The sequence below is a fragment of the Paenibacillus sp. MAH-35 genome, assembly GCF_058135425.1.
The window spans coordinates 173014-226529 of the sequence record NZ_JBYUPU010000012.1 but is presented as its reverse complement, the minus strand read 5'-3'; the positions used below and the strand labels follow the sequence as shown (position 1 = coordinate 226529).

Sequence of the window (53516 nt, the reverse complement as noted above, 5' to 3'; positions counted from 1 at the left end):
GTTACATTCAATTGTTACTCCTTTTTCCATTGAAATCCTTTTTGTACATATGTCTATGAATCTATGAAAGCCAGCAGACTTCCCGTAACCCCTCTCCTAACCAAAGCCTCAGGAAGCCATCATAAAGATCGGTTATGCTGTAACGTTTTCAATTTTTACATCTACGGATTTGACTGCTTCCACATTTCCTGCACGGTCAACAATTACCCGCTACAACGGCATATGGCGCCTTACTTCCCAAGCTCGCATGGATAAACAAAACAAGCGGTTAGGACATAGTGTCCCAACCGCTTGCTAATCTTGGTTATGATTATGACTGTAGCTTCATGCGACTCCCGAAACTGTGGCACAAGGCTTCCAACTCATGAAACGGAACGGTGTAGAACGTTAAGCCGTTCACTAGCGACTTCATCGAGCCGGGCAAGGCACAAAGTTTGGAGAACAGCTTGTCTGATTCCCCTTGGTCAGCCGAAGTCCAGAATTGAACTTGCACGACGTCGGGGTTGCCCGCTCTCATCTCGGCGACGAGCGCTTGCAGTCCTCTTATAAATAAAGAGGTTCGCCGATATTCGCTCCGAATAAAGGCAACCTCGACTTGGCATATATGCCGATCCTTATATTCATTGGCTCCCGTGCCGTACACGAACCCTGCGGCAGCTGCTAGTTCGTAAGGCTCTTCATCGATCACGAGCATGCCCTTCCCGAACATCAGAGGGCTGCTTATAAAGCTGAGTTTCATCGCAAATGGATACGGCAAATTCAGCTCGGCGTGATGCTGAAGCAGAAAGCGGATATACGCCTCATGGTCCATCTCCATGTTACAGGGGCGAAACTCGAACGACATTACTTCGGTTGTGCTCTCAAAGTATCGTTCAAGATTGCGATTTTTCCTAATTTGCCGCCGGTTTTCTTGTCAAATCGAGGGGGGATGACGATCATGGGGATCCTCCTTTGGTTGTATAATTCGGTTTCCTGTTATCATTATACCTTGCCGTATTTATTTAAGATACCCTGTAATTTGTTAATTTTGACACAAAACACGAGTTGTTCGAGTTCCGTTCCTTCTCGCGAATAGCTGGTATCGGTAAATTTGGAATACAACCTGCGCAAATATGGATTGTCCGCAAGAGCGGCCAGCCTGATTTCCTGCACTTCCGGATGCAGCTGCGCGATCTGGTTCACCGTATATTGCAGTCCGGTGAGGAAGAGGCGCGTCCCCCGATAAGCTTTATCGGCAACAGCCATATCCAGGAAAGCGATATCTTTGTCCTGAAAATCCCGTTCCGGAGTCCCGTGATAATAAGCGGTCGCCCCGATAACCTGGTTATTCGCGTCTTCAACGAAGATCAGGTGGCCTTGAGTTAAATAGGTGTACAGAATTTCTACCATGTCCAGCGTGTAAAAAGATCGATGCAAGTCGTGCTTGTGATCGAGAACGAACACACACACTTTGGCGAAATCGTCATCGGTTGTACAGCGTTTGCATTGCATGGTCATAACATGTGTTCTCCTTCCTATTCCACAGAGCGTCGGTCCGACGGCATTATAATACTAGTAATTTCCGGTTTGATTGAGCAAAGACAGCCGATCGTTTGACGGCTGCCTTCTAGTTTTTTATTGATCTCTCACATTCGTTTATTGTAAGGGAATAAATGAATTAATTAACAGTTTATCATTATAATTCGATAATGATTTCTTGTCCAGAGTGGTAAAAAGATTCCGGCTGTAATCCTAAAACGATTCCAAAAACCTATCACAACCGAAAGGCTTGCCCGGCTTCGGCCGCAATGCCGTTACCTCAAACTTGCCTTTAGACGTTTCAGCTTCTCCAGGTAATCGATGGCCCGCGGGACAAACCGCTCGGCGATCAGTCTCCCCTTCTCTGGCGTAGCGGAATCGGGATAACCCCAATATCCGTCCGCGCATAATTCAGTCATGTCCAAATAATCCAGCATACTTTGATCCGCTTCGGGCAACACACCGCCGCCGGGAACCGGCTGTCGGACAAGATCGGGACGCAAATGCATGATCAACGAAGTTTCTTTCTCACCTGCGTGTATATCGCTCGAACCGGGATGTTTGAATGGGCTGTCGTCTCCAATTGCGTTTATGATCGCTCCGCTTAGCAGCACGACCTCCATCTCTGCCTGCCGATCCGCGTAGTCCCGGTTCAGTTGTCGGATCGCAGGTTTTAAAATATAGTTGCCGCCATGCCCGTTAACGAGCAACAGCTGCTTGAAGCCCGAGCCGTAGAGCGAGTCGGCAATATCGCGGATCACCAGCGCCAAAGTATCTGCACGCAGGTAAACGGTTCCGATTGCCTTGCGATGCTCGATCGAGGAACTGATCGCCAAGGTCGGAAGCAAAAAGGCATCCAGATGCTGCGCCAGCTGTTCCGCATATTCGGCGGCGATCATGCTGTCCGTGCCTATCGGCAAATGACTGCCGTGCTGCTCGAGGGCGCCGACTGGCAAAACCGCGATCTGCGGCTGCGCCTGCTCGATGTCCCGCCGTGTGTTGTTCATGGATAACATGGAGCTTCCCTCCCAGGTTCAGGTCACTGTCAAATAAAATACGGCTCGTCGTATACCGACACCTCCAGCACGCCAACGATCTCCTCCTCGGAGTTGCGTACCGGGTAATAGACGGTTTCTTCGCCTCCCGAACGGATGCGCGAGGTCGGCATACCGGCAAATGCGCGGCAAAGCTCCGGCCCCATCTCGATAATATGATGTCCTTCGACCGGCAGCGATCTGCCCCCGATCAGTGTCTCCGCTCGGCTTGGATGGTCGGGCCTCCGCACCCATAGACAGCAAGTGACGTCCCGGCGGCTGCGATCGATCCGTTCCGTCAGCAGCAGCGTACGCTTCAGCGCATTGAAGCTGTCCTCGTCAAAGTCAATATCGTCACCGCTGACATAGCTGCGGCGCTCCGGCGTCATTACCTGCTCCAGCCAGTCCCCGCAGAGGAATAGCGAACCGACTCTGGCGATCTCCATCAGCTCGTAAGTATGAGACATTCCCTTTCCTCCCCTTCAATGATCCGCCATAATCGATGCTTGAGTTCCTCGAACAGCAGAGGTGACCGGCCGATATGGAGAGCCGACGGGGACGCTTCACTCAGCAGTTCGTTCGTCCACTCGTACGGGGGCCGATCGATAAATGCCGGAGGCTCCGGCCAATCGAATGTGCTGTCGCCGTCCAGGATGGAACCTACGAGCCGGGTCATCTCACTTCTGCTGGGCTCGCCGTGATCCCGGATCCACTTCTCCATACATTCCGAAACCTGCATTGCATTCCGCAGCACCTTGAGCCGGATCGTCGGGATCGGACCCGGGATATCGAACAACCGATCGCCCGGATAAAACACGGCCGTTTTGCCGTTGCCGGCGGGCGTCCGATGCCAGTCGCTCCCCCAATCGACGTTGTTCCACAGCACAAACCCGTTCAGCCCTTGAGCAACGCTGGCCAGCGGCGCGATTGCCGAGCCGAGCAGATTGTGATCGATCGGCTGAGCGCCCAGATAATACCAGAACAAGCAACCGCGGCTCTGCAGATACGACTGTCCTTCCGGATACCACTTCATAATATTCCGGTTAACGACCCAATGCTTGATCACATCCGCGTATTTCCCGTAATGCAGACCGTAATTCCAACTGGAGTCCGTGCGGAAAATAAAACGTGCCCCGTCTTTGCGCTCCAGCACGTCCGAAGCAAACCCGTAGAAGATGTCGTTGATTTTCTCATCCCAGATAAACCGGGTTTCGTCGCCGTCGTAGGGGAACAACTTGTATCGCTTCTTATGATTGAAGAACAGCTCGAACCGGGTCGACAACCAGCCGCGTTCAGTGAAATGCTTATAAAACTCGCGGAATACATTGGAGAACTCCGTAGCGTAGCCTTTCATCGCGAACTTCGTATAATCAGCCGGCCAGTGGAAATTTTGCGGCAAATACATGTGGGGAATCGGAATCTCCCCCCGCTTCGTCCCCTTGAATGCCGATCCGTCCAGATAACTGGAGAAATGCTCGTCGAACAAGGACCAATCCTTAACGCGAAGCGACTTGCCTGCGCCTTCCAGCACCGGAGCGAAACTTTCGGGAATGCGCCCGTCATGCGAGTAAGGCAGATTATGGAACACAGTCCGGTGCTCATGCGACATCCGATAAAATTTCTTTTCCACCGCAAAATATGATCCGTCGCGATACCGCTCGGTACGGCGCTCGAGATGGGCGAATTTCCCGGAGATTGAATCGGCGTAGTTGTTCAGACTTGCGGTAATCGTCGATTCATCGGGTACGGTCGCCTTCAGAACCGTCAATTGCCACTCATGCTTCTCCGCGCTGGCTCCTCGCCGGACCGTAATCGTCCCCGAATATTCGCCAGGAGCCGTATCGGCAGGTACGAACAGATCCATCCAGATTCCCGCATATTGCTGGCGCGGAACCGCATTCAAGCGGGATACGGACGCAAGGGGGCTGCCGGCCGTTTTCCCTTGCCCCCATGGTACAAGCCCGTCGGGATAGTAACGCTTTCCAATGAGATGGTACCACTGTACATAAGGTGCGTATTCCTCTGCCGAAATGCCCGCATCGCCCTCTCCTCGCAGTGATTCCGGCAAAATGTCTATTTCCTCCGGTCCGTCCGCCGTCATGTCCAGAATAATCTGAAAGGACACATAAGCGTTCCGAGGCGAAACGGACCGAAATGGACGGTCGACAAAGATTTGCCGATTGCGCAGCTCCTCTTCCGTTTCCAGCGTTTGGCCGCTTTGCGGACAGACGCGCAGCATATCCGTGATCAACCAACTTCGTTTCATTGCGGCTCCCCCATCCTGTTCGGACTAATTAAACCTGCCACTATCGTAGCACCGGCTGCATACGAGCTCTATACGCGAAACCCGGCGTTTACCCGGTCATTTTTATCGTATTTGCCGCGAACCGGTTCTGCTTAACGTTATAACGGAAAAGCTGCGGAACTGTAGTTCGGCAAGGAGGAGTTAACAGGATGAGATAACCTGCCTCAATCCTTCCAAGGACTCCCGGGAGCCGTCCATGATGGAGCCGCTATCCGGTTTGTAGTGGGTTTCGATGACGTAGATTCCCTTGTAGCCGTCTCGCTCCAGTGCGGCGAATTGTTCCTTCCATGGAACGACGCCCCGGCCGATCGGCGCTCCCGTGAACCTGCCATCTCCGCTTCGCCGCGTATCCTTTAGATGCACATGCGCCAGACGCTTTTTGACCGCCTCGTACCCGTCCGGGAACGGACGCAGCCCGAGATATGCTTCGTTGCCGGGATCCCAAACGATCCGCAGCCATGGTGAGTCTACCCGATCCGCCATTTCCCCGGTTTCTCTCGCCGTACCGCAATTGCAGGATCCTTCATTTTCCAGAAGCAGGGTCATCCGCGCCCTTCCGGCGAGGTCGGCGGCTCGGCCCAGGTAAGCCGCGATATCCTCGTTGTACCGCTCCGGCTCCTTCTCCCGCCAGAATGAAAATACGCGGATCATACTCGTATTCAACGTCTGGGCGATTTCAATCAATCGCGGCAGCCGCTCCAGATGCCGTCCCGGAGACTCCTCTTCATGCCCGAATACATCGCCGAGCGCCGTCTGACGGGACGGGTCGAGCTTGCACTTGAACAACGGCGAAGCAATCGCAGACACAAGCAGTCCGCGTGACCGAATATCCCGCGATACCGTCTGCAGCTCCTCGTTCGTCAAGCTGCTTATGTTCTTCCCGTCCATCATCCGTAATTCGACATAATGCAAGCCTTGCGCGGTGATCCAATCCAGCGCCTCTGAAAACCGTTCCGATACCTCATCGGTAATCACTCCGACTTGCTCCCATCGCATCGTCGTTTCCTCCATTCAGTTTGTGTTTGCTTTATGAATTGCCAGCTTCGCCAGCGCCAACGTCGGATCGAACCATTCGTAACGATTGTCCGCCATGAGAAAAGGAATTAACAACGGCAGTTCCGTGCAGCCGGCTATAAAGAGGCGAATGCCTGACGCTGCGTGCCGCTGCACGATTAGGTGGAGTGCGGGCAGCTCTTCATTGTTGTCCAGCTTCCCCGCCTTGACACCTTGGATGGCGTTCCCGACTACGCCTTGCTCCTCCTCCGACGGAAGGCGGATCGGATACTCCGCCAATGCGAATGCACGCTGATACAAGCCGGAGGCAATAGTAGCTTGCGTAGCGAACAGCATCGTCGCGCCCGCGCAATCCGCAAAATCCCGAGTTACCGCTTCAACGGTGCTCCCGATTATGCTGTACAGCGGAATATCGATCGCCTTGGCGATTTGCTCGTGCCAAACGTGAGCGGTATTGCAGGGCATGACGAGAAAATCCGCGCCGGCCCGCTGCAAGACGAGCGCCGAATGTACAAGCGCCGGAAGCGGGCTCGGAGCGCCCGAGCAGATAGCCTGAACCCGGGACGGGATTTTCGGGTTATTATTGATCAGAATGTGCAGATGATCCTGGTCCGACGCGGCGCAAGTACCGGCTACTAACTTTTGGAAAAAGTCGACGGTCGCCAGCGGTCCCATGCCGCCCAGCACACCGATGGTCTTGGTGCCGGCTTCAGCGTTCACAATGGACACTCCTCCCGGAACGGCGTCGTTCTTCACCTTGCCCGTCGCACATGCTTGAGGATTCCAGCAGTTGTATACCAGGGGTCCGCAGTATCGATAGGCAGCTGCACGCGTTCGCCCGTGGAAGCGGATTTGTAGATTGCCGTGATAACCTCGATGACGCGTCGGCCCTGCGCGCCGTTCATCGCCGGTTCCCGCTTCTCAGCGATGGCGCGGAGAAAGTCGTTCATAAGCCGGATATGCACATCACCAGGCTCCTGATTCCCGGCTTGCTCCGATCCGTTCCCGATCCGCTCCAGTTCTCGCGCCGCCGCTTCAACGGGGGCGACGCTGGCGCCATCCCGAACGAGGAGAGCATGATAGCCGAGCGGATAACTTACAGCCTTCGCATAACCGGATATATCCATTCGAATCTCGGAGCGGACGGCGTTGACCGAACAGCCGAACAGCGCGGGTAAACCGCCCCGGAACCGCAGCATCGCCATCGCGACGTCCTCGACCTCAATGCCCTGCTGAACCGTCTCCATATCTGCCTGTACACTCTCGACCTCCCCCAGCAGCCAGACGAATACGTCGAGTGCGTGCAGCGCCTGATTGATCGCCACCCCGCCGGATTGACGCTCCCATGTTCCGCGCCATGGCGCCTCGTAATAACGTTCTCCCCTCCAGTAGGTCGCGTTCAGCTGGGCGAACCGAAGCGGCCCGAGCGCGCCGCTGTCCAGCACCCGTTTCATCCGCTCATAGTCCCGGTTGAATCGGGTCTGCATAGCGACTCCGAGCAGCCTCCCGTTTTCCCGAGCGGCAGCGATCATTGCGTCGCAATCGTCAAGCGACGGAGCGAGCGGCTTCTCGCATAACACATGCTTGCCCGCACGCAGCGCCTCGATAACCGGCCCGCGGTGCAAGTCCGGCGGCGTGCAGACGGAAATCGCATGAATGTCATCCCGTGCCAGCAGGTCTTCCCACGACGCGCATACCTCCGCACTTGCTCCCTCCCACCTTGCGAGCCGCTCCGCCTGTCTCGAATCGATGTCGTATACGGCCCGGACTTCACAAAGTCCCGCCCATTGCAGGAACGCCTTCATATGCATTCTCGACACGGCTCCGCAGCCGAGGATGCCGATCCCGATCGTCATTGTTTTTCCTCCTGAGATGAAATGTCCTTAATCGAGGTAATGGTGTCGGCCAGCACAACAAACGCCAGCGGCAGCCGACTCGGGGCCCCGCCGGCGTTGGTAGTTCGCCCGCTTGTTACTTCGCCGCTTCTTTTTGCTTTTTATAGATCGCGTCAATATCGGCGTGATATTTATCCAGGCCTTTGTCTTTTAGTGCTTTTTCCAGCGAGGCCCAGTTCGTCTCCATCTTCGACTCGGCTTCCAGAATCATTTTCGGTACCGCTTTGTTCCACTCGGCGATTGCCTCCGAGTTGAATCTTTTAATATCGTCCGTATAGGCCGAAGTTGTAAAAGGCAAATTTTTGACGGCAGGCTTGACCAGCAGATCCGTGAATGTCTTCGCGCCGTAGGCCTTCAGCGCTTCGCGCATAGGCTCGTTCATCGTTTTCTGGTTCCAACTGACCGAGGATGAATAACGGGCGAAATCACCGTCGGACAAATACGCGCCGGCCTGCATCATCTGCAGCAGCGGACGCGGATAGGAGAATCCGAGACGATCCCAGGCATCCCCGCCTTTGCCCAGCTCCGTTACAACATAGTCGCTGACGACGCGTTTGCCTCCCTCCACGGTAAAATATTTTCCTTCGATGCCCCAGCCGACGAGAATTTGGTTTTCCGTCTTGTACATCTCGTCGAAGAATTGCAGGATCTTAACGGCATCCTTAGCGTTTTTCGTAATGCCTACCCACTGGTCGCTGCCGCGCAACGAGCTCGTGGATGTCGCGTTGGACAATTTGGTTCGGCCCGGCGCGACGATATCGAACGAGATATACGATTTGTCCGCCATGTTCAACTTGACGAGATCGTTGGTGCAGCCGGAAGCGAACGACGGCCCGAACACGGCGAGCACGCGTCCCTGCGCGCACTTTGCATTGAATTGATCGGTGGTCTGCACGAGCGCTTCCCGATCGAATAGGCCGGCTACGTTCATCTTGTTGAAAAACTTGAACAGGTCCGTATACCCCGGCGCGAAGAAACGAAGCACCGGTTTGTCGTCATCGCCGATAAATACGTGCGGCAGCGCAGGCATACCCGCATACATCCGGGCCGAAGTATCGAATACATTATAGAGCTGCGACGTCGCGCCGAAGTTCGAGAAGCCGATCGTTTTGCCTCCGCCGATTTCGGGATATTTCTTGGCGTGCTCGCTAATCAGCTTGTATACGTCGTCCAGCGTTTTGAGCTGAGGATAACCGGCCTCCTTAAGCACGGACGCTTGGATGTGCAGCCAGCCTTTGTCCGCCAGATTTTCTATTTTGTTAGTCGGCGGCGCGCGCAATGCCCATATTTTCCCGTCGGGCTGCTTGAGGGAAGACAAATCGTTGTTAAACGCTTTCATAATGGTAGGCGCGTGTTTCGGTATAAGTTCTGTCAGATCGACAAGCGCTTTGGCGTCGGCATAGGCCTTGTACGTATCGTCCCACATAGACACGACATCCGGATAATCGCCGGCGGCCAGCCAGACATTCATCTTTTGCCTCTCGTCGCCGGTCAGAACGTCCCATTTGATCGTTCCGCCGGTCCGTTTTGTAATCTCCCTGGCGATGTCGTTGTCCCAGTTCATCGTCGCGACCGTTGTGTTCATGGAAAACGTGATAGGCGCTTTGGACGCACTGGACGCTTGCGAATCAGGCGAAGGCGATGGAGCTGGAGAGTTGTTCGAATCGCCGGAGCTGCAGGCCGTCAGCGCCAGAATGGCCGTCAACGCGAAGGCGCCGACCGAGCCGATCCCATATCTCTTCTTACTCATTGTTTCATGACCTCCTCATCTTATTTTATTTCATCCCGCTTAGCGCCGGAAAGCGGAGCTTGGCGGTGCGAAATCAATCCTTCATGGCGCCGAGCGTCATGCCTTGCACGAAATACTTTTGCAAAAACGGATAGACGAGCAAAATCGGTATGGTGACGAGAATCGTCAGTGTCGCTTTTATCGTCGTAGGGGAGATCGTCCGCTGAATCTCTTCCCCCGAATCTTGATTGACTTGCTGTTCCACGATTTGAATCATTTTCTGCAGTTCGTACTGCAGCACGTTGAGATCCGGATTTCGGCTGTTGTACAAATAATTATCGAACCAGCTATTCCATTCATTTACCGAAATGAACAGTGCGATGGTCGCGAAAACCGGCAGGCTGATCGGCATAATAATGCTTGTATAGATGCGAAAGTCGTTGGCTCCGTCGATATAGGCAGACTCCACCAGGCCTTCGGGAAGCTGCTCGAAATAAGTACGCATGATAAACACATGAAACGCTCCGACCAGCGAAGGAAGGATATATACCCAGAAGGAATTGATCAGGCCGAGACTTTTGATCAGCAGATACGTCGGGATCAGGCCTCCGCTCACGTACATCGTCAGCACCAGCATAAAGCTGAACAGACGGCGCAGCATAAATTCCTTGCGGCTGAGCACATAGGCCAGCATCCCGGACAAGAAAACGGAGATAACCGTCTGCAATACCGTTCTCAGCACCGAATTGTAGGAAGCGCGAAGCAAGACCGGATTTTCAAACACATATGCGTAGTTTTCCAGCGTGAACACCCGCGGGAAAAAGGTTAAACCTCCCCGCATTGCATCCGTCGTTTCGTTTAACGACAGGACAAGCAGATAAATAAACGGGTAAACCGTCGTAACCGAGATGAGCGCGAGCCCTCCATACAAAACGGCGTCCGTTACGGTTTCACCGGCGCTTTTTCTAAATAACAAGACAATGCCCCTCCTTACCGGTATTAAAAAATGTTGCTCTTGTAGCGGCGGGCGATCGCATTCACGACGAGTAGCATCGATACGCTTACCGCGGAATTGAACACGCCTACGGCCGTTCCGAACGAGAAATTACCCTGGTTGATCCCGAGTCGAAGCGCCAGGATCGATAACACGTCGGAATATTCCTGCACGAGCGGGTTGCCCAGCAAAAACTGCGATTCGAAGCCGCCTGTTACCAGATTGCCGATAGCCAGAATCGTCAGCAGAACAATGGTCGGCACGATGGAAGGCAAAATAATGTACTTGATCCTCGCCCAACGGCCGGCGCCGTCAACCTTGGCAGCGTCGTACAGGCTGGGGTCGATTCCGGCGATCGCCGCCAAATAGATGATGGCACTCCAGCCGAATCCCTTCCAGGTGACGATCAGCGTATGAATGATCCAGAACCATTCCCCCTTGCTGAAAAAAAAGATCCCCTCTTGGATGAAGCCCATCCGGATGAGCATCGCGTTGATCAAGCCGTTGTCCGGAGACATCAGCATGACGGCGATGTTGGCGATAACGACCATCGATACGAAGTGCGGCAAATACGTCATAGTCTGTACCGTACGGACGAACACCTTGCTCTTCAATTCGCTTAAAACGACGGCAAGTCCAACAGCACAGATCGTGCCCAGCGTCAGAGACAGGACATTCATTGCGATATTGTTGCGCAGGGCATGGCGGAAGTCGCTGTTGCCGAACAACGTCCGGAAATGCTTGAACCCTACCCAGTCTGCTTCGAGCAGACTTTGACCCACGCGGTAATCCTTGAAGGCCATCAGCCAGCCCCATAGCGGCACGTATTGAAACAAGATCAGATGCAGCATAAGAGGGATGGACATCCATAGTAGGATATGCTGTCGTCTTATGCGTTTCCAGCCTGCGCCCCCGTATGGTGCCGCTTTCAAGACTGCCCGGGCTTTCAAGACGGTTTCTTTTTTCAAGTCTGATCTCCTCCACTCGTCTTTTTTCCAGTATATAGCGGCGACCGTATCCGGTTGTATCTAGGAAAGTTGTTGTTTACTGGGGGATTATTAATCAGCTGAATACGACACGCTTCACAAGAAGATCCTCAGCGATAACGGCCCTGACGGTTTTACGGGACACCAAAGATGTCGAGCAAAAAGACGGAACAGCCTCATCTTCAGCGGTCCGCAAAGTTGTTATACTAGAGAAGCATCGCGTGAATCAGGTTGGGAAAGGAGCAGTCCGCACATGAATACCGGTCATCGCAAAGAAATCCATGCCCTGCATTACCGCTCCGGGAAACCTATGAAAATAACGGTAGCAGGAAACCGATTCGAGTCGATCGAAGCGGCGTCCGACGAACCAGCGGGTATGAATTCTCCGCCGGAAGCGCTGCCGATGGTCGGTCCTGGATTAGTCGATCTGCAGATTAACGGATATATGGGGATCGATTTTAATCATTACCCGGTCTCTCCCCGTCACTTGTCGGATGCAACCCGCCTGCTGCAGCTGGCTGGCGTAACCTCCTATTACCCGACCGTGACGACGTCATCGGACGAATATATCGAGGACTCTCTGAAGGCCATCGCCGCCGCATGTTCTACCGATGCCGAATGTGCAGACAGTATCGCCGGCATCCATCTGGAAGGACCGTTTATCTCGCCGGAGGACGGAGCCAGGGGCGCCCATCTCGCCCGTTATACGAAAGCTCCGGACTGGGAGCTTCTCCAGAGGTGGCAGAACGCGGCCAAGGGCAAAATCCGGATCGTAACGATGTCTCCCGAGTGGCCGGGCTCCACCGCTTTCATTGAAAAATGCATGCTAAACGGCATCACGGTCTCGATCGGCCACACCTCGGCTTCCCCGGAGCAGATACGCGAGGCAGCCGCTGCCGGCGCGCGCATGTCTACGCATCTGGGCAACGGGGCTCATCTGATGCTGCCTCGCCATCCCAATTACATATGGGAGCAGCTTGCGGACGACTCCCTGCATGCATGCCTGATTCCGGATGGCTTCCATGTCCCGTTGTCCTTCCTAAAGGTAGTGCTGAAGGTAAAGGGTCCGCTAGCGATGCTTGTCAGCGATGCGGTCTCTCTAAGCGGACTTCCGCCGGGAGCGTATCGGTCGCATGGTCGCATCGATGTGATCAAAACCGAGCAGGGCCGCCTGCATCTGGCGGATCAGCCGCAGCTGTTGGCAGGTTCGGCGCAACTGCTGCCTTGGGGAATCGGCCATCTCGCCCGCAGCGGCGTCTGCTCGCTCGCGGATGCATGGGACATGTCGTCCATTCGGCCCGCTGCTTTTATGGACCTGCCTTCACAAGCCGGTCTGGAAGCCGGGGCCCCCGCCGATTTCGTCTTGTTTCATTGGACGGGAGAGCAGGTCCATATTCGGAAAACATTCAAGAATGGAACTGAAAGAAGCGGATAGAGGGAATGTGGCGGCAGGGCAACATGCAAGCCGCTCCATAAACCTGGATTACCCTTTTATCGACGGGAGGCTTTCCTTCATGGACATGGAGAAAATTAACGTATTCGTCAGTCCCGGCTCCGGCGACCTGACCGGAGGAACCCATCTGGCGATCCAGGCGGCGATCGACTATGTCTCCGGATTGGGTGGGGGTGTCGTGCGGCTTGGCGCCGGCATCTATGAGATCGACAGCGCGCTTCATCTGCGCACTGGAGTAGAACTGTGCGGCACGCCGGGCGAAACCGTGCTGCGCAGAGGCGAGGAACGCGTCTCGCCTCTGCTGGCCGACGCCGATCTGCATGAGCGCGAAGTAACGGTGCAATACCCGGATTACTTCCCGATCGGCCAGTCGATCATCGTCAAACTGGCCGATCGCAGCAAAGGATTTCTCGATACGACGGCTACTGTAATCGGTAAACGCGGCAGCGTGCTGTACCTGGACCGGGAGCTATATGCGACAATTTTCGTCCATGAAGGCGGCATCGTCTCGACATTAAGTCCTGTTGTCAGCGCCTACGAATGCCGAGATGTCGTACTGCGCCACCTCCACATCGAAGGCAACCGGGAACGCAACTCGCTTGCCAACGGCTGCCGCCTTGCCGGGATTTATTTGTTTCAATGCCACAACGCCCTGCTGGAGCATTGCCAGGTTTACCGGTACAACGGAGACGGCATCAGCTACCAGGGCGGCTCCGACATCGCCGTCGCCCATTGCGATTGCAGCGACAACAGCGGCAAAGGCATTCATCCGGGAAGCGGCACGGATCGCACGCGAATTTCGCACAGCCGGTTTGCCGGCAACGGGATGGACGGCATCTTTTTCTGCTGGCGGGTGCGCAGCGGCATCGTGGAGTATTGCGACTCCTCCGGCAACGGGATGAGCGGCTTCTCGATCGGCCACAAGGACACGGGCAATTGGATCCGGCACAATCGATTTGCAGGCAACCGCTACTACGGCCTATTTTTCCGCAATGAGCCTGATCCGATGGCCGCGAGCCAGAACATCGTGCGGCACAATCGAATTGAGGACAATGGAAGCAAGGAAATGGGCTATGTCGGCATTCGGCTGCGCGGCTCTACACGCGACGTCGAGATTGGCTGCAACGACATCCGCTTCCCGAAAGGCGCCGCCGGAACGATCGGCATCTGCATGGAAGAACACGTCCAGGATATTCGTCTGCTGGACAATACGTTTTTGAATTGCTGTAAAGACGTGCATACTCATTGGCTGCTTGACGAGGAAACCCATTAATTCCCGCCTAATCAAATACGCCAGCGGCTGCCGTATGAAGGCCCCTGGCGTATTTATGCCTATCAGGCTGCTGTGGTTGCCTTACCGATCCTTCAGAACCGGATGCGCGAACTCAACGATAGCTCCGCCGTTCGCTCCGTTCCTTACTCGCAATTGGTACGGCTCACCGAAATAGGTCAGCAGCCGATCGTGTACATTTCGCAGACCGACGCCCTGGCGGCCCGACAGCTCGCCCGCTCTATCGGACAGCAGCGTCTCCGCCCGCTCTCCGAACCCTGGACCGTTATCGCTAACCTCGAAGCGGATGCTTTGCCCGTCCAGTCTCCCTTTGATGACAATTTTGATACCATCCTCCTTGACGTGGCTGATGGCATGCTTGATCGAATTTTCTACCAACGGCTGAAGCAGCAAGCGGAGACATGAAAGCTGAAGCAGCTCCTCCTCCACCAAATAAACGACGCGGATCGGCGTGTCGGTTCGGTTGTTCTGGATTTTGACATAGGCGCGCACATGCTCCAGCTCCCGATCGACCGTCGTCAGCTCTTTGCCGTCGTTCAGGCTGAGCCGCAGCAGCCTGCCCAGCTCGCTGACCATCTCGCTGATATCCGCCGCGTTGCGGCTCTCCGCCTTCCAACGGATCGACTCCAGCGTGTTATACAGGAAATGCGGGTTGATCTGATGCGTCAGCACCTGAAACTCCAGTTCTTTCTTATCCTGGGCGGCTTTCTCCACACTTTGCACCAGATGATCGATGCGATGCACCATCTGATCGAAGCCGCGGTACAGCCAGCCGATCTCGTCGTTGCGGTTGATTTGCTGCCGATGACCGGCGAGATTGTTTTGTCCCACCTTGCGCATTGCCTTCACGAGATTCTGGATCGGCCCTGTGAAGCGGACGGTTATATACGCGACGATGACGATCGACAGCAGCAGGTAAAAAAACAGGAACGACAAGCTGAGCGTCTCGATCCAGGCAACCGGCTGTTCCAGCACGGCTAGAGGCACCATACTCAACAGCTTCCAGCCGCTATCGAGCGTAGTAAACGAAGCCGCATATTCGGTCCCATCGATCAGGAACTCACCGGCCCCCCGCCCTTCACCTCCGATAAAATCGATCAGACGTTCGTCGCGCAGCTTGAAGCCGAGCAGGCTCAAGTCCTGGTGATACAGAATCACCTGGTTCTCGTCGAGCAGCATCAGTTGCTGCGATTCCTGCATTTGCAATGGCGCCAGATAATGATGCAGCGTAGAAACCTTAATATCGACAAGCACAACCGCTGTTTCCTTGCGGCTCGTCAAATTATAGAGCCGTTTGATCTTGGAGAGGATCGGCTCCGTGTAAACGGCCGGGTTATGCTGCGGCAAAAACAACGCCCAAAACGGCGGCGAGCCGTCACGGATTTGGCGGAACCATTCCTCACGCTTGATGTCCAGCGAATGATATACAGAATGCTTGAATCGTTGAAACCGCTCCGGTTCAAGAGGGAAGATACGGATCGAGTAACCGTGCGTCTGATTTTGCAGCACGCCCATATAATTCAGCAATCGTTCGGTAAACGCGAGCTCCTCCAGCTCGTTTGGCACTTCTGCCGACATAAGCTCCTGCAGTTCGCTCGAGAACATCAGCTCGTTCTGGAAGGAGCTGGCCAGATTCAAATAATTGTCCAGGTTTTTCCCGCTCTTGTCCAAAATCTCCAACGAGGCGTCGGTATTCGCCTGACGGATCGCCTCGATCGACTTGTGGTAAGAAAAGTATCCCACGAAGCCAAATGGGAAAACGATGAGGATAAAAAACAGGAAGATAAACTTGTGGCGGATCGAGAATCGGCTTACTTCGCGGAAACGATTACTTTTCAAGCACACTCACCCGGCTGTTGCGGTACTCTTGCGGAGTCATCCCGAACTTTTTTTTGAACAGCTTGGAAAAATGCACCTTGTCCTGGTAACCGACGATACCGCTGATCTGGTACACCTTCAGATTCAGATCCTTCAAAAGCTCGCAGGCTTTGTCCAATCGGGCGTCCGTTACATATTCGAGAAAATTTTTCCCCGTCACTTTTTTGAACAGCTTGCTCAGCCATACAGGAGTCACATGCACATGCTCGGCGACATATTGAAGTGTAATCGGCTCGCAGAAATGATTCGTGATATACTTTTCCGCTTCGTATACAATCTGATTTTGTCCGACGAATTGCTCCTGGATGCTGGCGGAAGCCCGAATCAGTTGAAGCGTCACCTGCTGCTGCAAGGAATCCAGCGTATCGAAGCGTTCCAGATGCTCCCACAATACGATCGGATTTTGATCCCATTCGGACCCTCTCCATCCCAGCTTTTGGGCGTGGCGGAATACGTTATGCATCCATTCGAACGTTTTTTGCTGCAAATCGTTCGTATGCCTGATTTCCCAGCTGCCTGCGAGTTCCGGGAAACCATGCATCATCAGCCGGATTTCCTCCTCGCTGCTGACGATCAGCCTCTCAGCGCTTGCTTTCACGCTCTGTAAAATACGGATCGAGTCGTTTCCCATAGCTCGCTCGTCGGGTTCGCGGTTAGCCTCCGGGTCCCAGCGCACCCTATGATACACAATTGAGGCCTCCGCTTCCCGAAGCATGGCGTATAAACGCTCGATACCTCCTAGTTCACCGCATACACCGCAGCTGACCAGAATGCCTGAGCGTCTTCGTACGTCATCCATAATTTGGACCCCGACAAGGTCCGGAACGAAGGAGTGCCCCTCCGTGTCCAGCTGCCCATCCGATCCGGCTGAATCTCTGCCTAGAAGGCAGATCCACACCCCTTGCTTCCTTCGCACCAGCACCGATTTCCGTTCTTGCCGATCATCGAGATACGATTGCACGGCAGCTTCGACAGTTGCTTCCATCTCGATGATCTCGCGATCGGTTTTACTTTCAGTTAGCGCTTTCATATTATCGATTCCGATTAGAATCAGCAGGAAAGTCGTACTCGGCAGCCACTCCAGACCAATTTGTCCGAAGCGATGATCCAGCCTTGCTTCATGCTCGTTGCGATAAGGACGCTCGAACAGCTCCAGCAGCGTTTCTGTCCGAAGGCGCGGGAGCGCTTCATCCAAACTCTTGTGCCATGCGAGATCTTGCTGCCGCTTGTGCAGTCCGGCGACGGCAATCTGCACCGCTGCGGCCAACTCCTGAAGATTGACGGGTTTCAGCAAATAATCGTTTACGCCCATCTTGAACGCTTCCTTGGCATAATGAAAATCATCGTAGCCGCTTATGATGATCATTCCCCCGCCATACCCGGCCCGATCGAGCTCGCGGATCAGCTCCAGTCCGCTCATCAGGGGCATACGGATATCCGTAACAACCAGATCGATCGAATGATGAGCCGCGATGTCCAGGGCGCCGGGCCCGTCATCCGCCGTATAGATGTGATCAAATCCCCATTCTCTCCAAGGCGCTTGCGAACCCAACCCGTTGCGGATTTCCTTTTCGTCGTCTACAACCAGCACTCCGTACATCGCGTCATCTCCCTCGTCCTGTTATTAAAACGATGCGATTCGCGTTTTGTAAACCCTTTCATTTTGTGCGAAACTTGTTTCTGAAGTGGATCGGCTTCCAGAATTATACCATTAAGATGCACTTATGCGCCGAATTATTTGCCAAACACCAAGGATCGGACGCAAAGACGAAACTGCCCCTTCCTCTAGGGTACAACCAGGCGAACGCTTCGAACAGGGGGCAATGTAGAAGTTAGACGGGGTAAAATTGTCGTTTTCCATTTCTCTTGAGAGGCCTATTGCAAGACGCGGCAGGAATTACTTCATGTTTACGGCACGGTATGTCGCTCACCCTGTCTCCGGCAGGTACTTTCGTCGATTCGCTTCTACACGCAGATTTCGCCATACGCAGGGACCTAACTACGCGTGGGCTTGGCCTCTCCCTCGAGCGGACTTTCACCGGCAAGAAGATGCGCGCCGCTGGCATGCAACGCAAAACAAGCCTTTTCCCGCAAGGAAAGAAGGCTTGTTTCGGTTTATACATGAACGCTCCTGTCCGGGAGACCAGTCCCTAATTAGCCGTTCAAAGACTCAGGACTCCTTACGACACATTTGATTCACAGCGCTAAACAATGCTTTTATAGATGAGGTCATGATATCCACATCAATGCCGCATCCCCAATATACGGTACCGTTCGAAGCCGTGATACCGATATAAGAAATCGCTTGTGATTTTGAGCCCGTTTCCAGGGCATGCTCATTATAGAACAAATCGGTATATTCTACCCCAAGATGAGTTTGGAGCGCATTACTGATTGCATCCAGTCTTCCGTTTCCGGTGCCCGCAATTTCCTTGACTTCACTGCCGGATCGTATAGTGACTATGGTTTGAAAATCTTCATTGTCCGTAAAGCGGTACTTGACAAACTCGACAGGATTCTTTATATTCACATATTCTTTCATGAAAATATCGTATATTTCATCGGGCATCAGCTCCTTTTGTTGCTGATCCGATACGTTTTTCACGCAGTATCCGAAATTTTCCCGCATTTTCGCCGGGAGATTGAGTCCGTACTTCAGCTGCAGAATGTACCCAATCCCACCTTTGCCGGACTGGCTGTTAATGCGAATAATATCGCCTTCATACTCCCTGCCGATGTCCTTGGGGTCAATCAGCAGATAAGGGACAGACCAATTACGGGGCTCCTCGTCCTCCCGCCATTTCATTCCTTTTGCAATGGCATCCTGATGCGAACCGGAGAAAGCGGTGAAAACAAGCTCGCCGCCGTAGGGATGTCTTTCGCTTACTCTCATTTTGGTCAATCGTTCATATACGGAGATGATCGCAGGGATGTTCTCAAAATTCAGCTTCGGGTCTACCCCGTGTGAGTACATGTTTAGAGCAAGCGTGACAATGTCCACGTTCCCCGTTCTTTCCCCATTCCCGAACAATGTGCCTTCAACGCGCTGAGCCCCGGCCAGTACTCCCAGTTCTGCATCCGCCACGCCTGTTCCCCTGTCGTTATGCGGATGAAGCGACAAAATAACATGCTCCCGGAAATTCAAGTGCTCGCTCATATACTCGATTTGGCTAGCATAGATGTGAGGCATCGACATGGATACCGTCGCAGGAAGATTGATGATCACCGGGTTCTCTGAGGTCGGCTGCCATACATCGAGTACGCGATTGCAGATGTCCAGCGCAAAATCAATCTCTGTACCTGTAAAGCTTTCGGGCGAATACTGGAACTGAAAATTCCCTTCTGTTTCTTCTGCACACTGCTTGAGCAGTTTTGCGCCGCTTACAGCGATGTCGATAATTTCTTCTTTGGATTTGCGAAATACCTGTTCCCGCTGCGCCACGGATGTCGAGTTGTACAAATGTACTACGGCTTTTTTCGCACCTTTAAGGGATTCAAAGGTTTTTCGGATAATATGCTCTCTCGATTGGGTAAGTACTTGGATCGTTACATCATCAGGGATCAAGTCCGTCTCGATCAATGTGCGCAAGAAAGTAAATTCGGTTTCCGACGCCGCGGGAAAACCGACTTCGATCTCCTTGAAACCTATATCTACAAGCAATTTGAAGTATTCCAGTTTTTCCTCCAAATTCATCGGAACGATCAACGCCTGATTTCCATCGCGAAGGTCGACGCTGCACCAAATCGGTGCCTCCGTTATATATTCCTTCCGGGTCCAATTCAAGCTTGTCTCTGCCGGCATAAAATATCCTCTTGCATACTTTTCAACATTTTTCATGGTTATCTTCCTTTCATCAATTTCTGCTTGAATTATCCAAAATCGGACTAAACCAAAAAAAGCCTTTCATCTCCATAAACAGAGACGAAAGACTTTGACATCTTACGCGGTACCACTCCGAATTCATGCCATTGTCGGCATGCACTCTGCGGATAGGGTTGCAAAAAAGCAACCTTGTATCCTCCTGATGATAACGGCCAGGCTCCGGCTCCACTTACTATAATGGTTCAGCGAGCAACTCCAAGGTGAGTTCCGATTTTCTCCACGGCTGTTTTGCACCGCCCAACAGCTCTCTGTTCGCTTAGAAAAACCGTACTATTCCTTCTCAACGTGTTAAAATATTAAGGTTAATCTTAAAGCACTTAAACTTTGGTGTCAAGTGTAATGTGAACGTGCCGGGTGTGATCCCCCCGAAAGCCGATGCAATATGGGCGGCATTTTGATTCCGAATGGACTGCCTCGGCTCGGTTGCTGCATCCATTTGGAGTCTTAACTGGCTAACCTCAAAATTTCATGTTTACAAATAGTTGCTGATTTCCTTCAATTTAAATCTAAGTAACATACAGGATAATGTCCTTTAGTTCCATTAAAGTCTTGATTCGATAGCTGGCCTGAGAGAAATCATGTGTTTTTGTGAAGTCGTTATGGACAATAACACAGTCAATACCAGCCGCCACGGCTGAGTTCAACCCTCTGTTTGAATCCTCTATAACCAGGGTCTCTTCTTTGGTAGCTCCAAAGCGCCTTAGGCCGGTCAAGTATGGTTCCGGGTGCGGCTAAGCGCGCTCGTAGTCTTCACGAACAAGGATAAATACCATGAATTGTATAATCTGGCGCTTTTCATGAATAAGTTGAAAATCCGCACGTTTTGCAGTCGTCACAATGGCCATGCGGACGTGCTTTGACAGTTCGGCTAAAGTTTCAACTACGCCTTCAATCTCTATGGCTTCTGTTCTTAGATATTCCTGATAATAGACGTTGCGGACCTCACGCTGCTTGTTGATGTCATACATGCAGCGCAAGCGCCGCACCACAGATGATGAAAATAGGACGAGGAGCTACGCGGATTGCAAAGCATACAAGTTCTTGAAGGATTGAAAACAAACACTAGATCCAACATTGGCTGCTGTTTATTGGGACTCAGCACGTCAGTGTTTACAACGCTTCCAGGCTCCACCAACATGATATGGCATTCCTCTTCGGCAGAAGGTTTCATCTCGACTCCCCTCGGGACGATAAACATTTCGCCCTTGAAAATTTTCACCCGACCATCACGAAAATCTATAATCATCTCCTCTTCGAGCGTCATAAATACCTTGTCGGTATCTTCATGAACGTGCCATTCATACTCCCCTTTAATCTTAACGAGCTTAAATTGATGGTCATTTAGTTGTCCAATGACTTACGGAGACCAATGATCTTTGAATTTAGATAAACTCTCATTCAGATTAATAGCATCGTAATGGATAGTAATCCCTCCTTATTTACGCAACGCATTTGTTATATTTTGTAAAGCGTATTCGATAGCTAACGGGCCGCCCGTAAGACTTTGATAATAGTATTCATGCATATATTTACATACCCGCTCGAATAAAGTATGGGATTCACAGCGATTTTGCCTGTTATCCACATAATAAGGTTTCATTGCAGTACATTGCGAAACAGCACTTCGGTCTGAAACTTCAAAATGCCTCCCCGTTGATTATACACATGCCTAAGACGCGTAATTAATTCAATAAGACGAGGAGATTGTCCGGTTAATAGTTAAAAGTGCTGATGAGAAAAGCTTGACTCTTCTAGTTTCGAGTCGCAGATCCGGTACAACACAAGAATATATTCCCAGTCGGTTCTGCCGAACTTTTTTTGGTCTAGCTTCATGTTAGCGCCCCCGTGCACAACTTTTCCCGGCAGGAGTGTGTGCAAAATGCTCTACTAGCTGATTCACGTCGATTTTCACCTTTCATACCTCATTTCATGAGTAATGCCAGTTAACTTGAGATTGATTGTTGTGCACCTGACTAGCTGATACTGGTCTCTTCCAGATTATTGATAACGATTATCATTGTCTATACATGCCTTCTATAAAAATACCTCCACTGGCATAAGTTTTATTATAAAAAAACAGCTCGATGCGATTCACGATGGGCAACAAAAAAACACCAACGTCGTTCACGTGGTGTTTTAGTCTGTTGTGTTGCGTCTTTCTCGAGCAATTGCAGGAGCCATGATTTGCTACGCCTGAGCTAACCCGGCAGACGGCTCAAGCATCTTCCTCGGAAACTCCCAGCGCCATGTTTTTCTCCTTGAACTTGGAGTTGTGTGAGGAGACGTACGCCATATATCGGGCTTCTGGTTCCATATACAGTTTGGCGCTATTGACTGCCAGCGCCGCATCTGTGAAGGCGCCAGCAATGAGCGTTAGCTTGCTTGGGTATTTCGCCGAATCTCCAGCCACGAAAATACCCGGCAAATTGGTCGAAAGCTTCTCGTCGACTGTAATATTGTAGGGGCCCATCTGCAGCCCCCAGTCCACGATCGGCCCAAAATCGCCGCGCAGTCCGTGGTTGACGATAACAGCGTCTACCTCGAGCCTCATCTTCTCGTCCGTTGTATGGCCCTCCTCGCTAATACGGGCAATCGATACATGCGAGATCGCATCTCCACTCTCGTTGCCCTTCAGCTCCGTCATTATGTAAGGCGTATGTACACGCACCGACGATTCCTTCATCCGCCGTACGTTTCTCTCATGGCCTCCGAATTGTTCCCGGCGATGAACGACCGTTACACTGGCGGCAATCGGCTCCAGTTCGTTAGCCCAGTCGACTGCGGAGTCTCCGCCTCCGGAAATCAGCACTTGCTTGTCGCGGAACTCTTCCAGATCTTGCACGGTATAATGCAGATTGGTGACTTCATAGCGATCAGCGCCTTCTATTTCCAGCTTCGCCATCTTCAACACGCCTCGCCCCAAAGCCAACAAGACTGTCCGCGTATGATGCCTCTCACCGGTTGCGGCGGTGAGTATCATCGTCCCGTCATCAAGTCGCTCCAATCCGACAATTTGTTGCCCTAACACGATCGTTGGATCGAATATATAGCTTTGCCGGATGATTTGCTGCATCAACTGCTCGCACCGAATGGGCGGCACACCGCCCACATCCCAGATCATCTTCTCCGGATAAAGCAACATCCTGCCACCCAGTTCTTCCTTCGCCTCGATTAGCTTGGTCTTCATATCTCGCATCCCGCTATAAAATGCCGCGTATAGCCCTGCCGGGCCACCGCCAATAATCGTGAGATCATACAGTTCATTCATCTTCATTCCAGCCTTTCATTCATTGGTCTAATTGCAGTTAATGTTTTCGTGCGCAACTAAGGAGAGCCATGCCGTTATCATGTAGCAATCGCCTTCTGCGCCACCTGCTGATCTTGGTTTCGTTCAGGCAATAGCTGATAGGTTACATAAACCGGACGCCCTGTTCGCGGCTCCAGCATAATATCTGCATCGATGGCGAACACTTCGCGCAACGTCCGCGCCGTCATCACTCGCTCAGGCGAGCCATGCTCCACCACCTGCCCGCTGCGAATCGCCACCATATAGTCGGAGAAACGCGCTGCGAGATTGTCTGCCTCCTAATTTGCCTTAGCTAATAAATATAGAAAGTACGGAACGCTAATGATCGTAATGACAATCCCTGTCGGTACATCCCCGCCCAGACTGAGGGTATGAGTGATTATATCGGCCAGCACCACGATCAGTCCTCCCGCTAAGCTAGCAGCTGGAACTAGTAATTTATGATCAGGACCGACCAGCTTCCGCGCCATATGGGGAGCGATCAAACCGATGAAGAAAAAGCTGCCTCCTACGGCTACGCTGCCTGAAGAAAGCGCAACGGCTGCAATGGACAACCCAAGGAATTCCGGTTTTACTGCAAGCCCCAATCCTTCGGCAGTCTGATTGCCCAGATGAAGTGTGTTCAGCACACGGGCTTTATAAAAGATATAACCAAGCAGTACCAGTACCCAGGGAGCTAACACTGAAATATAGCCCCAGTCATCCCCCCACAGGCTGCCCGCCAGCCAGCGCAGCATAAAGTCCATCTGCAAATCGTCTAATTGGAGCGTCAAAAAGGTGGTCAACGCACCATACCCGCTGCCGAGTGCCACGCCGGTCAAGATCAAACCAATCGGTGAGATTTCACGCCCACGGCGATATGACAGCAGGAATATCAGACCTGCTGCCATCATGCCGCCGACAAAGGCAAGCAAAGGCAAGGCAATAAAGGAACTGGTTCCCCATGATGCGAAATACACTACGAAGATCAGTACGAACAAGCCCGAACCCGAGCTGATTCCAAGCGTCCCGGGACTGGCCATATCATTGCGCAGCAAACTCTGCATCACCACTCCCGCCGCTCCCATACCCAGTCCGACCAGAATGGACAGCACGATGCGCGGGAGTCGAAAGTCAAATACGATCAGGTTTTGCTTGGCCGTGCCTTTGCCGAGCAGAACGTTCCATACTTCTAATGGGGAAAGATTCATCTTACCGGAATTGACACTGATCACCGCGAATAGAACAATAAGAAACAGCAAAATCCCAATTACTGCTATTCCCCGCTTCATCGTGTAACGCTGCTTGATCATTCGAATTCCCTCCTTTGCTTGCGAGCCAGGAAGAGGAAATAGGGCACGCCGATGATGGAGAAAATGATGCCGAGAGGGGTCTCGAATGGCTTGTTGATCAAGCGCCCGACCAAGTCGGCCGAGACTGTGAACAGCGCCCCATAGACAGCCGTCGCTGGAATAATGTAGCGATAATCGACGCCAACCAGATAGCGGACGATATGCGGTGTAATCAGCCCGACAAATCCGACCGGGCCCACGACAACGACTGCCAGCCCAGTCAGTACAAATACAATGACAGTAGATAGGCCTTTAACCAATCCGCTTCGAATGCCGAGTCCGCCCGCTACATCCTCGCCCAAGCTCAGCATCGTCACCGAAGGAGACAGTGCTAACGCCAGCAACACACCACCGACAAACAAAGGCGCAACGATTAGCAGTTCTCCCAACTTAGCTCCGGCTGTACTCCCAGCCGTCCAGTAGGCCAGTGCTCTCCCCAAGTTGTAATTGATCGCCAGATACTGACTGAGCGCTCCGAACAGCATGGAGATCGATAGACCTGCCAGCACAAGCCGCTGGGGCGTCATGCCCCGTTTGCCCAGTGAAGCAATAAAATAAGTCATACCTGTTGCTAAAGCAGCTCCCAAACAAGCAAATAACATCATTTGCCCATACGTATAACTCGGCAAAAAGGCCAAACAAAGCGCAATCGCAAACGCCGCCCCAGAACTGATGCCCATCAGTCCTGAGTCTGCCAATGGATTTCGCGTCGTTCCTTGCATAATCGCACCGCAGACTGCAAGACTACAGCCGACCATTAAATCGGCTACGGTGCGAGGCAGACGTAACGTCTGAATAATTTGGTGTTCGGTGAGCGTTGGATCAAAGTGAAATATAGCCTCCCATGCGGTCGCTAACCGCATGTCAGCGGCGCCAAAGGAAATCGACGCCGCTGACAGGAGAACCGTTAATCCAAGCCCTATCGCCATATAAAATGTAAAGTTCAACGTATTTAGTACGGGCCTTTTTTTCATAGTCCTTTCCTTCCCATTTCTTTCTACAGACTGAGTAATCTGATCTGCCTAGCCGGATGTTATCCAATAAAACTGAACGCTTGCTTATTGAACAAGATTCATAAATTGCTCGTGGTAAAAATCCAAAACCTTGTCCATGACATAAAGTGATTTTCTATCATATTCCTTTGAATAAGTGATAATATGTTTATTTTTAACAGCGTCGACATTGTTCCAAATTGCATTTTTGCTAGCCTTCAGTAACAAAGAATCGTCGCCATTTCCAATCTCTAAATAATCGGCTTTCAAATAATCAGGGGCGGCTTCCCAAGAAAATTGTCTGAATCCTTTACCTGTATCCACTATTTCTTTTTTGATGATAGCAGGCAGCTTAAACCCTAGAAGTCCATATAAGATTTGTCCGCCAAACCCCCAATCATCGCCATAAATAAACGGACCATCATCATTATAAAATACAATGGCCATTGTTTTCCCATAAATACCCATACTTTTTAAATCTTGAACATACTTATCTGCTTTTGCATAAAACGAATCTAAAGCTTTTTGTGCTGCCTCCTCTACATGAAATACTTGTCCGAATAACCGCATCCGGTCCTCAAGAGAAGTATCATAGGGAACGAGGATCGTCGATGCAATATTTTTCAGCTTTTCATATTGTTCTTCAGTTCTAGTAATAATCAGATCTGGGTCGACAGCCATAATTTCTTCCGGGTCCTCAAACATGGACATTTGAGTGCCGCTCAATGCGTCCTTCGCCGCCCCCAAATTAGCATCGTTACTAATAGCGGGGATAATGCCAAGTGCCAATAAGTCACCTGCCCATGTATGGACTGCTACTCTTTTAATACTCGCTGGTACCTCCACATCACCCTTGACCGTTTTAACAACCCGTTTCTGGGTTTGGGCTGGATTTTCCGCCCCTGTAGTACTTTCATGAACTTGTTGCGTCTGATTCGCTCTTCCTTCATTATTCACTGACGTACTCGATGTACAAGCCGACAACAGCAACAACAAGCTCATTGCTGCGGTCAGTATCATTTGCTTGCTTCTGGTTTGCCCAAACATGGTTAACTCCCCGCCTCTTTGAATTTTGGCTAAATGTTCTGGCCATTTCCCATTGTAATGACGATGATAATCATTATCAACATCATAAACGTCCAAATTTGGCATCATTTTTAACCGATATTCGCTTGGCGTCATCAGCACCTTCTTTTTAAACATCCTTTGCATATTTAATTCATCTCCAAAACCGCACCCCATCGCAATTTCTTGAATCGTAGCATTTGTGTTTTCCAAATATCGCTTGGCCGCCTCCAACCGTCTTTCATTCAGATATTCCTGGAAATTTTTACGCTCTCGCTGCTTGAACAATCTGACCAATTGGCTTCTGCTGACGGGCAGCATTTCGATGATCGATTGAATGGAAACGGGTTCCATATAGTGTTGATCCAGATATCGTTTAACCGAATCAACAAAATCCGGCTCAACAAAGCGAAGCAATCCCTTGTCAAATTCCTCGTAAACACGATGGGCTATTTGGTAGAGAATACTTTTCGCGTAGAACTGATGTACGGCAGATTTCTCATTCCATCTGGCATGCATACATTGAAACTTCTCCATGTAGTAAAGCGGATTTTCTGGTGAAAACCCGAACAGGTGTACAAATGGATTCACCTGTTCCAACAAACGTTGAATGTCCCTTCGGTAGAACGGTGTGGACTCCGCTTTATATAGCACCATATAAGTTTCCAAGCCAGTGTCGATTGGATAAATCGATAGCTCGGCTCCCTTTCCCCCATGAAAAATCCCAAATCTCCCAGACTGATAAGAAACATGATTGAGTGTTACTCTCGCTGCTCCGCCCTGGGTGTATATAAACATACTAGTTGGTAGCCTGTATTTTTGCAGCGGTTTATCGGGGTGAAACAGTTGATTACGTACATCTATAAGTGATATCGAAGAGCGCGCCCACAATCGAGCAGCGATCTCAACCGTCTCTTGTGTAAAATAACGGGTTCCATTACTTTCTTGAAACAACTCCGTTCACTCCTTCACTAAAGTGCTGTATACAGAGTAATTCAAATGATTATGATTATCATTATCAATTATAAAAGTAAGCATAAAATAACCCCCACATGTATGAAGCAGGCAGGGGTAATTTGAATCCATAAATGGATTGTCCAGGGTTTCTCCAGGCTCTACCGCCCCTCCAGGCAAACTCCAATCGGAGGTACTTTCGTCAAAAATCAAGGCACTCGCCACATCGACTCTTATCAAACAAATTCCCCTCCCAATTAAACTGGATATTTGCCTGACCACGTTGCTGCACCATTAGGTGAACGAAGGCAACCGTCATATTGCCGGCTGCCTTCGTGTGTCTTGATTCCGTTATCGGATTCCGTTAGGTTAGCCTCGATTTTAATATTCATCCTGATGTCGTTCTCCGCCAATTCTAGCTTCCCTGGAAACAATAACGTAATATACGCTGCTATAGGAAATATTTCTAGAGTGAATGTTGCGGTTCAATTGCAAACATTGGATTTTGCCGGAAACACTCCTCCATGATCCGGATTTGCAGCCAAACGCTCTCGGGCGTGACTGCAGGCGGCTTGCCCTCCGTAAGGGAAGCGTGCAACGACTCGTAGAAAGCGATTTGCGGTGCAGGATAGGGGCTCCCTTCCCCCTTTTTCCAGCCTCCTTCATACCACTTCAGTTGCTCCTTGCAATAGAGCGGATTGCCGTCCGCATCGCTCATCGGAGTCTGCTGCAATTCTTGGCGGGGAGCTTCCTCGGGATTGAAGTATTTCCATTCCACTTCGGCTAAGGACGCCCGCAGGCTGCCGTTCGTTCCCTGGATCAAGTAATAATTGGAACTCGGGTAAGCGCAGCAGTTCGATATTTCCAGATCGATCGTCGGCAGTCGCGGGCCGGTCAGGATCAGCTTGCAATAGTCGTCCGCATCGCCAAAGCTGTTCGTGTTGTCCATCCGGCACAGCACGGAAGGCATGTCGTCGGTTCCGAGAAACTGAAGCGCTTGATCGAGAAAATGGGCGCCGGTATTCATCAGATTGCCGCCGTTGTACGCTTTGAGCGTCTGCCAGTCCCATCTGCGTGAAAACTGGTTGACTGTCAGGCCGATTTGCACGATACGACCCAATACGCCGGAATCCAGACATTTGCGAATTTCCAGGAACAGGGGGTTGAACCGCCACTGCTGGAAAATCGTCAGCAGCGTTCCCGCCCTGTCGCGGGCCGCGATCAGGGCATCGACCTCCTCCGACCGGCGGGCGAGCGGTTTTTCGCACAGCACATTGAAGCCCGCCTCCAGCAGCTCCAGCGAGACGGGAACATGGAGATGGCTTGGCGTCGCATTGACGATCAGGTCGAGATCATCCCGCTTCATCATGTCGCGGTAATCGGCGTACGCCTCGCAGCCATAGTCGCGTTCAGCCGCTTGCCGACGCTGCTCCAGCTCGTCGGAGACGGCGGCGAGCGCAAACCTGTCGGGCAGCTTACGGATCGTCTCGGCGTGAATGTTCCGGCCGCTTCGGCCCTGCCCAATGATCCCCACCTTCAGAATGGAGACACTCATCGTGCGTCACCCGCCTTGCCGACCGCCAAGTTCACGCTTCGGCCGGTTTTTCTGCTTTCGTTGGCCGCTTCGATGAAGCGGATAACCTCCAACGTTTCCGAGGCGGGCAGCGGCGAGACGCCCGTTCGGAACATTTCCATGATGATTTCGAGCAGGCTGGCATACTTCGGCTTCGGGTCCGACTGGGCGTGAACCCATTCGATGCCTTTTTCCCGATGTATCGCCACTCCAAACGAGCCGTTCCCTTTGCGGTTGCCGCGAATGACGCCGATCCGACCGTCGCTCCACAGTCCCGTCGTGACATCGTGATCGTTCGAGGTGACGGACGTCACCTGCACGCAGCCTTCCCCCATCACCGCATACAGCATCTCCACGGTATGAATGCCGTACCAAAACAAGCCCGGCTGCGTGGGCTCCAGCGCCATCGGCCCGCACGCGTCCGCCCCGATTATCGGGCTTTTGCCCCCACCCTCGATCGCGTCCTGCAGCGCCTTGACATATCGCAGCGACGAAGCGCTCATCAGCGGAACCCGATGCGCCTCTGCCAAACGGACCATTTCGCGAGCGTCCGCTGAGCTGACCGCAAACGGCTTGTCGATAAAAACCGGCTTGCCGTAGCCGGCAATGCGATGAAATTGCGACAGATGAACACGTCCGTCGACCGAATGAAGCAACACCGCGTCGCTCGCCTCGGCCACTTCCTCCGGGCTGTCCACGATGCGGACGCCGTATTCATCCCGCAACGTGGCCGTATAGCCCGGCATTTTGGCTATGCTGGAAGGGAAATCGGGGGAACCTCCAGGATAAGCCGCCACGACCTTGCCGCCGGGCACATGCCATGGATCTTCCTTGTCGTGCAGCAGCTTCATAAACGCCAATACGTGGGACGTATCGAGACCAATCATGCCAATGTTCAGCTTTTGCCGATTTTCCAGAGCCGTCATATTCGTCACCCTTTGCTAGGAATTATCCGTTTCAGGCCGACCGGTATGACACGCACTTACCGGTTTTTTTCCGGCCCCGTACAGAATAGCAAACGGCGGTACAGGGATACAGGCGACGCCGATGACAGTTTGATGGATTCTCATGCCGGTTTTTACAGGTATACCGGATTATGATGACTTTGACGCCCTCACCTGCGCAGCTCCACCGGCGGAACCCCCCAATATTTCCGGAATACACGCGAAAAATAGCTGACATCCTTGAACCCGGTTTTTGCAGCGGCTTCGTACACCTTGAGCCCGTTTTCCAGAAACGTTTTGCCGCGTTCCATCTTCAGTTTCCAGACGTACTCCGAGAAGGGTTGGCCGATCTCACGTTTGAACAGCCGGCTCAGATGGGACGGATGCACGTGCAGCCGCTCCGCCACCTCGTTTAAGGACAGCTGTCGATCGAGCTCGCGCTCCAGGATATGTATGACCTCTTGGATAAGCGGATGCACTACCGACTCGGACAGCCGGTGCACGTAACGTACCAGGTGGCCTGCCAACGTCTCCAACAGCGCCATCCCCTGCTCTTTCGTGGCGATCGACTGTAAATTGAACATGGCCGCATAATCCTCGCCGAACACCTCGACCGCCAGCCAGCCGTTTTGCGAAGCTTGGCGGGCGAGCAGCAGGCAGCCTTCGAGCAGATGCATACGCCATTCAACCTCGGCGGAAGCCGCTTGCTTGGTCCGGCTTGCCCACCACTGCCGCAATGCGTCCAACGCCTCGGCGTGTCTGCCGGCTTTCCACGCCGCCTCAAGCCGCTTCTCAAATTCCGCGGCGGAGACGGCTTTCCTTTCTGTCGGCGTAATCGCACTTCTGACCGCCGCAGCGGGCGCAGCCGACGGGATCAGCGCCTCCACGCAAAGCTCCGCCTCGGCCACCTCCCAGTCTTTAATCAGAAGTCGCAGGGTGCCGCGCAGCCGGTCGAACTTCCAGCCCCGTGCCGCATCCGGCTTGGGGCGATTCGGCTGCATCGGCAGCTGGACGCCGTTCAGTGAAAGTCGGGTCGGCTTGTCCCGGACGTGTACGATCAGCTCGTAGTCACGTTTGGCCGGCATACCCGGGTAAATGCCGGCACGCGGTTCGATCCGCACCTTCACCAATTCGGCGGTTTCTTCGCAATACATGACGGTCACCGCGACCTCGCCCTCCTTGTATCCGAACGTGACGCCGTCATCCTCATACATCGCAAATTCGCTGCCCCCGTGCGGATAAATATGAAGCGCGATGCGCTCAACCGGCGTCTGCCCGATATTGTCTATATCCGGCCACATCGGGAGAATCGCTCCCCCGCGGACAAACAACGGCCCGCCAGCGTCGTCCGGCAGCCGGCAATCGATCCGCTTCGGCCCTTCGTGCGCTTCTCCCGTCCAATAGTCGAACCAGCGGCCGGCCGGCAAATAGACGCAATCGATATAAGCTCCGACGAGCAGAGACGGCCCCAGCATATATTGATGCAGCAAATCGCCGCACGCCGGATCGTCGGGAAAGTGCAGCGGCATCGCCCGTAAAATCGGCATTCCGGTTCGCGCGGCTACATGGGCCGCAGAATAGATGTAGGGCAGCAGACGGTAGCGAAGCTGGGCGTATGTTTTGAATAATTTCCTCACGCCTTCCTCCAGAAAAGCGGGGTGGCGAAAATACGCCCAGCTGTTGATCTGCGACCATGGCTGCAAAAAGCCGAAATGAATGCCTTCCTTCGTATGAATAAACATGTCGCAGGTCGTATGGACGTGCCCGCTCATGCCGTGATTGAGCATGGAGACAAGCGCCTCCTTGTCGTTGCGCGATTGTCCCGCCCAAGTGGCTGCGTATTGCTGAATGCCTGTATAGCCGGCGAGTGTATACATCATAGGGCGTCTTCCCGTCTGCTCCAAATACCCGCTAAACATCTGCTTGGCGAGCAGCACGGGGTACAAATTGTGCATCTCCTCGTCGCTCATCCCGTTGGCCCACTGCCGATTGGGGTGATTTTGCAACTGCCGGCTGCCGATTAATTTAAAAGAAGCCGTCCCCTGATCGACAAACGGCCGCAAATGCGCGTACCAGGGCTCCGGCGCTTCCCCGTCTACACGCCCGCCTTCGCGGAGCTCGAATTCTTCGTGAGCGCTCAGATCGTAGTCGCAGTACAGCAGCAGACTGAGCTTGAAGCCGTGGCTTCGCAGCGTGCCGATAAACGTATGCGGTCCGGTAAGCGCCGATTTGGGCGTATAAAACCGCTCCGGGTGCCACGCTTTAACCGTGGAATGATCGTAGCTCCGTTCCATCCACCCCCCGGCCAGCCCGATCATATCGCAAGGAATGCCCTCCAGGCGAAAACGGAGAGCGTCGTCGACAACCTCTCGTGCGTTCAGCGTATCGTGGCTAATAAAGGTCAAGCCGTATGCCCAGATCGGCAGCAGTGCCGGTTTGCCGGCTATTTCCGTATAGCTGTCCAACAATTCGCCGAATCCGCTGCCTGCAAAAAGATAACAATCAAGTTCCCTTTGCGGTCCTTCGACAAGCAGTTCATCGTTCTTGGCAGCCCCCAGATCAAACGTATGTCTGCGTGTCGTATTCATCAGGAGCGCCCAGCCTCGGCTGCTCATCACGAACGGAATCGGCGCGTATGCCGAAATATTGGTTACCCGCATGTCCGAAGTCGTCCCGCGCTTCTGTAACCGCTCCCGAGTCACATCCCCGAGACCGTACAAGCTCTCCTCCGCGGCGAGAACAAAACGTAGCTGGAAGCCGCCGTCCGGCCTGAAGCGGGGCGGCTCCGCGGTATGGGTCAGTTCCGTCCCGACTGCATCGCGCAACAGCAAATTCCCGTCCCGCAGATCGACCGCCAGAACGGCTTTTCCGGTATCCAGCTCGACCGAGTCGTTCAAACGCCGGATCGCGTATCTCCCCCCGCTGCCGGGCTCGCGCAATATGCCGTAACGGATCAAAGGCGGCTCTGCGAACGACGTTGTATCGTTCAGACGCACGCGAAACGTGCCTGCCGCCAGAACTTCAACGCGCATCCAGTTGCCGCCCGGCAGTTCGAATTGCAGAGATGAATCCGACCAATCCATCGTACCAGTCCCCCAGAATCGAATGAATATTCATTTTTCCTATCTGCATCTTATCATACTACCAGACAGGTATCATCAAAATACATGAAGCGCTTACAAATCGTCATTTAAGTACATGACAAGCGCATAAGCCTCCTCTGTTATCCCGACCGGACCGCTCTTATACTGAAGCTGTACGCAACAAACCAAATCAGAGGAGGCATAACGATGCGTAAGAAAGGGGCAATGGCTTTGATCCTGTTGCCGCTAGCCATGGTGCTTGGCGCATGCTCGCAAAACAACGGTTCGGCGGACGACAACGGTGCGCGGACGCCCGATTCCGCTCTCCAGGCGGACAAGAAGGAGCCGGTCGAACTGGTCTTTTATTACCCTTCCGCCAACGACTGGACCGCGGATACGTTCATGGACACATTCGGGGAGCCGATCAAGAAAAAATTTCCGCATATTACGCCCGTATTCATGCAATACGGGAAAGGGACGAGTTTGCCCGAACTGCTGGCGGCGGGCCAACGGATCGACATCTATTTCGGCTCGCCGGGGGCGACTAGAACGCTGGAGGACCATCGGCTCCAGTACGATATTATGCCTCTCATCCAAAAGTACAAATACGATCTGGATCGGTTAAACCCGGGACTTGTAAGCGTAGCGAGAGCATTGGCGCACGGCGGTATGAACAGTCTGCCGGTCTACGTGCCCCCTTCGGCCATTTATTACAATAAAGACATCTTCGACAAGTTCGGAGTCGCTTACCCGAAGGACGATATGACTTGGGATGATCTGTACGAGATCAGCAAAAAGCTGACGCGCACGGACAGCGGTATGAATTATCTCGGCCTGACCGCTCCGGTCGGCACGTTGAATCCGCTGAACTCGCTCTCTTTGCCGCTGGTCGATCCGACGAGCGAGAAGGCTAACTTTCAAACGGACCCGTGGAAGTCGTTCATCACGAATATTTCCCGGAATTTTATGCTGCCGGGCTACGACAACGATTTAAAAGCGCTCGATGTCGGGCGTCAGCGGAATTTCTTCTTCCAGGAACAGCGCGCAGCCATGTGGATCGCCCTGACGAACCTGCACAAGCAGCCGGAAATCACGAATGCGCTAAATTGGGACATCGCCGCCATCCCAACATTCAAGGAAGCTCACGGCGTCGGCCCCCAGGCGTATCCGACCTTGTTCAGCATAACGACCTTGACGCCCCATCCCGATGAGGCGTTCGAAGCGATCGCTTATTTGACATCGGACGATTTCCAGATGCAGCAGTCCCGTGCGGGCACGATGCTGCCAGTCCTGCAGAACCCGGCGTTCCTTCAGGCATTCAGCCAGGATTCGCCGCTTTACAAAGGTAAAAATGTGAAGGCGCTGATCCCTGCCAAATATGCAGATTCGATTTCGTTCACCGCCTACAACGGGTACGGGACGACCGAGCTGCTCAACGCGATGATCGATTATGTGCTCAAGCAAAAAGACATCAACACGGCGCTGCGCGAGGCAACGGAATTCACCAATCAAAGCATTCAAACGGCCAAATCGGGAAAGTAGTCCAAATATAAAACGAAACGGAGTGCAAAGTTTATGAACCCCATCGAACCTATCGAAACGAAAACGATAAGCAGGAGAACGCTGGTCGCATCCATGGGTATGGCCGGGGCCGGCATGCTGCTCGGACAGTACTCCCCCGTCCCCCGCGTCGCGCACGCCAATCCGCTGCCGCTGGAATGGAACGTCGTGACCGATTTCGGCGCCGTCGGAGACGGAACGACCGACGACACGTCGGCAATCCAGAGTGCATTAAACGCGACCGCAACCGGCGGCACCGTCTATTTCCCGATGGGAACGTACCTGATTTCTTCTCAGCTTACGGTTAGCAACAAAGAAATTCATCTGTTCGCGACCGGGAAGGCCGTGATCAAGGAAGCGTCCGTATTCGGCGTCCCCATGCTGAAGCTGCTCCATGCACACGGCTCTACGGTAACCGGCTTGTCGTGCCATGGCGCGGAGACATACGCCGGTTTTGCCGGCGCGAGCAGCTTGTTCAACGCCTTTATCCAGTTGGACCGCTGCAACCAGGCCGTCATCTCCGGCTGCTCCGTGAAAGACAAAACGTATCCGTTCCTGCTGTCCGTCTGTCAGGAATGCCATGTGACCGACTGCTACGTCGTCGGGTTCTTGAACGTTGGCAAGACTGGCGCCAATTATTGTTCGTGCTGCTATATCAGCGGCGGATTGAACAACAGCGTACGCGGCCTTGTCGGCAAAGATATGGGCTCCGGCATTCTTGTCGGCGCCGAAGGAACCAACCATCATATCAGCGATTGTTATTTTGAAAATATGTGGGACAACGGGGTCTACATATCGTCGGGCAAAGGGAATCTGATCGAACATATCACGGTCAAGCAAACCGGGGGCTCGGGCGTCAAAGCAAGAGGACATCGGCATATCGTCAGCAACTGTCATATTCAGGATTGCCTGATCGGATTTACGATAACAGGGAACGGCGCGACGCCGGACAGCCTCGGCTACAATGGCTACGGCACGATTCTGGAAGGATGCGTGGCGGAAAATTGCCGAAGGGACGGTGTGCTGATGAACGTCCAGGACGGGTATCTGCCGCGGAATATCAAGATTGTGAATAATACGTTAATCAATTGCGCAACGGAAGGCGGCGGCTATGCGGGCGTGCGCATGACCGCCGGGGTCGACACCGAGGTGTGCGGCAACACATTCCACCACTGCTCCGGCTCCTTCGGCATTTTGATCGTCGGCCCGCAGTCGGCCCCGGTCAGCGGATTGAAAATCATGAACAATTTCGTGTCCGAGACTCGGGAGGGCATCCGGCTTCAATACGTAACGCACAGCGTCATTACCGGCAACCATGTCCGCGATATCGACACGTACGGCATTTGGTTAAATAATTGCAATAATAATATAATCTCGAGCAATATCGGGCAGGAGCAGGTTACTTCCGGTTTGCTGCGTTGCCTGACGGCGGACGGAAGCTCCAACAATACGATTATCGGCAACCGGGCGACCTTGATGGACGTCAGCCGGGAAGCGAACGTACTGATCGGCAATTTGCCGGGAACCGTCAATTTCACCGACGACGTTACGGGTACGCCGCTTTACGAAGGGCAACAGGCGATCGTATCGGGCAACCTGTACATGGCGGCCGGCTCTACATCTTCGACAGACTGGAAGCAGATCAGCTAACCTTCATGAAACATTCGCATTTATAATACAATATTCGGTTCCATCGAAGCAGCGTTTCCCGATCGTAATCACTCTATCGGTCGGGATTTGTTTTCGTGATGAATCTATCGAACTAACGACTTACGTCAAGTTACCAGCTGGCACACTGGTTTCCTATCGCGGTACATACGTCTCCACCAAACAAAAAGCCGTCGAAATCCTCGGCGGCTCTTGTATATCTTTTTTTTATCATTCAGCTGCTTGACAGGTGAATCTACGAGCATAGCATGGTTATCTGCCCAACTTGGTGTTGATTTGTTTGTCCGCCGCTTCGACCGCTTCGCGGAACGCGGAGTTGAGATCGGTCTTTCCGAGCACCACCTTCTGGAAAGCGTCGCTAATGGCGGATGTCGCTGTGCCGTTGAACCGGGTTGGAGGGATGATGGTCGCGTACCGTTTCGGAATCAACGCTTTGGCATTCTTCCCCTGCAAGTCGGGCACGTCTGCGCCGAACGCCTCGCGGATGCCGGGATCGCGCAGGACGGACGGCAAACCGTTGCGCGAGCCTTTCAACTGCACATCGTGGGTGGCCATTGCCGTTGCGGCCAGAAACGCCGCTTCCCTATGCTTGGCATGCTTCGGTATCGTCCAGAAGATCACCTGCGGTTGGGGCCCAGCCTCCGATGCGCCAGCGGAGAACACCGGATAAGTCGCTGCATCCCAATTCATGGTCACGCCTGCGCTTTTTCTCGGAAAATCGCTGCTGTTCCTGACCGTAATGGCGATGTTCTGGTCGCGCACGAAAGCCGTAGCCGGGGCACCGCCTGTCAAGATCTCGGGATTAGGCTCATAGCCGGGAACTTGATAAAATCGGATGAAATTGTTCAGAACGCTCTTCCAAGGGTCCGTATCGAAAATCGCGCGGTTCGTCCCCGCATCGATCAATGGAAGCGATAACTGGTTCAGCGCCAGCTGGTTCGGAAACCACGTCTCGGCGTATCCCCGGTAAAGCGCCCCGCCCTCTATGCGAGTCAACGATCTGGCCGCGGCATACAGCTGGTCCCAAGTCATGCCGTCAGACAAATACGGAAAACCAAATTTATCGAAAATATCTTTATTGTACAGCAGGGACAGCGTTTGCGTGGCGAAGGGAATGCCGACAAATTTGCCGGGCTCGATCCGCTGCATGTAATCGACCATCGTCGGTTCAAATTCGTTCAGATTCGTATTGTATTTCTTGAGGAGGTCGGATAGGTCAGGGTCAATGCCCAAATCCATCAACTGGACCAGGTTGTCTACCGTACTGTAATACATATCAATGTTGACACCCGACGCGATTACCTCCGACGGCGAATTGCCGTTGGTGTTTTGTATCCAGTTGATTTTAAAATGAGGGTACTTGCGCACGATATCATTTCCGTAGAGCGCCATAAAATCTTCATATGGCCTCGACCAGAAATAGTAGATCGTCAATTCGACAGGTTCCTTTGCGGACGCGGATTCGCCGTCCGGCGATTTGGCGGTATCCCGGCTGCAGCCCGTCAGCATCATGCACGCAGCCATGAGCCCGGCCACCCCGCATAACAATGCGCTGCTTGGTTGATTCGGCATTTCTTGTGACCTCCCCGTTCATTCGATGGCCGATTGGCTTCTCTCCCCTACTCTGCGGACTTAGCCTCTAGGCAGGAGCGAGCTCCTGTACGTTCCCCTTCTTCTCAACTCCTGCGCAACACCACCATAGACAAAGCCGGAATGACGATATGCAACAGTTGCATGCTTGTCGCTCCCTTCTCTCTCCATATCGCCGGACGGCCTAACGGAGTGCTTCGGCTGTATATCTTCCACCCGCTCGCATCCGGCCCGATCCCCGTCAATTCCGGCTCCGACACTTCGTCGAGCGACGCGTTGACCAGACAGATCGTCCGCTCCCGCTCGCCGGCATATTCGAACACGGCGACATGAGGCGCGTAACTAGCCATCATCATCGGAGACGGATAATCCGGCTTGCCTAGCGCACCTAGCAGCACATCATGCAGCACGGCCCTGCGAATCGGATGAAGCAAGGCTTGCTGATTCTCCCAGCCATAGGGGATGACGAACACTTGTTCGTTGACTACGGTCATCCCGGGACCTAATAGGCTGTCGTCTGCGCGATGCAGCCGCGACAGGACAGACACCTCTGCCGCCTCGTTGTATTCCAATCGCAGATAGGCTTCCTGGCTATAGAACGGCCTCATCCTGCCGTTCGCAATGCCGGCGTAACTCCGGCCGTCGGCAATCCGTTCGTAAAATTGCGCCGTATGCCACTCGGCCCTGGCGATCCCGCACAACGAGCCGAGCCCCATATCGTAGAGCGTAAACGCCGCTTCACCATCGAGCAGCACTGCACACCGGGCAAACAGCTCCCGCAGTTCCGCCTCGCCATAATTCCGCAGCACCTGCCCGGATAAGGCCACCACACCCGAACAATCGGCCCCGTTGTCCATGACGTAACGGTTGGCGATTCCGCAGGCGGACAAGCAGCTGGCCCAGAACGTCTCCCGGGGGGACAGATCTCCCGGAGACTTGCCCCCAGCAACTGCCAGCGTATAGGAAGAACGCTCGTTGACGAGCACGCCGACCCCTCTCTGATCCTGCACCCGCAGGTGCATGGCGGCCACACTTGCGGCAAAATCCTTTTGCTCGCGCAGCCAGCGCTCATGCCGTTCTTCCGGATAGACACCGTTGCCTGCCATGTCGAGAATGTTCAGCGTAAGGCCCCTGCTGCCGAGCAGCAACCCTGTTTCCAATTGGAATCGTTGAAACGCGTGAGATTTGGCGTAATTGGTATAGGGTACATTCTCCAGCTCGGGATACAGCGGCGTCGCGGACGGAAGCAAGGAGGCGGTCAACCGTGACACCGCGTGAAAGCTCCACGCATATTGCATGCCTGTCGTCTCCCGGTATGCAGGCAGCGTAGGGCGAACCGCCGCCGCATGCACACCGTCCAGCGCCGCCAGCAGCCAGTGCCAATCGCGGCCTTCGGCGGCATGGGCGGCCGGATCGCTGGTCATCAAGCCCAGGCGGGTATGCGGCGACACCCGGTGCACAGCATCGGCGATCTCGGCGGCCACGTCCACCAGCTGTTCACGGCAAGCGTCCAGCCAAATACGGCGGTACGGGTGCGGCGGCCCTTTCGCGAGCATTCCCTGTACAAAATCGCTACGGTCCATCCGCTCCATTCCGGCACGAGAGGCAAAATCCGCCAAATGCGCATCGCAAAAGCAGCCTCCCCACAGCAGCGGGCGATGATTGTGAAAACGGAAATCGTCTTCGATCCAGAGGCAATGAGGTTCAAGCTCCGCATAAGCGGCGTACATCGAGGCGATATACCGCCTCCATTCCGGACACAGAGGGCATGCGACTGCTTGAGAGCGGTTGCCGCGCGGGTCAACCATGACCTGGAACCGATGATCTTGCTTCAACGTACCGCCGATGTCTTCATGCAGCAGCGTATTTAGCGGATTGATCGAGGTCGTGACCCCGATCGACGCAAGCAGCGGCTGGGCCCGTTCGATCGCCTTCAACCATGGCCGGGTTTCTTCCAGTGTCATATGGTTGAAATGCATAGGGTGAATAAAAAACATCACATCGTCAATTCCAGCGTTGCCGCAAAATGCCATGAGATCTTCGAACCGCTCGCTTTCCAGCTCGCCAGACCTCATGGTATATCTGAGCATATAAACAAATTCCGACAATCGGGACAACTCTCCTCTCAGGTTGAAAATCAGTCCGCAACCTGATTATATGAAGGATGCCGCATGCGGAACAATTAGCGGAGCATCCTTCTATTTGTCCATTTGTCGCATCATTTCTACGGGAGACAAGTCTAACGGCGGGGACGAAACTGATTGGGGGAGGAACCGGTCCATCTTTTGAATTGCCGGGAGAAATGGCTGATGGTGGCAAAGCCGAGTCTGCGGGAGATCGCCTCCACCGTTAATTCGTTATCTAGCAGCAGCTGCTTCGCTTGATTCAATTTGAGCTGGGTTAAATATTGCCGGGGGGACATGCCGTAGACCTGGGTAAATATTTTATAGCATTGACTGCGGCTCAAGTTTTGTTCTTTGGCGATGCCGTTGACCGCTCCTTTGACACACCCCGTATTGTGCAACCTCGCTTCGATGGCGTGGGCTGCATCGATCTGAAGCACCGACCCGGCATTCAGCGGAAGCTCCTCCGCCGGTTCCGTCTCAAGCGGTAGCAAGAGAGAAAGAACTTCCTGGATGATCAGCAAGATATGTCCCTGGAAAAACAAGCGATTCCGGTAGCTTAATTGAATGGCAAAGCGGTGGTCCGAGTCCGGCGAGGCGAGAAGAGGGGGCCCCGACTGCAGCAATTCCTTGGACAGCAATCCCTCCATCTCCCGGAAGTAGGCCGGCAGCCGAGTCCGCTGTATGCGATCTCGATCCAAGTACCGGTAAGGAGCCGCGGTGAGATGAGCGTATACTTCCTTATCGTCTATTTGGAAGTGGATGTTAAAGAAAGCGTAGCGGTCGGCCGAGCGATTGCGCGAGTGATGTTTAATCCCCGGCTTCAGCAGCAAAAGCTCGCCCGCACGCAACACGATCGTCTCTTCGCTGACGGTCAGTTCCCCGGTGCCCTCCCAGCAGTAACACAGCTCGAATAAATGATGATGATGCCTGGGATACGACCAGTCCGCCGATTTCACCCCGAATTGGCAGCCGACAACCTGCAGCGTATGGCTCGTATTGGAAATGCTGATCTCCATGCTCACGGATTCCCCTCCTCCAAAACGTATCAACAAACAGTCGGTATAGCTGAGCAAAAACAGCCGATCGTTTTGACGGCTGCCTTCGAGTTTGCATGGATCTCTCGCATTCGTGTAAGCCCCGTTAGAGCCTCGCGAACGTGATGTAATCGATTTGGGCAGGCTCTGCCGATTCGTTCCGAAGTGCCCGGTTGATCTGTCCCCGGTGATATTGCCCGTGCAAGAGGACCTGTGACAGGATGTCCCGGACGGACGTACGGAACGGAACCCCGCTCTGGTTCGCATAGTCGATCATCTCGTCCAACCCGGACTCCTCAAGCCCTTCGATATAGACGCGATATAATGCGGCGTTATCTTCGAACATCGTCCGGACCGCCGTCAGGTTTTCCGCTTCCTCCCACAACGAATATGGCGCGCTGCCCTTGCCCTGTAATCGGGACAACCATACTCGCTCCGCGACCGCAACATGCCGAACCAGCTTCAGAAGGTCCTTGTTCTTCGTCTCACTCTCCTCGAGCGCGTCCAGGATGCGTGCGTTCGCCCAGTACAGGTGGTCCATCATACACTTGATCGTTTTCATCTCGGCCCCCCCTCTTCGTCTCATCGATTAGTTGAATTTACTTTATCCGTTAGCCCCTGGAATTCGGTATTTCAAAGCATTCAAAAACTATCTATTCGCTATTTGGCTAAATTATCCTGCCAGTCCGCGCAGCAAGGCTATCGCTCCAAGTCATTGTAACGGTCCGATCATAATCTCCTGGATCATCTTCCCGGCTTATTAGGAAGCGTACTCTATCGGTTGGGAAGACACGGCTCGTATGCTGAAAAGGAATCTTGTTCATTCCAAAGGAGAACTGTAAAATGGAAAAAACGCCAATATTGAAAAAAACAGAAAAATCGATTTGGTTTCGAATTTTCGCCGTTGTGTTCGCGCTTGGAGGTTTGGTCGTTCTTGAAGGTCTTACGGAAGGACTGGAGCCCTGGTTCCGATCGGCTTTCGCCTTCGATCCGCATCCGGAAGAGCTGCGATTCCACGGCGCCGTGCACGGCGCACTGATCGGGCTGCTGTTCAGCGGCAGTCTGTTCCTATTGTTGCACAAACCATTAACGAAACCGCTGCTCGTACGCTTTTATTTTGTCGGCCACGTTATTTTTCTGGTGACGCTGGCGGCTACCAGTCCGGCGCTCGCGCCGAGCCGTTTTTCCATTTTCGTCATCTTCGGAATCGCTTTGACGATTCTTTACTTCACTTACGGAAAACGAAAGGAAATTATTCGTCCTTCGGAGCCTGCCCATTTCGATCGACCGCTACTGATCCTCTCGATTATTGCGCTATTCGGACTGCTGCCTTTTTTGGTTAATGGTGCGGTCCAACAGTTTCAGGAGACGGAGGAACAGTTTCGCTGGGGAGAAGGAACCGCACTTGCTCTAACGTTGATCTATGGCAGCTTCATGGTTGCTTCCGCCCGTACAGGGGCCGCGGCACTCGGCTTGCTGCTCGCGTTTACGTTCGTCTACCTAGGTGCCGCCGCGCTGACGCTTCCCGGCCACGAAGCCAGCTGGGGCATGTGGGGAGGATGTGCCGCGGTATTGTACGGATGCGTATATGGGGCTTTCTCGCTGCGCCTTATGCGTTCCGTGATATCCGGAGTCACTTCCCTCCGTTAAGGGGTGGACGTTAAGTTACATGGGGGAGTTGTTAGCCATAGATATTCACTCTGCACCGCCCGCGCACAGCAAACAAGCGGACCGTCCTTGTTCCGACAAGTTCCTGCTTGCCGTGAGAAGCGCGGCTCTTTCATTAAGCGGGCTGATTACATGCTTGTTTCTATACAAGATCCCCTCGTACTTTTTGTACATCCGGGATGCTTGTCCCGCCACGACATGCGAATACGCCAGATTGACGGCTTTACCCCCGGCCGTGCTGGAGAAGCTCCATTGGTCGTATGACGACCTGGCCATCCTGTTTACGAGCATAACGCTGCTCAACTTTGCCGTTTTTTTTATCGGGGCTTTACTTATCTTTATCAAACGCCCGAACGAACCGATATCGTATATCGCCGGGGCTGCCTTTATCGCCTTTCCCGCTTCCAGCTACATCCCGAATATGTGGCGGGAGCTCGGGTGGCTGGCGACGGGCATCGAAAATACGTCGATTTTTTTGTTTATCCTGTTTTTGCTCCTGTTTCCCAACGGCAAAATGGTACGGCGCCGGGTATTTTGGGCGGGGATCGGGCTAGCGGCTTTCCGCTTGATCGCCAGCACTTTCGGAACTGAGCCATGGAGCGTACAGCATTGGCCGACCGCACTGAATCTGACCTGGATGTTTTTGTTATACGGTACATTGATCTACAGTCAATACACCCGGTACCGCTACGAGGCGAACGCTGTTGAGCGGCAGCAGACCAAATGGTTTATTTACGGACTGTTGCTTTCCCTGACAGGCATATTCGTCGTCAGCGCCCTCCCACTTTTGTTTCAGCCGGATTTCTATTTGCAACCTGACCCGCTCTGGCTGCTCGTTCTGGATATTTCGGTCATCTTGCTGTTAATACCGATTCCGGCGACGCTCACGATCACGATGCTGCGCAAGCGGTTATGGGATATCGACCCCATCGTAAACCGCACTCTCGTATACGCAGGGTTAAGCGCGATTATCGTCGTGGTTTATTCGCTTATCGTGTGGTACTTGTCATTTCTGTTTCAGGTCGGTCATAATATGGTCTTCTCTCTGGTCGCCACGGGAGTGACGGCTTTTCTGTTCGCACCGCTGAAGGAAAAGCTGCAGAAGGCAGTCAATCGGATGATGTACGGCGAACAGGACGACCCTTATACGATTCTGATCGCTCTGGGAAACCGGTTGAAGGAGCCGCTTTCACCCGAAGCGGCATTCGAGACCGTTGCGAAAACCGTCAAAGATGCGCTGCGGCTGCCTTACGCGGGAATTATGCTCATTCGGAACGAGCAGCCCTTGCTCGTCGCTTCCGTAGGCGAACGGCCGCCGGAAACGGTTAGCCTTCCATAAATCAACGGAGGCCGGGACATCGGCAGTCTGATCGTTGCGGTACGCTCGCCAGGCGAAACGTTCAACGAAGCCGATCAGCGCATGCTGGGCTTTCTTACCCGTCATGCAAGCACCATTCTCCAAAGTGTCAAGCAGACGATGGACATCGGACTTTTGATCGGCGAACTCCAGCAGTCGCGGGAACAATTAATTTTGGCGCGCGAAGAAGAACGCAGGTCCATGCGTAACAACCTGCATGATGAGATCGCGCCCAGACTCGCCTCCATGAAGCTTACCGCCTCTCTCGTGGAGGACTGGATTCGCGATGATCCCCCCAAGGCGATCCTTTTCATGAATCGTTTCCGGGAAGAAATCGGGAAAACGGTGGAAGAAATCCGGGGGATCGTATACGACCTGAGACCGCCGGCGCTGGACGAGATGGGACTTGTCGGGGCGCTTCGTCAGCGGGCCGAACAGCTGCTCGACGTTCGGGCTATCGCGGGAGCAGACCAACTCCAGATCGAGATTGAACCGACCGCCCCTTTGCCGCCCTTGCCTGCAGCGATCGAAGTCGGGACCTATCGGATCGTCACGGAAGCGTTGGTCAACGTCGTCAAACATTCCGGGGCCGATTATTGCAGGGTTCTAATCGACTTCCGTCCCGAGACGAACGAGCTGAAGCTCGAAATCGCCGATAACGGTGTCGGCTTGACGAAGCAGCCACCCAAATCTGCGCATAACGGAGGACTTGGACTGACCTCGATACGGGAACGTACGGGCGAATTGGGAGGCGTCTGCCGATTCGATTCCCCACCGGAAGGCGGAACGGTGATCTCAGCCGCTCTGCCGGTAAAAGACCGACCATGGAAAGGAGATCCAGATGGAAACGCAGCTTCGCATATTAGTGGCAGATGACCACCCGATGTTCCGGGAAGGCGTCAGGAACGTCGTGGACAGCACAGAAGGGATGACTGTTGTCGGGGAGGCGTCGACAGGAGACGAAGCGGCCAGGTTATCGCTCGAATTGCTCCCGGACGTCATTTTGATGGATATCCGAATGCCCGGATTAAACGGGATCGAAGCAACGGCACGTATTCGTTCGGCCCACAGCGCAATTCGCGTTCTGATGCTGACGATGTTTAAGGACGATGACTCCGTCATTTCCGCTATGAAGGCCGGCGCAAGCGGATACATTCTTAAAGATGCGGACAAGGAGGATATCGTCCGCGCGATCAGAGCCGTTGCCGCCGGCGAAGCGATCTTCGGAGGGGACATTGCAAGCCGCCTGATCGCTTACGCCGTGCGTCCCGTCTCCCGGCTGGATCAGTTTCCGGAATTGACCTACCGGGAAAAGGAAGTACTTCAGTTGATGGTCGAGGGCTGCGCCAATGCGGATATATCCGGCAAGCTGAAGCTCAGCTCGAAAACGGTGTCCAACTACATCTCGGCCATTCTGAACAAGTTGCAGGTACCACCGGGCAAGCGCGATTCAGGTCGTCAAGCAATCCCGCCAGGATGCCCCTTGAAACTCAGCAATAGAATTTATAGCAGCGGCAGGTCGATCGACAACTCGCAACCGACCGGGTCGTCTTTGGCATCGGCGGAGGATCGGATGTCCACTCTTCCGCCCAGCAGCTGCACCCGTTCGATCATGGACGACAGACCGAAGCCGGGAACGGCCGAGCCGTACGGCTCTCCATCGCTGACCAGCCGAAACATCAGCATCCCGTTGGACAAGCGCAGCGAGAATCGAACGCGAGTACACTTGCCATGGCGGGCGGCATTGGTCAATCCTTCCTGCAGCGCATGATACAATACCTGCTCCGTCAACCTGCCCGGCTTCGTATTCGAGGACAATGAAATATCGGATTCGATGGCGATTTCCATCGTATCTTCCGTATATTGAATCAGCTCGCGGAGCGCCGCCTCCAGTGTCATCGTCTCCGCATCATCCGAGCGGATTAGCATGACCGCCCTGCCGACATCTTCCAGCCCTTTCCGTACAAGCCCGCTCAGCAACTCCAGCTTTTCCCACGGAACGCGGTCTTGTTGTTCCGCAATCTTCTTCGCCGCTTCCAGCTGGACGATCGCCGAGGTTAGCGTGTACCCGACCGTGTCATGGATTTCGTACGCGATACGGTTGCGCTCTTCCAGCACCGCCATCTCTGCAAGCGTCTCCGCCTTCTCGCGAAACGTCACGGCCAATGAACGGCTCGCTTTCTCCAGCGCGGACACCCGCTGCTCCACCGTCTGTTCCAGGCTGTGCCGCAACTGCGCTAGCTCTATATTTTTCTGTTGCAACTCCGCCTCACTTTGTTTCGCTTCCTGGCGAAGCAGACGCATCCGGATCGAGATCGCCGCCAATCCGCACACGGATACGGAAACGATAACAAACCCGACGTACGGCAAACGATCGGATAGTTGGGAATGTAAGCTTAATGCTTCGGACACGAGAATTACGATCCGATACGGATCAAAAAGTCCCTTCGGGCCGAGCAGATACGCCGTGCAGGCGATCGCCAGCCACACGATCGGGCGGCTGCGGTCAGGCGGCTGAAGATCGTTATCGGCGCGAATCGCTTGCAGCGACCATAACAAGAAGGCGAATCCGGCATAAACCGTTGCCGCGTTTCCAGCCATGGCAGACACTCCGAGCACCGGAGGCAGCAGCACGGCGACTACAGCAGTATGCGCGAGCCGATCCGTTTGATCCTCTGCGGCTGTGGTAGGCAGTTTCTGCTCCAAATTCCCCTTCCCTTTGATTCCGATATCGTATAAGGTCATCTGTTCATCACCTCGACTTCATTCATCATACCGACGGTCCGTTCCCGACCACAAGGGTCCCATTCCCGGGAGGGCTGGGAATTTTTTCAGGGCGTCCGGGACGCGGCAAATACAATTGAACCGTTGATATTTTGGATGGTGCAATCGGGTGGAAAGGACTATTCTTAGGGTAGAACAAAACGGACTTCCTGAAAACCTTTGCGGTTACCAGGAAATCCGTTTTATTTGTCTTGCATGCGAGACCGGATCGGATCGAGGCAGCGGTTCCCTTCCTCCAGCCCCACTGGATCAGACTGTATTCGAATTCGTCGAAGGAGGTGATGATGTGAATATTCTATCGTTCACAAGAACTGCGTTGCAGCAGATTGTTTACCAATTGCTCGGGAGCTTCGCTTTCAATTACGATTTTGTTAAATTCATGCTCTTGCAAATCAAGAATGACTACTTTCCTGGCATCACGATAAGATAACAAATGTTTCTTTCCATTAATAACGAAAACCCCGCTTTTATAAGTTAATGCAGAAATGCCGGTTCGTTTTACAGCGGTTATGGGAAACTCAAAATCACCCACCTGCAATTTATCAATCGAAGTGTAAGGAATTTCAATTTTGCTTCTCAAGTTAGTAATTGCCGCCCAGCCTGAAAAATTCAAGATTAGAGCATAATCACCCAAAGTAATCTGAATACTCATCTTCGTATCCGCCTCCTTATTCTTGTGATGGTCCTTTTGATTTTTGGGGAATAAACATGCCAGCAAAAATACGGGGAGTGCGCTCGGGCGTCGGTTCGTTATGGATCGCTTTTTCGATGTAGGTATTAATCGAGTCGATGAGCTCCTGAAACTCGTCATTCGTCAAATGCATAGGCGCAAACCAATATCCGAATCCATTCTCTTTGTATTGAGTCGGGGAATTTTCCGTAATATAAGAAGTCGCAAGCTGAAGCAAATTAGCATGGAATGCAGAAAAATGCCGCAAATGATCCTCCTGTGAAGTGACCTCGGCCTCCTTATCCGAAATCTGTATTTGATCCTTCTTGACGGAGAATACCCGTTCTTCCGTTCCTTTCACTTTGTTCGTATCGACTACTTCGATCATATCCGCTTCGATCAACAGATGAATGTGTCGATACAACGTCGCTTGAGGAACATCGCCAAGCTCTTCCAACAGTTGTGCGGTCGTCAGCGGTTTGCCCAGCATTAATTGTTGGATAATCCGCATTCGGATCGGATGTAGCAGCAGATCCGCTTTTCTTGCCATTTCATGGCCTCCAACGTTATCATTTTATATAATGATAATATAATAAATCGGTTTTAATTTCAACATTTTCACTGAAACGTTATTCCCGATCTTGTACAGCTCCGCCCCACCCCGGTCGAGACTCGTAAACGGATCGGGTGACGGCCTCGCACAGCCGTCATCTTTGTACACCGAATATACAAAGTTTATAACTTTTCCGAGCCCTTCCCCCCAAAAGACAAAGTCACCTGTGATGGCTTGATAAGGCGCTGATCCTCAGGCAACTTTGGAGCGGTCAGACGTGCCGTCCGCAAACGGTCATCGCAACTATCCAACCAGCACAAACTTTGTACATTGACTATACAAAGATGGCAAGTGTTGCTATAATCGATAGTAACTGAAGCTGCATAGTGTGGAGGGATCCTTATGGCAATCGGTAAGGAACGCGCGGCACTGTCCTTCTGGGAAAGTCTGAATATGAAGGTTCGAATAAACTCCCTGTTGTTCGACTTCCAGCTTAATGACAACTTCGAGCCTTTGGTGATGAAGGAAACGCAGGAGAAGCATAATCACGCGGCCATCGAGATGCAGTTCATTCTCTCCGGATCGGGACTGCTCCTTGTGAACGATCATGAGTACAGATTCGCACCATACTCCATCCACATAATCGGACATAACGTCTTTCATGCTGTCATCCCGGATTCGCAGTCTCCTCTCAATCGCTTCACCTTACGGTTTACGTTCCGACGCATCTGCGACAACGACGACTGGTTTCCCCATACAGAGGCGGAACAGATTAAGTCTCTGCTGTCTCGTCTCCGTTACAGCGGACTTTACAACAAAGACAATAACGAATCGATTTTCCGCCTGATCCAAGAAATCAGAAATGAATTGAAAACGCCTTCATTAGGATCGTATGCGAATGCCCAAAGTCTGTTCGCACAAGTCATTGTACGGACGGTCCGGGAAATCGTCCGGGATAGCGACGCCAACACCACTTACGCGATGCCGAGCAAAGCCAAGGATAATCAGCGGTCCAGCATCATAGACCGTTTTTTTGTAGATTACCGGCAACAGTTGACCTTGGAAATGCTGGCCGAGCAATTGAATCTAAGCACCCGCCATGTTAATCGGTTGCTCAAACAGCACTATAACGTTTCTTTCAAGCAGAAGCTGCTTAGTACCCGGATTGAGGTCGCGAAAGATTTTCTGCGGACGAGCGACCTTCCCATTGAGCACATTGCGCGTGAAATCGGGTGCGAATCCCCTCCCCACTTTTACTGTATATTCCAGGACAAAACGGGCATGACTCCCTCGCAGTACAGGACGATGATGCGCAGAGCACGCAAATCTGTTGCCCGCTCCTTGTGACTTTGGAAGGATTCTCATCAGCCGCCGGAAATCGGCGGCAGACCAACAAGCGTTATACTTCGACCGCAGCAGCAGCCGATAGCATAACGCTTGTTGGTTACATCATTTTGAATTGAAAAGCGTACAAGTCCGCATCGAGAAGTGTGGCCTTCATCCGGATCGGCTTGCCCGCCAACCGGGATACGTCAGCCCCGTTCCGCCATCGCACAACACCCTCCAGCTCGTCTCCGTACAGTGCATCCATCTCATCGCCCGAAAAACCTTCCAATGGTGTTCCGGAGGTATCCTGCAATTCGATCCGAACCGAACCGGCTGCGGAAGTGGCGTAATTCAAGACGAGCCGGTTTCCCGAAAAAACGAATGGGCGCGTAGTGAACCAGCCTCCCCCGCATTCGGCGCGAATGGAGGCAAATCCGTGCCGTCTTACGGTCAACCGCCGCAACCGGTAGTCATCCCACCGATAGTGCTCCGTCACGTATAGCGAAAATTCGTCGGGGTCCGACTGCACGATTCCAAGTGCCGTCATGTTGCAACGATCTGTCCAGTTTCTTCGGTCCGGTCCGGGAAGGGACCACGCCTCGCGAAAGGTTCGGTCCCAGTTCACGCCGTCACGGCTGGACATGAACAAGGTATCGGACACGCCTTCTACCGGATGCTCCTTAACCTTCTTGCGGTTTTCCACAAAGCGCATCGGGAAGGAAAGCAGCATATGTTCGGCTCCCGGACAACACACGGTTGCATTCGTATAAAAATGTTCCGCTGGTATATTCCCATCATACCGGTTCGGTTCAAACGGCCCCCATTGCTTGAAATCGGACGATGCCGAGCTGTGTATGGCCCTGATCCGGTCATCCGTCCAATAACGCGCATAACAGCGGTATTGATTCCGCGGTGCCTCCCACAGCACGACATTATGGGAATCGAACGGCTGTCCAGCGAACAGTGCCTCTTTATGCAGCCTCTTCCATTGAATCCCGTCTTCCGAACCGAGCGCATACAGGAAGCCTTCGTCCCATGGACTCCCTTCTGGTGCGGCGCCTCCCACCGCTTTATAGGTCCATCGATCCGCCGCTCGCGGATTACCGTCTATGAAGGGCGAGAAGTTATGGGATTCCAGCCCTGACCAGACGATATTGTTCTGCTTGGAGCCTCCAAATGAATACAAACCTAAATTCGGACGGGTAAAATGGACGCCGTCGCTGCTCTCCGCATAACAGGTCACCTGTCGCGAATCGCCGTCGCTGCCCAAGCAGTTTCCGCGGTAGTACAGACGAATCTTCTCCTCATCCTGCAGAAGGGTAAAATATCCGCTGGCGCTCCCTTCCCACGGTTGATCCAGCGTTAATACCACCTCCCGCTTTACCGGCCGATTCAAACGCAGCATAACGCCTTCCTTGCCGGACAGGAGCCACTCGTCGATAAACATTTCCACTCGCGAACCGATATTCTCCACGTTTTCGCCTCTTTTCATCATGCCCTCCCTCAGCTCAAGGCTTCGCGTAGGTGGCGCTTAACGTTTCCATTAGTTTGGTCGCCTCTTCCGCCGCTTCGCGGAACGCCGTGTTCCTGTCCTTTTCACCGAACATGACCGCATTGGCATACTTCATGTATACATTTTCGATTGAAGTGGCGTAAGGACCTTTATAAGGAACATTCGCCAATTTAGAAGCAAATACCGCTTGCCAGTTAATATCTTTAAACTTGGTGTCTTGTCCCAGATTCGATCGTACCTTCTCGCTGCGCAGAACAGGCAGCCGCCCGTTTCGGGCATAGGTCGTCTGAACCTCTTCCGACAACAGATGTTTGATCGCTTCCATGGCAGCGCCCTTGTTTTTGGACATACTTGTTACGCCCATATATACGCCGTACGGTTGAGTGCCGACTCGAGGCTGTTCGCTGAAAGCCGGGGGCGAAACGATGTCGAAATTCATCTTATCCAACTTGTCGTGCCAGCTGTTGATCAAGGCGGACACGTACACCATCATTCCTTGCTTGCCTTGAACAAATCCTTCGAGAACTTCAATAGCCGTCCTCGGCATATATTTTTTGGCTGCCGGGTCGACATTGCCCGGAGGGGAAACCAGTTTGTCAAAAAACAGCTCCCAGCGGCGGTCCGTATTAATTGTCGGTTTCAGGGTGCTGCGATCGACGGCCGGGATCGAAAGCGGGTTCGTATAAAACAAATATTGCATCATTGGTAAATATCCGAAATATTGAGTGTCTCCCTCCATGCGACTCAGCTTTTTCGCCATCTCGTTAAATGAATCCCACGTCATGCCATTGCTAGGATACTGAACTCCGAATTTGTCAAACAAATCTTTGTTGTAATAGGTGACCATGCTGTCAGTGAAGATCGGCAAAGCCAGTATCTTGCCGTCCGCATCGTTGCGAAACCCTTCGATCGTGACAGGCTCAATGCTGTTTAAATCCACTTTGTGCGTCTTGATTAATTCGCTCATATCATATTGGATGGCGTTCGGCAAAGCGGTAGTCAAGAAGTAGCCGACGGAGTGGTAATAGACGTCAATCTGCGTACCGGCTGCCAGAAGATCTTTCAGATAAGTTCCCGGGCCATGCTGTTCGATATACTTAATGGTGTAGTTCGGAAACTTTTTACGCAGAACATTTCCGAATTGTTGATCGAATGCTTCTTGAGAGCCCCCGGCTTCGGTGTAAAACACCAATTCCACTTTTTCCGCCGGCGCCGGGACCTCCTCCGGTCGCGCACTTGGCGGCGTCTCCTCCGGTTTGCTGCATGCGGAAAGGACGAGCATGAATGAGAGGCATCCTATCCCGATTTGTCGTAACGTTTTCATTTGTAGTGTTCCCCCTTGTGTAAGGCTAGAATCGGTTTCCAAGCAAAGTGAGCTGTTCGCACTGGCAATATAGAATACCGGTGTACTCTATTGATTACGCAAACTGTAAAATCGCCCATTGCCGTACTTCCGTTGTAACTGACTTTCATCGAATCACCGTTATTAAGGAAACGTCCTGCTTATGCTCGTTTAAGAAAACAATACGAACCATATCGATCCCGGATCGGTCAATACGTCTGAAGTATTGTAGGTTCGAATCTCGAAAACCGTAGTAGAGATCGGGATGAACTCCGCCGGCATCTCCATACTGAGGCGCGCCGTTGGAATAACGACATAGTTGATGTCAGGCATCGGCTTCGCAAGCGTCACCGTGATGACGCCTGCGGATGTACGAGCAACAGTGAACGGACGCCCCGTCGCCTTTACAACCGTAGCCGTACCGCCAGACACCGTGATCCGGCAGCGCGCTGCCGCCGTCCCTTCGCCGCCAATGGTGGTATAGGAATATAGGCTGATCGTGCCGTCCTTCAGCATTTCGCCTGTGCGACGGTTATTGAGAACGCCAAGACCTGTCGTTGCCAGCGAGGTGCTGGATGCGCCCATGACCGTAACGCTGCCCTCGAACGTGGACCCCACCTCAATCAGCTCAGGAACTGTAGCATTCCCAGTTACTCCGGACAGCGTGTTCGTGCGGGGTTCCAAAGCTGCAATCTGACTTAGGCTTATGCCAACCGCGCTCTCTTCGAGGTGCACGCCGGATGCCACCAGATTGTCTTTCGCCATCAGCACGCCCTGTCCCAGCTTGCCGCCGGTTACCTGGGCGCCGGTGATGGTGGCGTGCCGGAGCAGGACCAGAGCGCCGCCGGCGCTGGAGTAAACTCCGCGGCGGATTCCTGCGCTCGGGAGAACCGTGCTTGCATAAATCTCGACATCGGAGATCTCGAATAAGGCCGGACCGCCGTTGCCGGTGTTGTAGTGAATGCCGAACGAGGTGAAGTCCCGTATGACACATTCGAATATTCCGCTATGCTCATGTGCGCCGTCGGTGTACACCATAGCGCGGTCCAATCCCTTGTAAGTATTGCCGCCTGCGACGGCAAGCTTCTCCAGACGG

General features: G+C 53.1%; 40 protein-coding genes, 5 pseudogenes and 1 other annotated feature (1 of these 46 running past the window's edge). Of the genes and pseudogenes, 9 read left to right on the top strand and 36 right to left on the bottom strand.

The window, feature by feature from the left end; all coding sequences use genetic code 11:
* Positions 1-310: 310 nt before the first annotated feature.
* The 11 genes from AC3Y2E_RS15970 to AC3Y2E_RS15920 all read right to left on the bottom strand — a co-directional run bounded on the left by AC3Y2E_RS15970 (position 311) and on the right by AC3Y2E_RS15920 (position 11457).
* Positions 311-844 (bottom strand): hypothetical protein, encoded by a 534-nt coding sequence (locus AC3Y2E_RS15970; protein WP_379211940.1) that lies wholly within the window; start codon positions 842-844, stop codon positions 311-313.
* Between the two features lie 137 nt (positions 845-981).
* Positions 982-1497 carry a GNAT family N-acetyltransferase gene (locus AC3Y2E_RS15965; protein ID WP_379211938.1) on the bottom strand — a complete coding sequence of 172 codons (516 nt, stop codon included), beginning with the start codon at positions 1495-1497 and terminating at the stop codon, positions 982-984.
* A 296-nt stretch (positions 1498-1793) separates the two neighbouring features.
* Entirely contained in the window at positions 1794-2534 is a 741-nt protein-coding gene (locus AC3Y2E_RS15960; protein WP_379211936.1) for a creatininase family protein, read from the bottom strand.
* Positions 2535-2563: 29 nt separating this feature from the next.
* Complete coding sequence (locus AC3Y2E_RS15955) at positions 2564-3019, bottom strand: hypothetical protein (protein WP_379211934.1); 456 nt, start codon at positions 3017-3019, stop codon at positions 2564-2566.
* The gene (locus AC3Y2E_RS15950) at positions 2998-4818 is read right to left on the bottom strand and encodes a hypothetical protein (RefSeq protein WP_379211931.1); all 1821 of its coding nucleotides are present in this window, start codon (positions 4816-4818) and stop codon (positions 2998-3000) included. The genes AC3Y2E_RS15955 and AC3Y2E_RS15950 overlap by 22 nt, the downstream gene beginning before the upstream one ends.
* 180 nt (positions 4819-4998) lie before the next feature.
* Positions 4999-5853 carry a sugar phosphate isomerase/epimerase family protein gene (locus tag AC3Y2E_RS15945; RefSeq protein WP_379211929.1) on the bottom strand — a complete coding sequence of 285 codons (855 nt, stop codon included), beginning with the start codon at positions 5851-5853 and terminating at the stop codon, positions 4999-5001.
* A gap of 15 nt (positions 5854-5868) precedes the next feature.
* Complete coding sequence (gene cuyB / locus AC3Y2E_RS15940; protein ID WP_379211927.1) at positions 5869-6591, bottom strand: cysteate racemase; 723 nt, start codon at positions 6589-6591, stop codon at positions 5869-5871.
* Between the two features lie 32 nt (positions 6592-6623).
* Complete coding sequence (locus AC3Y2E_RS15935) at positions 6624-7727, bottom strand: Gfo/Idh/MocA family protein (protein WP_379211924.1); 1104 nt, start codon at positions 7725-7727, stop codon at positions 6624-6626.
* A 115-nt stretch (positions 7728-7842) separates the two neighbouring features.
* Positions 7843-9516: an extracellular solute-binding protein gene (locus tag AC3Y2E_RS15930; RefSeq protein ID WP_379211922.1), complete on the bottom strand. Its 1674-nt coding sequence runs from the start codon at positions 9514-9516 to the stop codon at positions 7843-7845.
* Positions 9517-9589: 73 nt separating this feature from the next.
* Positions 9590-10471 (bottom strand): carbohydrate ABC transporter permease, encoded by an 882-nt coding sequence (locus AC3Y2E_RS15925; RefSeq protein WP_379211920.1) that lies wholly within the window; start codon positions 10469-10471, stop codon positions 9590-9592.
* A 23-nt stretch (positions 10472-10494) separates the two neighbouring features.
* Positions 10495-11457, bottom strand: coding sequence for an ABC transporter permease (locus tag AC3Y2E_RS15920; protein WP_379211918.1), 963 nt, complete (start codon positions 11455-11457; stop codon positions 10495-10497).
* A gap of 271 nt (positions 11458-11728) precedes the next feature.
* Between AC3Y2E_RS15920 and AC3Y2E_RS15915 the strand changes: the two genes are divergently transcribed.
* Together AC3Y2E_RS15915 and AC3Y2E_RS15910 are read left to right on the top strand one after the other, a co-directional pair.
* A complete protein-coding gene (locus tag AC3Y2E_RS15915) occupies positions 11729-12910 on the top strand; it encodes an N-acetylglucosamine-6-phosphate deacetylase (RefSeq protein WP_379211915.1) in 1182 nt (393 codons plus the stop codon).
* A gap of 79 nt (positions 12911-12989) precedes the next feature.
* Positions 12990-14201, top strand: coding sequence for a right-handed parallel beta-helix repeat-containing protein (locus AC3Y2E_RS15910; protein ID WP_190930985.1), 1212 nt, complete (start codon positions 12990-12992; stop codon positions 14199-14201).
* An 81-nt stretch (positions 14202-14282) separates the two neighbouring features.
* On the opposite strand, the gene AC3Y2E_RS15905 is transcribed toward AC3Y2E_RS15910, so the two are convergent.
* From AC3Y2E_RS15905 to AC3Y2E_RS15835, 15 genes and pseudogenes are all read right to left on the bottom strand, one after another.
* Entirely contained in the window at positions 14283-16058 is a 1776-nt protein-coding gene (locus tag AC3Y2E_RS15905; RefSeq protein ID WP_379211912.1) for a cache domain-containing sensor histidine kinase, read from the bottom strand.
* Positions 16048-17697, bottom strand: a complete 1650-nt coding sequence (locus tag AC3Y2E_RS15900) for a response regulator (RefSeq protein WP_379211910.1) — start codon at positions 17695-17697, stop codon at positions 16048-16050. The genes AC3Y2E_RS15905 and AC3Y2E_RS15900 overlap by 11 nt, the downstream gene beginning before the upstream one ends.
* 570 nt (positions 17698-18267) lie before the next feature.
* The gene (gene leuA, locus AC3Y2E_RS15895) at positions 18268-19935 is read right to left on the bottom strand and encodes a 2-isopropylmalate synthase (protein ID WP_190930982.1); all 1668 of its coding nucleotides are present in this window, start codon (positions 19933-19935) and stop codon (positions 18268-18270) included.
* Between the two features lie 77 nt (positions 19936-20012).
* Positions 20013-20273, bottom strand: a binding site (T-box leader).
* 213 nt (positions 20274-20486) lie between these two features.
* Positions 20487-20948: pseudogene (locus tag AC3Y2E_RS15890) on the bottom strand (HAD family hydrolase).
* 137 nt (positions 20949-21085) lie between these two features.
* Positions 21086-21403: pseudogene (locus tag AC3Y2E_RS15885) on the bottom strand (cupin domain-containing protein); the annotation flags it as partial.
* A gap of 72 nt (positions 21404-21475) precedes the next feature.
* Positions 21476-21855, bottom strand: a pseudogene (locus AC3Y2E_RS15880) (AraC family transcriptional regulator); the annotation flags it as partial.
* A gap of 340 nt (positions 21856-22195) precedes the next feature.
* The gene (locus tag AC3Y2E_RS15875; RefSeq protein ID WP_379211907.1) at positions 22196-23254 is read right to left on the bottom strand and encodes an NAD(P)/FAD-dependent oxidoreductase; all 1059 of its coding nucleotides are present in this window, start codon (positions 23252-23254) and stop codon (positions 22196-22198) included.
* Between the two features lie 71 nt (positions 23255-23325).
* Complete coding sequence (locus AC3Y2E_RS15870; RefSeq protein WP_379211905.1) at positions 23326-23529, bottom strand: hypothetical protein; 204 nt, start codon at positions 23527-23529, stop codon at positions 23326-23328.
* 36 nt (positions 23530-23565) lie between these two features.
* Positions 23566-24579 (bottom strand): FecCD family ABC transporter permease, encoded by a 1014-nt coding sequence (locus AC3Y2E_RS15865; protein ID WP_379211903.1) that lies wholly within the window; start codon positions 24577-24579, stop codon positions 23566-23568.
* Positions 24576-25592 (bottom strand): FecCD family ABC transporter permease, encoded by a 1017-nt coding sequence (locus tag AC3Y2E_RS15860; RefSeq protein WP_379211901.1) that lies wholly within the window; start codon positions 25590-25592, stop codon positions 24576-24578. The genes AC3Y2E_RS15865 and AC3Y2E_RS15860 overlap by 4 nt, the downstream gene beginning before the upstream one ends.
* An 84-nt stretch (positions 25593-25676) precedes the next feature.
* On the bottom strand, positions 25677-27629 hold the full coding sequence (locus AC3Y2E_RS15855; RefSeq protein WP_379211899.1) for a helix-turn-helix domain-containing protein: 1953 nt from the start codon (positions 27627-27629) through the stop codon (positions 25677-25679).
* A gap of 141 nt (positions 27630-27770) precedes the next feature.
* Positions 27771-27869: pseudogene (locus AC3Y2E_RS15850) on the bottom strand (NUDIX hydrolase); the annotation flags it as partial.
* A 226-nt stretch (positions 27870-28095) separates the two neighbouring features.
* The gene (locus AC3Y2E_RS15845) at positions 28096-29184 is read right to left on the bottom strand and encodes a Gfo/Idh/MocA family protein (protein ID WP_379211897.1); all 1089 of its coding nucleotides are present in this window, start codon (positions 29182-29184) and stop codon (positions 28096-28098) included.
* On the bottom strand, positions 29181-30128 hold the full coding sequence (locus AC3Y2E_RS15840; RefSeq protein WP_379211895.1) for a Gfo/Idh/MocA family protein: 948 nt from the start codon (positions 30126-30128) through the stop codon (positions 29181-29183). Before AC3Y2E_RS15840 ends, AC3Y2E_RS15845 begins: the two co-directional genes overlap by 4 nt.
* A gap of 188 nt (positions 30129-30316) precedes the next feature.
* Positions 30317-33229 carry a TIM-barrel domain-containing protein gene (locus AC3Y2E_RS15835; RefSeq protein ID WP_379211892.1) on the bottom strand — a complete coding sequence of 971 codons (2913 nt, stop codon included), beginning with the start codon at positions 33227-33229 and terminating at the stop codon, positions 30317-30319.
* A 207-nt stretch (positions 33230-33436) separates the two neighbouring features.
* On the opposite strand from AC3Y2E_RS15835, the gene AC3Y2E_RS15830 reads away from it, so the two are divergent.
* Positions 33437-34771, top strand: coding sequence for an ABC transporter substrate-binding protein (locus AC3Y2E_RS15830; protein WP_379211890.1), 1335 nt, complete (start codon positions 33437-33439; stop codon positions 34769-34771).
* Between the two features lie 33 nt (positions 34772-34804).
* Positions 34805-36439, top strand: a complete 1635-nt coding sequence (locus AC3Y2E_RS15825) for a glycosyl hydrolase family 28-related protein (RefSeq protein ID WP_379211887.1) — start codon at positions 34805-34807, stop codon at positions 36437-36439.
* A 270-nt stretch (positions 36440-36709) separates the two neighbouring features.
* Here the strand turns inward: AC3Y2E_RS15825 and AC3Y2E_RS15820 are convergent, their stop codons facing one another.
* The 4 genes from AC3Y2E_RS15820 to AC3Y2E_RS15805 all read right to left on the bottom strand — a co-directional run bounded on the left by AC3Y2E_RS15820 (position 36710) and on the right by AC3Y2E_RS15805 (position 41769).
* Positions 36710-38029, bottom strand: coding sequence for an ABC transporter substrate-binding protein (locus tag AC3Y2E_RS15820; RefSeq protein WP_379211885.1), 1320 nt, complete (start codon positions 38027-38029; stop codon positions 36710-36712).
* Between the two features lie 104 nt (positions 38030-38133).
* Positions 38134-40155, bottom strand: a complete 2022-nt coding sequence (locus AC3Y2E_RS15815; protein ID WP_379211883.1) for a hypothetical protein — start codon at positions 40153-40155, stop codon at positions 38134-38136.
* 131 nt (positions 40156-40286) lie between these two features.
* Positions 40287-41189, bottom strand: a complete 903-nt coding sequence (locus AC3Y2E_RS15810) for an AraC family transcriptional regulator (protein ID WP_379211963.1) — start codon at positions 41187-41189, stop codon at positions 40287-40289.
* Positions 41190-41313: 124 nt separating this feature from the next.
* Positions 41314-41769 carry a DinB family protein gene (locus AC3Y2E_RS15805; RefSeq protein ID WP_379211881.1) on the bottom strand — a complete coding sequence of 152 codons (456 nt, stop codon included), beginning with the start codon at positions 41767-41769 and terminating at the stop codon, positions 41314-41316.
* A gap of 281 nt (positions 41770-42050) precedes the next feature.
* Between AC3Y2E_RS15805 and AC3Y2E_RS15800 the strand changes: the two genes are divergently transcribed.
* From AC3Y2E_RS15800 to AC3Y2E_RS15785, 4 genes and pseudogenes are all read left to right on the top strand, one after another.
* Positions 42051-42857, top strand: a complete 807-nt coding sequence (locus tag AC3Y2E_RS15800) for a hypothetical protein (RefSeq protein WP_379211879.1) — start codon at positions 42051-42053, stop codon at positions 42855-42857.
* Between the two features lie 19 nt (positions 42858-42876).
* Entirely contained in the window at positions 42877-44214 is a 1338-nt protein-coding gene (locus AC3Y2E_RS15795) for a hypothetical protein (protein ID WP_379211877.1), read from the top strand.
* Positions 44215-44295: 81 nt separating this feature from the next.
* The gene (locus AC3Y2E_RS15790; protein ID WP_379211875.1) at positions 44296-45108 is read left to right on the top strand and encodes a sensor histidine kinase; all 813 of its coding nucleotides are present in this window, start codon (positions 44296-44298) and stop codon (positions 45106-45108) included.
* A pseudogene (locus tag AC3Y2E_RS15785) lies at positions 45074-45604 on the top strand (response regulator); the annotation flags it as partial. The gene AC3Y2E_RS15790 and the pseudogene AC3Y2E_RS15785, both read left to right, overlap by 35 nt.
* Before the next feature lie 131 nt (positions 45605-45735).
* On the opposite strand, the gene AC3Y2E_RS15780 reads toward AC3Y2E_RS15785, so the two are convergent.
* The 3 genes from AC3Y2E_RS15780 to AC3Y2E_RS15770 form a co-directional block, all read right to left on the bottom strand.
* Positions 45736-46977: a histidine kinase gene (locus tag AC3Y2E_RS15780; RefSeq protein ID WP_379211873.1), complete on the bottom strand. Its 1242-nt coding sequence runs from the start codon at positions 46975-46977 to the stop codon at positions 45736-45738.
* A gap of 334 nt (positions 46978-47311) precedes the next feature.
* Complete coding sequence (locus tag AC3Y2E_RS15775; RefSeq protein WP_379211871.1) at positions 47312-47668, bottom strand: PH domain-containing protein; 357 nt, start codon at positions 47666-47668, stop codon at positions 47312-47314.
* A gap of 16 nt (positions 47669-47684) precedes the next feature.
* Positions 47685-48236, bottom strand: coding sequence for a helix-turn-helix domain-containing protein (locus AC3Y2E_RS15770; protein WP_379211869.1), 552 nt, complete (start codon positions 48234-48236; stop codon positions 47685-47687).
* Between the two features lie 405 nt (positions 48237-48641).
* Between AC3Y2E_RS15770 and AC3Y2E_RS15765 the strand changes: the two genes are divergently transcribed.
* Positions 48642-49586 carry a helix-turn-helix domain-containing protein gene (locus AC3Y2E_RS15765; protein WP_379211867.1) on the top strand — a complete coding sequence of 315 codons (945 nt, stop codon included), beginning with the start codon at positions 48642-48644 and terminating at the stop codon, positions 49584-49586.
* A gap of 97 nt (positions 49587-49683) precedes the next feature.
* Here AC3Y2E_RS15765 and AC3Y2E_RS15760 read toward each other — a convergent pair whose 3' ends face one another.
* From AC3Y2E_RS15760 to AC3Y2E_RS15750, 3 genes are all read right to left on the bottom strand, one after another.
* Positions 49684-51060, bottom strand: a complete 1377-nt coding sequence (locus AC3Y2E_RS15760) for a hypothetical protein (RefSeq protein WP_379211865.1) — start codon at positions 51058-51060, stop codon at positions 49684-49686.
* Positions 51061-51073: 13 nt separating this feature from the next.
* Entirely contained in the window at positions 51074-52402 is a 1329-nt protein-coding gene (locus AC3Y2E_RS15755; protein WP_379211863.1) for an ABC transporter substrate-binding protein, read from the bottom strand.
* A gap of 189 nt (positions 52403-52591) precedes the next feature.
* On the bottom strand, positions 52592-53516 hold the 3' portion of the coding sequence (locus AC3Y2E_RS15750) for a putative phage tail protein (RefSeq protein WP_379211861.1). 911 nt of this gene lie beyond the right edge of the window; the window shows 925 of its 1836 coding nt (coding positions 912-1836); the start codon falls outside the window, past its right edge; its stop codon occupies positions 52592-52594.

Excerpts from the sequence above, each read along its gene's own strand:
- AC3Y2E_RS15970 (WP_379211940.1), bottom strand. The coding sequence starts at position 844 with ATGTCGTTCGAGTTTCGCCCCTGTAACATGGAGATGGACCATGAGGCG.
- AC3Y2E_RS15965 (WP_379211938.1), bottom strand. The coding sequence starts at position 1,497 with ATGACCATGCAATGCAAACGCTGTACAACCGATGACGATTTCGCCAAA.
- AC3Y2E_RS15960 (WP_379211936.1), bottom strand. The coding sequence starts at position 2,534 with ATGTTATCCATGAACAACACACGGCGGGACATCGAGCAGGCGCAGCCG.
- AC3Y2E_RS15955 (WP_379211934.1), bottom strand. The coding sequence starts at position 3,019 with ATGTCTCATACTTACGAGCTGATGGAGATCGCCAGAGTCGGTTCGCTA.
- AC3Y2E_RS15950 (WP_379211931.1), bottom strand. The coding sequence starts at position 4,818 with ATGAAACGAAGTTGGTTGATCACGGATATGCTGCGCGTCTGTCCGCAA.
- AC3Y2E_RS15945 (WP_379211929.1), bottom strand. The coding sequence starts at position 5,853 with ATGCGATGGGAGCAAGTCGGAGTGATTACCGATGAGGTATCGGAACGG.
- AC3Y2E_RS15935 (WP_379211924.1), bottom strand. The coding sequence starts at position 7,727 with ATGACGATCGGGATCGGCATCCTCGGCTGCGGAGCCGTGTCGAGAATG.
- AC3Y2E_RS15930 (WP_379211922.1), bottom strand. The coding sequence starts at position 9,516 with ATGAGTAAGAAGAGATATGGGATCGGCTCGGTCGGCGCCTTCGCGTTG.
- AC3Y2E_RS15915 (WP_379211915.1), top strand. The coding sequence starts at position 11,729 with ATGAATACCGGTCATCGCAAAGAAATCCATGCCCTGCATTACCGCTCC.
- AC3Y2E_RS15910 (WP_190930985.1), top strand. The coding sequence starts at position 12,990 with ATGGACATGGAGAAAATTAACGTATTCGTCAGTCCCGGCTCCGGCGAC.
- AC3Y2E_RS15900 (WP_379211910.1), bottom strand. The coding sequence starts at position 17,697 with ATGTACGGAGTGCTGGTTGTAGACGACGAAAAGGAAATCCGCAACGGG.
- leuA (WP_190930982.1), bottom strand. The coding sequence starts at position 19,935 with ATGAAAAATGTTGAAAAGTATGCAAGAGGATATTTTATGCCGGCAGAG.
- AC3Y2E_RS15875 (WP_379211907.1), bottom strand. The coding sequence starts at position 23,254 with ATGAAGATGAATGAACTGTATGATCTCACGATTATTGGCGGTGGCCCG.
- AC3Y2E_RS15870 (WP_379211905.1), bottom strand. The coding sequence starts at position 23,529 with ATGGTGGCGATTCGCAGCGGGCAGGTGGTGGAGCATGGCTCGCCTGAG.
- AC3Y2E_RS15865 (WP_379211903.1), bottom strand. The coding sequence starts at position 24,579 with ATGATCAAGCAGCGTTACACGATGAAGCGGGGAATAGCAGTAATTGGG.
- AC3Y2E_RS15860 (WP_379211901.1), bottom strand. The coding sequence starts at position 25,592 with ATGAAAAAAAGGCCCGTACTAAATACGTTGAACTTTACATTTTATATG.
- AC3Y2E_RS15845 (WP_379211897.1), bottom strand. The coding sequence starts at position 29,184 with ATGAGTGTCTCCATTCTGAAGGTGGGGATCATTGGGCAGGGCCGAAGC.
- AC3Y2E_RS15840 (WP_379211895.1), bottom strand. The coding sequence starts at position 30,128 with ATGACGGCTCTGGAAAATCGGCAAAAGCTGAACATTGGCATGATTGGT.
- AC3Y2E_RS15835 (WP_379211892.1), bottom strand. The coding sequence starts at position 33,229 with ATGGATTGGTCGGATTCATCTCTGCAATTCGAACTGCCGGGCGGCAAC.
- AC3Y2E_RS15830 (WP_379211890.1), top strand. The coding sequence starts at position 33,437 with ATGCGTAAGAAAGGGGCAATGGCTTTGATCCTGTTGCCGCTAGCCATG.
- AC3Y2E_RS15825 (WP_379211887.1), top strand. The coding sequence starts at position 34,805 with ATGAACCCCATCGAACCTATCGAAACGAAAACGATAAGCAGGAGAACG.
- AC3Y2E_RS15820 (WP_379211885.1), bottom strand. The coding sequence starts at position 38,029 with ATGCCGAATCAACCAAGCAGCGCATTGTTATGCGGGGTGGCCGGGCTC.
- AC3Y2E_RS15810 (WP_379211963.1), bottom strand. The coding sequence starts at position 41,189 with ATGGAGATCAGCATTTCCAATACGAGCCATACGCTGCAGGTTGTCGGC.
- AC3Y2E_RS15805 (WP_379211881.1), bottom strand. The coding sequence starts at position 41,769 with ATGAAAACGATCAAGTGTATGATGGACCACCTGTACTGGGCGAACGCA.
- AC3Y2E_RS15800 (WP_379211879.1), top strand. The coding sequence starts at position 42,051 with ATGGAAAAAACGCCAATATTGAAAAAAACAGAAAAATCGATTTGGTTT.
- AC3Y2E_RS15795 (WP_379211877.1), top strand. The coding sequence starts at position 42,877 with ATGGGGGAGTTGTTAGCCATAGATATTCACTCTGCACCGCCCGCGCAC.
- AC3Y2E_RS15790 (WP_379211875.1), top strand. The coding sequence starts at position 44,296 with ATGCTGGGCTTTCTTACCCGTCATGCAAGCACCATTCTCCAAAGTGTC.
- AC3Y2E_RS15780 (WP_379211873.1), bottom strand. The coding sequence starts at position 46,977 with ATGACCTTATACGATATCGGAATCAAAGGGAAGGGGAATTTGGAGCAG.
- AC3Y2E_RS15775 (WP_379211871.1), bottom strand. The coding sequence starts at position 47,668 with ATGAGTATTCAGATTACTTTGGGTGATTATGCTCTAATCTTGAATTTT.
- AC3Y2E_RS15770 (WP_379211869.1), bottom strand. The coding sequence starts at position 48,236 with ATGGCAAGAAAAGCGGATCTGCTGCTACATCCGATCCGAATGCGGATT.
- AC3Y2E_RS15765 (WP_379211867.1), top strand. The coding sequence starts at position 48,642 with ATGGCAATCGGTAAGGAACGCGCGGCACTGTCCTTCTGGGAAAGTCTG.
- AC3Y2E_RS15760 (WP_379211865.1), bottom strand. The coding sequence starts at position 51,060 with ATGATGAAAAGAGGCGAAAACGTGGAGAATATCGGTTCGCGAGTGGAA.
- AC3Y2E_RS15755 (WP_379211863.1), bottom strand. The coding sequence starts at position 52,402 with ATGAAAACGTTACGACAAATCGGGATAGGATGCCTCTCATTCATGCTC.